General features: G+C 68.9%; 54 protein-coding genes, 1 pseudogene and 1 other annotated feature. Of the genes and pseudogenes, 26 read left to right on the forward strand and 29 right to left on the reverse strand.

Annotated elements, in window-relative coordinates:
- Positions 1-439: IS3 family transposase (locus ABD297_RS20780; protein WP_344257029.1), on the reverse strand; the 439-nt coding region annotated here is incomplete at its 3' end.
- Positions 335-490, reverse strand: a sequence feature (AL1L pseudoknot). (Overlaps the previous gene by 105 nt.)
- The gene (locus tag ABD297_RS20785; RefSeq protein WP_344257030.1) at positions 448-768 is read right to left on the reverse strand and encodes a transposase; all 321 of its coding nucleotides are present in this window, start codon (positions 766-768) and stop codon (positions 448-450) included. It overlaps the preceding feature by 43 nt.
- Before the next feature lie 904 nt (positions 769-1,672).
- On the opposite strand from ABD297_RS20785, the gene ABD297_RS20790 reads away from it, so the two are divergent.
- From ABD297_RS20790 to ABD297_RS20800, 3 genes and pseudogenes are all read left to right on the forward strand, one after another.
- Positions 1,673-1,942 carry a hypothetical protein gene (locus ABD297_RS20790; RefSeq protein WP_344257031.1) on the forward strand — a complete coding sequence of 90 codons (270 nt, stop codon included), beginning with the start codon at positions 1,673-1,675 and terminating at the stop codon, positions 1,940-1,942.
- Between the two features lie 91 nt (positions 1,943-2,033).
- Positions 2,034-2,189, forward strand: a pseudogene (locus ABD297_RS20795) (transposase); the annotation flags it as partial.
- Positions 2,190-2,348: a hypothetical protein gene (locus tag ABD297_RS20800; protein WP_344257085.1), complete on the forward strand. Its 159-nt coding sequence runs from the start codon at positions 2,190-2,192 to the stop codon at positions 2,346-2,348.
- Positions 2,349-2,529: 181 nt separating this feature from the next.
- On the opposite strand, the gene ABD297_RS20805 is transcribed toward ABD297_RS20800, so the two are convergent.
- Positions 2,530-3,123 (reverse strand): TetR/AcrR family transcriptional regulator, encoded by a 594-nt coding sequence (locus ABD297_RS20805; RefSeq protein WP_344257032.1) that lies wholly within the window; start codon positions 3,121-3,123, stop codon positions 2,530-2,532.
- Between the two features lie 61 nt (positions 3,124-3,184).
- Here ABD297_RS20805 and ABD297_RS20810 point away from each other — a divergent pair, with 61 nt between their 5' ends.
- Positions 3,185-3,958, forward strand: a complete 774-nt coding sequence (locus tag ABD297_RS20810; RefSeq protein WP_344257033.1) for a maleylpyruvate isomerase family mycothiol-dependent enzyme — start codon at positions 3,185-3,187, stop codon at positions 3,956-3,958.
- Between the two features lie 430 nt (positions 3,959-4,388).
- Here the strand turns inward: ABD297_RS20810 and ABD297_RS20815 are convergent, their stop codons facing one another.
- From ABD297_RS20815 to ABD297_RS20825, 3 genes are all read right to left on the reverse strand, one after another.
- Positions 4,389-5,507 carry a tyrosine-type recombinase/integrase gene (locus ABD297_RS20815; protein WP_344257034.1) on the reverse strand — a complete coding sequence of 373 codons (1,119 nt, stop codon included), beginning with the start codon at positions 5,505-5,507 and terminating at the stop codon, positions 4,389-4,391.
- 8 nt (positions 5,508-5,515) lie between these two features.
- On the reverse strand, positions 5,516-5,755 hold the full coding sequence (locus tag ABD297_RS20820) for a helix-turn-helix transcriptional regulator (RefSeq protein WP_344257035.1): 240 nt from the start codon (positions 5,753-5,755) through the stop codon (positions 5,516-5,518).
- Between the two features lie 649 nt (positions 5,756-6,404).
- Positions 6,405-6,749 carry a GlcG/HbpS family heme-binding protein gene (locus ABD297_RS20825; protein WP_344257082.1) on the reverse strand — a complete coding sequence of 115 codons (345 nt, stop codon included), beginning with the start codon at positions 6,747-6,749 and terminating at the stop codon, positions 6,405-6,407.
- Between ABD297_RS20825 and ABD297_RS20830 the strand changes: the two genes are divergently transcribed.
- On the forward strand, positions 6,711-6,863 hold the full coding sequence (locus tag ABD297_RS20830; protein ID WP_344257087.1) for a hypothetical protein: 153 nt from the start codon (positions 6,711-6,713) through the stop codon (positions 6,861-6,863). The two genes, ABD297_RS20825 and ABD297_RS20830, sit on opposite strands and share 39 nt — an antisense overlap.
- Here the strand turns inward: ABD297_RS20830 and ABD297_RS20835 are convergent.
- Both ABD297_RS20835 and ABD297_RS20840 read right to left on the reverse strand, forming a co-directional pair.
- The gene (locus ABD297_RS20835) at positions 6,844-8,337 is read right to left on the reverse strand and encodes an APC family permease (protein ID WP_344257036.1); all 1,494 of its coding nucleotides are present in this window, start codon (positions 8,335-8,337) and stop codon (positions 6,844-6,846) included. The two genes, ABD297_RS20830 and ABD297_RS20835, sit on opposite strands and share 20 nt — an antisense overlap.
- A 204-nt stretch (positions 8,338-8,541) precedes the next feature.
- On the reverse strand, positions 8,542-8,967 hold the full coding sequence (locus ABD297_RS20840) for a hypothetical protein (protein WP_344257037.1): 426 nt from the start codon (positions 8,965-8,967) through the stop codon (positions 8,542-8,544).
- Positions 8,968-9,163: 196 nt separating this feature from the next.
- Here ABD297_RS20840 and ABD297_RS20845 point away from each other — a divergent pair, with 196 nt between their 5' ends.
- Positions 9,164-9,721, forward strand: a complete 558-nt coding sequence (locus ABD297_RS20845) for an AAA family ATPase (protein ID WP_344257038.1) — start codon at positions 9,164-9,166, stop codon at positions 9,719-9,721.
- Between the two features lie 373 nt (positions 9,722-10,094).
- A complete protein-coding gene (locus tag ABD297_RS20850; protein WP_344257040.1) occupies positions 10,095-10,487 on the forward strand; it encodes a nuclear transport factor 2 family protein in 393 nt (130 codons plus the stop codon).
- 740 nt (positions 10,488-11,227) lie between these two features.
- Here ABD297_RS20850 and ABD297_RS20855 read toward each other — a convergent pair.
- Both ABD297_RS20855 and ABD297_RS20860 read right to left on the reverse strand, forming a co-directional pair.
- The gene (locus ABD297_RS20855) at positions 11,228-11,857 is read right to left on the reverse strand and encodes a hypothetical protein (protein ID WP_344257041.1); all 630 of its coding nucleotides are present in this window, start codon (positions 11,855-11,857) and stop codon (positions 11,228-11,230) included.
- Between the two features lie 256 nt (positions 11,858-12,113).
- A complete protein-coding gene (locus ABD297_RS20860) occupies positions 12,114-12,449 on the reverse strand; it encodes a DUF4760 domain-containing protein (protein WP_344257042.1) in 336 nt (111 codons plus the stop codon).
- 230 nt (positions 12,450-12,679) lie between these two features.
- Between ABD297_RS20860 and ABD297_RS20865 the strand changes: the two genes are divergently transcribed.
- Positions 12,680-13,636, forward strand: a complete 957-nt coding sequence (locus tag ABD297_RS20865) for a hypothetical protein (protein ID WP_344257043.1) — start codon at positions 12,680-12,682, stop codon at positions 13,634-13,636.
- 229 nt (positions 13,637-13,865) lie between these two features.
- On the opposite strand, the gene ABD297_RS20870 is transcribed toward ABD297_RS20865, so the two are convergent.
- Positions 13,866-14,141 carry a hypothetical protein gene (locus ABD297_RS20870; RefSeq protein ID WP_344257044.1) on the reverse strand — a complete coding sequence of 92 codons (276 nt, stop codon included), beginning with the start codon at positions 14,139-14,141 and terminating at the stop codon, positions 13,866-13,868.
- Between the two features lie 235 nt (positions 14,142-14,376).
- Here ABD297_RS20870 and ABD297_RS20875 point away from each other — a divergent pair, with 235 nt between their 5' ends.
- Both ABD297_RS20875 and ABD297_RS20880 read left to right on the forward strand, forming a co-directional pair.
- On the forward strand, positions 14,377-14,793 hold the full coding sequence (locus ABD297_RS20875) for a DUF4192 family protein (RefSeq protein ID WP_344257045.1): 417 nt from the start codon (positions 14,377-14,379) through the stop codon (positions 14,791-14,793).
- Positions 14,784-15,560 carry a hypothetical protein gene (locus ABD297_RS20880; protein ID WP_344257046.1) on the forward strand — a complete coding sequence of 259 codons (777 nt, stop codon included), beginning with the start codon at positions 14,784-14,786 and terminating at the stop codon, positions 15,558-15,560. Before ABD297_RS20875 ends, ABD297_RS20880 begins: the two co-directional genes overlap by 10 nt.
- A gap of 117 nt (positions 15,561-15,677) precedes the next feature.
- Here ABD297_RS20880 and ABD297_RS20885 read toward each other — a convergent pair whose 3' ends face one another.
- From ABD297_RS20885 to ABD297_RS20900, 4 genes are all read right to left on the reverse strand, one after another.
- Complete coding sequence (locus ABD297_RS20885; protein ID WP_344257047.1) at positions 15,678-16,823, reverse strand: alkaline phosphatase family protein; 1,146 nt, start codon at positions 16,821-16,823, stop codon at positions 15,678-15,680.
- On the reverse strand, positions 16,820-18,091 hold the full coding sequence (locus tag ABD297_RS20890) for an alkaline phosphatase family protein (protein WP_344257048.1): 1,272 nt from the start codon (positions 18,089-18,091) through the stop codon (positions 16,820-16,822). The genes ABD297_RS20885 and ABD297_RS20890 overlap by 4 nt, the downstream gene beginning before the upstream one ends.
- Positions 18,092-18,283: 192 nt before the next feature.
- A complete protein-coding gene (locus tag ABD297_RS20895; protein WP_344257049.1) occupies positions 18,284-19,573 on the reverse strand; it encodes a glycoside hydrolase family 3 N-terminal domain-containing protein in 1,290 nt (429 codons plus the stop codon).
- Positions 19,574-19,926: 353 nt separating this feature from the next.
- A complete protein-coding gene (locus ABD297_RS20900) occupies positions 19,927-21,666 on the reverse strand; it encodes an alkaline phosphatase family protein (RefSeq protein ID WP_344257050.1) in 1,740 nt (579 codons plus the stop codon).
- Positions 21,667-21,989: 323 nt separating this feature from the next.
- On the opposite strand from ABD297_RS20900, the gene ABD297_RS20905 reads away from it, so the two are divergent.
- Positions 21,990-22,316: a hypothetical protein gene (locus ABD297_RS20905; protein WP_344257051.1), complete on the forward strand. Its 327-nt coding sequence runs from the start codon at positions 21,990-21,992 to the stop codon at positions 22,314-22,316.
- Between the two features lie 84 nt (positions 22,317-22,400).
- Here the strand turns inward: ABD297_RS20905 and ABD297_RS20910 are convergent, their stop codons facing one another.
- Positions 22,401-23,813: an FAD-dependent oxidoreductase gene (locus ABD297_RS20910; protein ID WP_344257052.1), complete on the reverse strand. Its 1,413-nt coding sequence runs from the start codon at positions 23,811-23,813 to the stop codon at positions 22,401-22,403.
- Between the two features lie 241 nt (positions 23,814-24,054).
- On the opposite strand from ABD297_RS20910, the gene ABD297_RS20915 reads away from it, so the two are divergent.
- Complete coding sequence (locus tag ABD297_RS20915) at positions 24,055-24,687, forward strand: trimeric intracellular cation channel family protein (RefSeq protein ID WP_344257053.1); 633 nt, start codon at positions 24,055-24,057, stop codon at positions 24,685-24,687.
- Between the two features lie 120 nt (positions 24,688-24,807).
- Here ABD297_RS20915 and ABD297_RS20920 read toward each other — a convergent pair whose 3' ends face one another.
- The 5 genes from ABD297_RS20920 to ABD297_RS20940 all read right to left on the reverse strand — a co-directional run bounded on the left by ABD297_RS20920 (position 24,808) and on the right by ABD297_RS20940 (position 33,575).
- A complete protein-coding gene (locus tag ABD297_RS20920; RefSeq protein WP_344257054.1) occupies positions 24,808-26,064 on the reverse strand; it encodes an amidohydrolase in 1,257 nt (418 codons plus the stop codon).
- A 330-nt stretch (positions 26,065-26,394) separates the two neighbouring features.
- Positions 26,395-28,014, reverse strand: a complete 1,620-nt coding sequence (locus ABD297_RS20925) for a peroxidase family protein (RefSeq protein ID WP_344257055.1) — start codon at positions 28,012-28,014, stop codon at positions 26,395-26,397.
- Positions 28,015-28,069: 55 nt separating this feature from the next.
- A complete protein-coding gene (locus tag ABD297_RS20930) occupies positions 28,070-29,890 on the reverse strand; it encodes a hypothetical protein (RefSeq protein ID WP_344257056.1) in 1,821 nt (606 codons plus the stop codon).
- Positions 29,891-30,274: 384 nt separating this feature from the next.
- Positions 30,275-30,553, reverse strand: coding sequence for a hypothetical protein (locus ABD297_RS20935; RefSeq protein WP_344257057.1), 279 nt, complete (start codon positions 30,551-30,553; stop codon positions 30,275-30,277).
- A gap of 355 nt (positions 30,554-30,908) precedes the next feature.
- Positions 30,909-33,575, reverse strand: coding sequence for a PKD domain-containing protein (locus ABD297_RS20940; RefSeq protein ID WP_344257059.1), 2,667 nt, complete (start codon positions 33,573-33,575; stop codon positions 30,909-30,911).
- Positions 33,576-33,990: 415 nt separating this feature from the next.
- Here ABD297_RS20940 and ABD297_RS20945 point away from each other — a divergent pair, with 415 nt between their 5' ends.
- Positions 33,991-34,491 (forward strand): response regulator, encoded by a 501-nt coding sequence (locus ABD297_RS20945; protein WP_344257083.1) that lies wholly within the window; start codon positions 33,991-33,993, stop codon positions 34,489-34,491.
- A gap of 23 nt (positions 34,492-34,514) precedes the next feature.
- Here the strand turns inward: ABD297_RS20945 and ABD297_RS20950 are convergent, their stop codons facing one another.
- Both ABD297_RS20950 and ABD297_RS20955 read right to left on the reverse strand, forming a co-directional pair.
- Positions 34,515-35,864, reverse strand: coding sequence for a sensor histidine kinase (locus ABD297_RS20950; RefSeq protein WP_344257060.1), 1,350 nt, complete (start codon positions 35,862-35,864; stop codon positions 34,515-34,517).
- The gene (locus tag ABD297_RS20955) at positions 35,857-36,531 is read right to left on the reverse strand and encodes a response regulator (protein WP_344257062.1); all 675 of its coding nucleotides are present in this window, start codon (positions 36,529-36,531) and stop codon (positions 35,857-35,859) included. The genes ABD297_RS20950 and ABD297_RS20955 overlap by 8 nt, the downstream gene beginning before the upstream one ends.
- Positions 36,532-36,812: 281 nt before the next feature.
- Between ABD297_RS20955 and ABD297_RS20960 the strand changes: the two genes are divergently transcribed.
- From ABD297_RS20960 to ABD297_RS20975, 4 genes are all read left to right on the forward strand, one after another.
- Positions 36,813-39,035 (forward strand): multicopper oxidase family protein, encoded by a 2,223-nt coding sequence (locus ABD297_RS20960; protein ID WP_344257064.1) that lies wholly within the window; start codon positions 36,813-36,815, stop codon positions 39,033-39,035.
- 79 nt (positions 39,036-39,114) lie between these two features.
- Complete coding sequence (locus ABD297_RS20965) at positions 39,115-40,305, forward strand: hypothetical protein (RefSeq protein WP_344257065.1); 1,191 nt, start codon at positions 39,115-39,117, stop codon at positions 40,303-40,305.
- 127 nt (positions 40,306-40,432) lie between these two features.
- On the forward strand, positions 40,433-41,506 hold the full coding sequence (locus ABD297_RS20970) for an AfsR/SARP family transcriptional regulator (RefSeq protein WP_344257066.1): 1,074 nt from the start codon (positions 40,433-40,435) through the stop codon (positions 41,504-41,506).
- A 112-nt stretch (positions 41,507-41,618) separates the two neighbouring features.
- Positions 41,619-42,053, forward strand: coding sequence for an SRPBCC family protein (locus tag ABD297_RS20975; protein ID WP_344257067.1), 435 nt, complete (start codon positions 41,619-41,621; stop codon positions 42,051-42,053).
- A gap of 89 nt (positions 42,054-42,142) precedes the next feature.
- Here the strand turns inward: ABD297_RS20975 and ABD297_RS20980 are convergent, their stop codons facing one another.
- Positions 42,143-42,601 carry a hypothetical protein gene (locus tag ABD297_RS20980; protein WP_344257068.1) on the reverse strand — a complete coding sequence of 153 codons (459 nt, stop codon included), beginning with the start codon at positions 42,599-42,601 and terminating at the stop codon, positions 42,143-42,145.
- A gap of 323 nt (positions 42,602-42,924) precedes the next feature.
- Here ABD297_RS20980 and ABD297_RS20985 point away from each other — a divergent pair, with 323 nt between their 5' ends.
- The 6 genes from ABD297_RS20985 (at position 42,925) to ABD297_RS21010 (ending at position 47,149) form a co-directional block, all read left to right on the forward strand.
- Positions 42,925-43,092 (forward strand): hypothetical protein, encoded by a 168-nt coding sequence (locus tag ABD297_RS20985; RefSeq protein ID WP_344257069.1) that lies wholly within the window; start codon positions 42,925-42,927, stop codon positions 43,090-43,092.
- Positions 43,092-43,865: an RNA polymerase sigma factor gene (locus tag ABD297_RS20990; RefSeq protein ID WP_344257071.1), complete on the forward strand. Its 774-nt coding sequence runs from the start codon at positions 43,092-43,094 to the stop codon at positions 43,863-43,865. Before ABD297_RS20985 ends, ABD297_RS20990 begins: the two co-directional genes overlap by 1 nt.
- On the forward strand, positions 43,862-44,101 hold the full coding sequence (locus tag ABD297_RS20995) for a hypothetical protein (RefSeq protein WP_344257072.1): 240 nt from the start codon (positions 43,862-43,864) through the stop codon (positions 44,099-44,101). The genes ABD297_RS20990 and ABD297_RS20995 overlap by 4 nt, the downstream gene beginning before the upstream one ends.
- A gap of 131 nt (positions 44,102-44,232) precedes the next feature.
- Entirely contained in the window at positions 44,233-45,630 is a 1,398-nt protein-coding gene (locus ABD297_RS21000; protein ID WP_344257084.1) for an MFS transporter, read from the forward strand.
- Positions 45,627-46,193, forward strand: a complete 567-nt coding sequence (locus ABD297_RS21005) for a MarR family winged helix-turn-helix transcriptional regulator (RefSeq protein WP_344257073.1) — start codon at positions 45,627-45,629, stop codon at positions 46,191-46,193. Before ABD297_RS21000 ends, ABD297_RS21005 begins: the two co-directional genes overlap by 4 nt.
- A 572-nt stretch (positions 46,194-46,765) precedes the next feature.
- Positions 46,766-47,149, forward strand: coding sequence for a hypothetical protein (locus tag ABD297_RS21010; RefSeq protein WP_344257074.1), 384 nt, complete (start codon positions 46,766-46,768; stop codon positions 47,147-47,149).
- 177 nt (positions 47,150-47,326) lie between these two features.
- Here the strand turns inward: ABD297_RS21010 and ABD297_RS21015 are convergent, their stop codons facing one another.
- Genes ABD297_RS21015 through ABD297_RS21025 form a run of 3 tightly spaced genes read right to left on the reverse strand, consistent with a single transcriptional unit; the run spans position 47,327 to position 48,725 of the window.
- Entirely contained in the window at positions 47,327-47,938 is a 612-nt protein-coding gene (locus ABD297_RS21015; RefSeq protein WP_344257075.1) for a maleylpyruvate isomerase family mycothiol-dependent enzyme, read from the reverse strand.
- Complete coding sequence (locus ABD297_RS21020) at positions 47,935-48,378, reverse strand: SRPBCC family protein (RefSeq protein WP_344257076.1); 444 nt, start codon at positions 48,376-48,378, stop codon at positions 47,935-47,937. The genes ABD297_RS21015 and ABD297_RS21020 overlap by 4 nt, the downstream gene beginning before the upstream one ends.
- Entirely contained in the window at positions 48,375-48,725 is a 351-nt protein-coding gene (locus ABD297_RS21025) for an ArsR/SmtB family transcription factor (protein ID WP_344257077.1), read from the reverse strand. The genes ABD297_RS21020 and ABD297_RS21025 overlap by 4 nt, the downstream gene beginning before the upstream one ends.
- A gap of 405 nt (positions 48,726-49,130) precedes the next feature.
- Between ABD297_RS21025 and ABD297_RS21030 the strand changes: the two genes are divergently transcribed.
- The gene (locus tag ABD297_RS21030; protein ID WP_344257078.1) at positions 49,131-52,232 is read left to right on the forward strand and encodes a family 78 glycoside hydrolase catalytic domain; all 3,102 of its coding nucleotides are present in this window, start codon (positions 49,131-49,133) and stop codon (positions 52,230-52,232) included.
- Between the two features lie 324 nt (positions 52,233-52,556).
- On the opposite strand, the gene ABD297_RS21035 is transcribed toward ABD297_RS21030, so the two are convergent.
- A complete protein-coding gene (locus ABD297_RS21035) occupies positions 52,557-52,736 on the reverse strand; it encodes a hypothetical protein (RefSeq protein ID WP_344257079.1) in 180 nt (59 codons plus the stop codon).
- A gap of 18 nt (positions 52,737-52,754) precedes the next feature.
- Here ABD297_RS21035 and ABD297_RS21040 point away from each other — a divergent pair, with 18 nt between their 5' ends.
- Positions 52,755-52,940: a hypothetical protein gene (locus tag ABD297_RS21040; protein ID WP_344257080.1), complete on the forward strand. Its 186-nt coding sequence runs from the start codon at positions 52,755-52,757 to the stop codon at positions 52,938-52,940.
- Positions 52,937-53,134, forward strand: a complete 198-nt coding sequence (locus ABD297_RS21045) for a hypothetical protein (RefSeq protein ID WP_344257081.1) — start codon at positions 52,937-52,939, stop codon at positions 53,132-53,134. Before ABD297_RS21040 ends, ABD297_RS21045 begins: the two co-directional genes overlap by 4 nt.
- Before the next feature lie 10 nt (positions 53,135-53,144).
- Here ABD297_RS21045 and ABD297_RS21050 read toward each other — a convergent pair.
- Positions 53,145-53,262 (reverse strand): integrase core domain-containing protein (locus ABD297_RS21050; protein ID WP_344254950.1); only part of this gene is annotated, 118 nt, incomplete at its 5' end.

Genomic DNA, 53,262 nt, shown 5'->3' on the forward strand with positions numbered 1-53,262 from the left:
GGCAGTAGGTGATGTCCGCGACCCACAGCTGGTCCGGTGCCGTGGCGGTGAACGCCCGCTGCACCAGGTCCGGGCGGGTGTCCGGGCCGCTGCCGGGGATCGTCGTGCGTGGCCCCTTCGCCCGGCTGACGCCGTGCAGCCCAACGGATTTCATCAACCGGTGCGTGGTGCAGCGAGCCACCAGATGGCCCTGCCGGCGTAGCTCGGCATGAACCTTCCGGATGCCGTACACGCCGTAGTTCTCGGCGTGGATCGTCACGATCCGTGCCAGCGTCGCGACGTCGCTGACCGACCGTGCCGACGGGGCGCGGGTCTTGGCCGCGTAGTACGTGCTCGAGGCGATCTGCATGCCGGCCCCCGACAGGACCGTGCAGATCGGCTCGACCCCGAACCGGTCGCGGTGCTCGTCGATGTACTCCACGAGCACCCGAGTCGGCACTCTGGCGCTTACTTCAGCTTGCGGTCGAGCTCCGCCGCCGCGAAAAACGCGGACGCCGTCCGCAGGATCTCGTTCGCCCGGCGCAGCTCCTTGACCTCCCGCTCGAGCTCAGCGATCCGCTTCGCCTCCGCGCTCGTCACGCCCGGGCGGTGGCCCTCGTCGACCTCGGCCTGCTGAACCCAGTTGCGCAACGTGTCGGGGTTGATCCCGAGCTGGTCGCCGACCCGCTTCACCGCGCCCGCCTTGGTGTCGGGGTCACGCCGCAGATCGACGGCCATCCTGATCGCTCGCTCCCGAAGCTCCTCCGGGTACTTCCTCGGTGCTGCCATGGCTCTCATCCTTCCGTGAAATGAGAGCCTCCATCAGACCCGGAACGGGACACAGGCAGTGCAACCGCTTGTCTTCGCGGAACTCGCCCAGGCGCTTGATGTGCGCAACGGCCAGGAGAGTCATCGCCAGGGCGCCCAGCCACGGACCGGGCCGCGCGGGGTCGGCAATCGCAAAGCAGTGATGCGCGAAGCCGATGGTGACGGCGAGGGCCAACTGGCCTATCGCCCCCGCTACTCGTGCGTCGAGCACTCCACGAATGCGGCTTCAACATGTGCGTCGTGCCCGGACACCTCGTTGCCGGATGGTGCGACGTTGTCCGACGCACGGCTACTCGTTTCATCGACAGCTGGACCGGTGCCTGCGCAGGCTCTGGTTCAGGTGCCCGGGCTCGTCGTTCGCAATCGCGGCTGCCCACGCCTTCGTCGTGTGGTTCTCACAGGGGTTGCGCCGCCTGGGCACCGCCGGGCAGGAGAGGCTCAATAAGGGATTGCTCTGCTCGAAGTAGCGGTGCCCTCCACGCGCAACCAGTAGTCGGTGTCGGGTGAGGGAGGTTGGCATGCAAGAGCAGGTTCCGCGGGTCGTGATCGGCATGGACCCACACAAGCGCAGCGTCACGATTGAGTCGTGACGGCCCGAGACGGTCCTCGATCGTGACCGGTTCGACACGAGCGTCGAGGGCTACCGAGCGATGCTCGAACACGTGGCGGCGTGGCCGGAGCGGGTGTGGGCGATCGAGGGGTGCGAAGGGATCGGGCGGCACATCGCGCACCGGCTGATTGCCGACGGGCAGGTGGTCGTGGACGTGCCGGCGAAGCTGTCAGCGCGGGCCCGGGTGTTGGCGACGGGGCAGGGCCGCAAGACGGCGCGACCGCCGCGCACTCGGTTGCGCTGGTCGGCACGAGGATGGCCGGGCTGCGCCCGGTCGTGACGGATGCGCAGCTCGAGGTGTTGCCGCTGCTCGTCGACCGTCGCCGCTCGATCGGCGATGAGCACACCCGCAAGAGGAGCCAACTGCACCGAATCCTGTTGGAGATGCTGCCTGGTGGCGGGAAGAAGTACCTCTCTGCCGCGCAGGCCAAGGCCCTGCTGGCCAGAGTCCGGACCCGGGATGCGGTCGGCAAGACCCGAAAGCGGGTCGCCGCGGAGCTCGTGGCTGACCTGGAGCGGATCTAGGTCCGGAAGAAGACCGCCGGCAAGGAACTGAAGGAGCTTGTCGCGGCCACAGGAACCTCGCTGCTCGGGTTGCACGGTGTCGGCCCGTCGGGTGCGGCGCGGCTGCTCGTCGAGGTCGGGGACCTGTCCCGGTTCCGCGACCCGCAACCACTTCGCCTCCTGGACCGGGACCGCCCCGATCGACGCATCGTCTGGCGACCACGTCCGGCACCGGCTCTCTCGTGGCGGGAACTGCCAGATCAACCGGGTGCTGCACATCATGGCCACCGTCCAGCTACGCGCCCCGACCGAAAGCCGGGCCTACTTCGACCGGGAGCAGGGCAGCGTTAAGAGCTCGATGGAAGCGATTCGCTGCCTCAAACGGCGACTGTCCGACCTCGTCTTCCGCACCATGCTCGGCGGATGAGTCGCCGGAAGAGTGACGGGCCCTGGAGGGCACCGGACAACGACTCTGACTCCGGCGCGACCGACTCACAACCCCAGGCCGGCTCTTCGGACAAGCCACTTCCGGAACTCGTCACCACCCGGCGTAGAACGTCCTTGCCGACTGCATCTTGACACAGAAGAGAGCCATGTGGGTGTGTCTCCTATCCCTGCTGGCCAGGTGCGAGTCCCGCCAGCAGAATGTCGACGGTCCGGTCGAGGGCCTCTCCCCAGCGGCTGCCTCCGGGGTCGTTGCTGACCTGTTGCGTCGCCAGGCCCGTGAGCATCGCTGTCCAGATGTCGACGGCCGTCGGGTCGACGATCCCGACGGCGCGCAGCGCCTTTGACAGTTCCGCGAGCACCTCACTGGCCAGTGCGTAGGACGGGGCCGAGGGGACGAACGCCGGAATCACCCGCAGGAACAGCAACTGCAACCGTGCGGAGTCGGCAACGGCGAACTCGAAGAATATGCGCGCCCCGGCGCGCACCCGGTCCTCCTCGGGCAGTTCTGCCGTCAGCAGGGACTGGTACGCCGCACGCAGCTCACGGTAGCCCTGGGCGTACATCTCGTCGTAGAGCGCGCTCTTGCTCGCGAAGTACACGTACAGCGACGGCGCCCGCATCCCCACCTGCGCCCCCAGGTCGCGCAGCCCCCAGCCGGTGAGGCCGCGCTCGCGCGACAGCTGCCAGGCCGCGTCGACGATGACTCGCCGGGTTCGCTCGCGCCGCTGGTCACGCGTGAGAGTGGGGGGCTGCACCCTTGACACCGTACCGGTGCAGCGCCATCGTTGCCTAACAGCGTTAGGTTTAGGAGTGGGGATGACCACAAACACCAGTGGAGTCGCTCAGATCACGCCGATCGCCAAGAGCACCGACGCGGCTGAGGTCGCATTGGCTACCTACGACCAGCTACTCGTCCTGCTCCACTCACTGGACGACAAGGCGTGGCGGGCAGCCACGGAGTGCCCGGGCTGGTCGGTCGCCGACATGGTGGGGCATCTAATCGGCGCCGCCGAAGCAAACGCCTCCCTGCGACAGAACATGCGGCAGCAAGCTTGGGGCGCACGTCACCGCAGAGATCATTGCGGGAACCCGCTTGATGCGGTCAACGCACTCCAGGTCAGCGAGCACCGCTCCCTGGCCCCTGCCGAGAGAGTAAGCATGCTGTCTTCACTGGCACCGCGGGCGGTCGCCGGCCGGATGCGGCTCCCGCGGCTACTGCGTCGGGTCAGCGTCCCCATCGCTCAGTCGGGCTCGTCTGCCGGGATGCCACCCCGGCTTCGGCTTGGGCATCTCGTGGACGTCATCTACACCCGCGACGTGTGGATGCACACCCTCGACATCGCGCGCGCCACGGGCGGCGAGGTCGACCTCTCCGCACCAGTGAACGCCCGGATCGTCGCCGACGTTGTCCGGGAGTGGGCACTGCTGCATGGGCAGCCGGTAGACCTCACTCTGACCGGTCCATGCGGCGGCCGTTTCGTCAGCGGCGCCGGGGCACAGCGACTCGAGCTCGACGCCGCCCAGTTCTGCCGTGCCCTCTCCGGGCGCGCGCCCGGCCAAGGCTTACTGCGTCAACTCGTCATCTTCTAGGTGTGTTGACCTGTCGTTGAGCGGGTGGTGGACAGGGCTCGAGCCTGCCGCCGGAGGTCTCTGCTTTTACGTCCGCTATCCGGCATGTGGGTGAAAGTTCGTACGCCCGAAGGAGGCTCAGAGGCGCGGGGGATTTGAGTCGATCGCCACGGTCGCTGTTGATCATCCCCTCGCGGGTGGCTCCTCGAGGTGCGGCCGGACAGGGGACCGGAGGGTCAACTGGCGGTGGCACGAGCAGCTCTTTAGGGCGCACGTGGTACGCAAGAACCTCCGCAAAAAGTCCGCAAAAAGTCCGAGAACCGTCGCGCGCAGTCACGGTGCTCAACATCGCCAACGTGCGTTTTGGCTGGTCAGAGGCCTGGGGCACCAACGACAGCACGAACTGATCAGCCGGTGGCAATCCCCGGCGTATCGGCCGACTCATCCACTTTCAGACCTCTGAACTGCGGTTTTGTGTTTCGGCACCGCTGTTAGTCCGCAAATAGTCCGCAAAATTTCGGAGGACTCCATCGACGGCGGCCCTCGTGCGCTCGTCGTTGTCGGGCCAGAGGTGGCTGTAGGTGTCGAGGGTCTCGCTCGCGCGGGCGTGGCCCAGGCGGGCTTGGACGGTTTTGACGGACTCGCCGTGGCGAATCAGTAGCGAGGCGTAGTAGTGGCGCAGCTCGTGGAAGCGGATGGCCGGCACGCCGGCCTGCTTGAGCGCGCGGTTCCACTCCGTCCAAAAGGCTGATCGGCGCAGTGGGGCACCGACGTTGTTCGTGAAGACGAGCGCGGGGGAGGGGTAGGTACGCAAGTGCTCTCGGAGGGCGTCGACGACCACCTCGGGTAGGGAAACGACGCGCACGCTTGCTTGGGACTTCGGGGGCCCGAAGAACGGCTCGCGGCCGTTTAAGTTGATGAGCTGACGGTTGACGAGGACGGTGCGGCGCTCGAGGTCGAGGCGGTCGACGGTGAGGCCGACGATCTCGCCTTGCCGCAAGCCGGTACCGGCGGCGAGGATGACGAGCGCTTGATGGCGCCGGGGCATGTGCCCGACGATGGCAGCGAGCTGGTCCTCGGAGATGGGCTGGACCTTCGGTTTGGTGACCTTGGGCAGCTTCGTGCCTGTGCACGGGTTGGACACGATGCGGTGGTCGGCGACTGCCGACTTGAGGATGCCCGACAGGATGCGGTGGGCGACACCGACCGTGGACGGGGCCAGGGTAAGGCTGAGCTGCTTGACCCACCTCTGGACATCGGAGGGCTGAATCGCTGCCAGGCGCATGGCGCCCAGGTGGGGGTCGACGTAGCGACGGACAACGCCCTCCATCTGGTCGGCGGTCGTCGGTCGATGGACCTGCCTGCTGAGCCACTTCTGTGCGTAGTCGCTCAAACTGAATCGGCCCGCCTGAGGATCGACGTAGCGACCCTCCCGTTGGGACTGTGTGGTCTCGGCGAGCCAGCGCTGGGCGTCGACCTTGCGCGCGAACTGCTTGGTGCGTTCGCGGCCGGACGCGTCGCGGTAGCGCGCTCGCCACTTGCCGTCCGGCCGCCTCGCGACGTTGCCCACGAAGCGAGCTAGCGCCGGTCGGCGTACTGCGCGGTCACCCAGGCGTCGACGTCATCAGCTCGATAGAGCACGCGGCGGGGGCCCATCTTGAAGCTGCGCGGTCCGATGCCGATGTGTCGCCAGTAGCGAAGCGTCGCCTCAGGAACCCTGATCATCTCGGTGACCTCGGCGGAGTTCAGGAGCCGGCCCACCTCGCTGGCCAGCGTTGTTGAAGTGCCGGGCCAACGGGCGCTGTCCAAGGCTGTCATCAGATCTCCCTCCTGTTCATCGCTGCTACAAGGATCACGCGGTGACCGCACCTGCATCCAGCAGACACAGGCCACCGGTGTCGTCGTACACCAACGCTATGGACTCAACTGGCAGCAGCCACTGTCGGTGCTCGCTGGGACGCTTGAGGCATGCAGGTTGAGCGACTTCGGTGCCCTATCTGTCGTGCACCGATGACGGACGATGATGGCGCCAGGACGAAGAAGGGCGACCCGGTTCACGCGTTCTGCCTCGAGCGGGCACGCGCAGCTGGCGCCGGCACACCGACCCACACGGAGAGCCGATCGGGGACACAGTCGTTGCGCGCTGGTCTCACTGCGAGTCGGGCCGGGCGCTGTCCAATCTGCGACCTCCTCTTCGGTGTCGGCACGCCCATCTGTCCGTGTCTCGACGGGCAGTGGGGTCACGCCTCGTGTGCCGGCGCCCAGCAGGCGGCTGCCCGGAACAAGGCGGAGATCCTCGCCGGCGAGACGTATCGGTCGCGTCAGAAGAGCACGTGGCGTCGGGGCTCGTCGCCGGGAAGTTCGCGTAGGAAGGCCTGACGGGAACGCGCCTATAGCGCCTCCGGGGCCTCCCGCGCGGGACTGGAGTGCCTAGATCGCTCCGGGCGAGTGGCCGTCGACTCCGTGGTCAGCGAGGCGATGGCCACAGCGTGGCTGCGGCTGCTGCGCAGGCCAGGTCTTGGGGCGCGCTTGCGCCGCTGACCCCGATGCCGGCGACCACACGACCATCGGGGGCCCAGAGGGGGAGGCCTCCTGCGAAGACGACGTAGCGTCCGCCACCGCTGGAGGCGAGCCCGGCAAGTGAGGCCCCCGGCGCGGATTCGGCGGCGAGATCTCCGCTCGGACAGCGATGTGCGACAGCGGTGGCGGCCTTGGCGACCGCGAGGTGCGGGCCGGCGATCTCGGCCTTGTCCATGCGGGCGAAGCTGACGAGATGACCGCCCGCGTCGACCACTGCGACCGAGACCGCGATCCCAAGGTCCGCGGCATGTCCGACCGCAGCAGCGCACATCCGTTGGGCCAGGGCCAGGCTCGGTCCGGTGACGCCGTGAAGCAGACCTACCTCCTCAGGCACGGTGGCCTCTGACCGGCTGCTCCTCGAGGTCGTCGTCCACCTCGCCGGCGGCGAGTACCGCGCCTACCCGCGACAACCGCTCTGGCTGGCGCTTGCCGATGACCCAGGCAATGACTGCGCTGACGATGATGGCGACGACCACCATGTACGGGAAGAGGTTGTACGGGGCGGCGGGAACGGGCCAGATGAGCCCGTAGATGGGGATCAGCATCACGAGCATGCCCAAGACGGGCAGCACGACGTGCTTGAGCATGTTGCGCCGGTCGCGGGCGACGGTGGCAAAGAACCGGATGCAGGCCAGGTTCGTGAGGATGTAGACCGGAATGATGGCCAGCGTGAGCAGGCTGCCCAGGTAGGCGTAGGCGTTGAAGGCGCCGACCCAGGTTCCGACCCCCAGCGTCACGACCACGGCGAAGACCGTGTTGGCGATGATGGCCGCACTCGGGGTGGCGTGACGGGGGTGCACCTTGGCCAGCACCCGCGGGAGCATGTGCTCGCGGCCCATGGCGAACAGGATGCGGGCGATCCCGTTGTGGCTGTTCATCGTGACGGCGAAGATGCTGGAGACACCAGCGAGACCGACGAGCAGCTTGAGCCAGGGCGCGTAGTTCGCGGCGAGCGTGGTGAACGGCGCGGTGTCTTTGACCAGCGCGTCGACGGCGCTGGTGCCGAACCCGACCATCTCGGCGTACGTGGTGAACAAGTAGATGACCCCGACGAGCAGGACAGCCCCGAAGATGCCGCGCGGGATGTGGCGTCGCGGGTCACGGACCTCTTCGCCGAGGGTGGCTGCAGACTCGAAGCCCACGAAGGAGAGCACGCCGAAGACCATGCCCAGAGCGATACCCGAGAGACCGCTCGGGGACGAGGAGGGCAGCAGCGGGGTGGCCGTCAGTCCGTGAGCGCCGCCCTTGACCAGGATGACGACGGAGAGCAGCAAGATCACGCCGACCTCGATACTGAACAGGGTCAGGGCCGTCTTGAGCGACCCGGAGATGCCCTGCCAGGACAGTGCCAGCATGATCGCGGCGAACACCAAGGAGATGATCGGCCACGGCACCCCAACGCCGTAGTCGTTGAGGATGTCGTGACTGTAGATCCCGATCAGCGCCAGCTCGGCCGGCACCAGCAGGGCGTAGGCCAAGAACATCAGGATGCCAGTGACGAACCCAGAACGTGGCCCGATCCCGCGGGCGACATAGGTGTAGAAGGCCCCGGCGCTGGGCAGCTCTCGGGCCATCTCAGCGACACCGTTGGCGACGATGAGGGACGCGACCAGAGATACGAGCATCACCAGGGGCATCGCGGCGCCAGCGAAGCCGGCCACGAGCTGCGGGTTGAAGTAGACAGACACCGCCGGGCCCATAAGCGCGGCGGACATGATGACCGCACCGCCCAATCCGACGCTCCCACGGCGGAGTTGGTGCTCACCTTCCGTACCGCGCGGTGAACTAACGCCTGCAGCGTCCAGCGTTTCCTTGGACATGTGCGCTCCCGATCCGAACTCGTCGCCGGCAGAGATCCCTCCGTGGCGGAGGCGGCTGGACGCGACAGTACTGTCACGGCAAGTAGCCACACAATGAGGGCAATGCACTGTCACAATCGGGCCCGACCCATCCTTCGGGTGGTGTTCGTCAACCGCCCGCGGCGCCGTCGCCCAGTGCAACCCGGGACAGACAACGTGCAGGCTCTACACCCCTAGAAACTCGCGGTCCTCGGCCGACAGGACCACCATGCGCGGCGTCCAGCTCGCTGGCCGCATCCCCCTGTCGTCCAAACCGAGCAGCCGGCACCGGGCCATGATCACCGCACGGACTTCCCGAGCCGCTTCTACGTCTCCGTCCATCGCCTTGTCCCAGAGCGCGACTTGGAGGGCATCCAGCCGGGCCAGTTCCCACTGCAGGTGGTCCTCGACCGCCTCCTTGCGGTCCCGGGCCAGCGCTTGGTGCACGATGTGGTGCACCGTGCCCCGGTTCGCGTAGCCGAGCTCGTCGGCGATCTCCTGGTAGGTGCGCCCCTCGGTCGCCATCTGAACGGCGCGGGCGTGCCGGGCCGTGGCGAGGGCTCGGTTGCGGTGCCGGCCGGTGACGAGGGGGAGGGCTGCGGGGACGCTCATGGGAACCATCCTCCGCGGTTCGAGCTACGTGGCAGCGGAGCCGCTCCGCAGAAGTCGCATCCCGGGGCCGACCAGCGCACGGGTTCGCCGTGTCGGGTGCCTTTGGAGCCGCTAGGTTTCGGTGTACCACGGCGATCCGAGCAAGGGTGCATCCGATGTCGAGCAACTTCGTGCCGTCCGCGCAGGACGATGCCGAGTGAAGAGGACAGCCGGCGAAGCGTTCGTGGTAGTGGGACCGCCCGCGGTCGGCAAGAGCACCACCGCGCGGCTGCTCGCCTCGACCGCGGCGACCGGAGTGCACGTGCCTGTCGACGCCCTGCGGGATTTTGTCGTGTCCGGGCTGGTGCTGCCCGGTGCCGACTACTCGGAGGCGCTGGACGAACAGGTGCGTGCCGCCCGACAGGTAGCCCTCGCCGCGCTGACGACCTATACCGAGCTGGGGTTCACCGTCGTCCTTGACGACTTCCTCGACCCGACCGGTCTGCTCGAGTACCACGAGGTGGTCCGATCCCGCAGGGCGACCGGGGTCGTGCTCCGACCGGACCGGGAGGTCGCGATCGCCCGTGCACGGCAGCGGGAGGCCACGCCCGAGGGAGCGGCGTACATCTGCATGGGCATCGAGGTGGTCTTCTCCTGCCTGGACGAGGTGCTGCCACGGCTGACCGGCCTGGGTTGGCAGGTGCTCGACAACACGAATCTGGATCCTTCGGAAACCGTCGCTGCGATCCTCGATCTGGGCCGCGGCCGCGACTGACGCGAAGCGGTTCGAGGACCGGGTCTACTCCGGGTCCTGCACGAGGGGTCAACGCCGAATCTCGTGCTGGGATCGGCTGCCGCGCGTGCCGTAGCGATGGACCGTGCCACCTCCGCCAAGGACCCGAAGGACCGAGTCGGATCGCCTCATGAAGCCGGGAAGAGTGCCTCCGAAGGGCGTGCAGGCGCACTCTGATCACCTGACGAGCTCCCCTCGGGCGTTGTCCAGTCGGTCCTTCGATTCCTTGCCACTCGGCCGCACGTCGACCAGTGTGTAGACGACCCGCGCTTTCCGGGACACAGCCTGTACGCCGGGGCTAGCGTGGTGTGGTTCACACGACCGTAGGCGCTTTCGTTAGGGAAGGGGATCGGACATGGGCGCAACAGAGGATGCAGAGGTCGTCCGCCGCGGGTACGCGGCCTTCAGTGCCGGTGACATGGCCACGCTCACCGAGCTCTTCGCTGACGACGCGGTCTGGCACTCGCCCGGCAGCGGGTCGCTCTCGGGGACGAAGCAGGGCCGCGATGCGATCCTGTCGTTCTTCGGCGAGCTGATGACGCGCTCGGAGGGCAGTCTGGTGGTCACCCTCGACGATGTCGTCGGCGGGGACAACCACTCGGTGGGGTTGAACAGGGTCCACGCCACCCGGGGGACGAACACCTTGGATCAGCATGGCGTCATCGTCTTCACGGTGCGCGACGGGCGCGTCACCGAGGCACGCGAGTTCTTCGAGGACACGACCCGTAACGACGAGTTCTGGGGCTAGGAGCGCTCGCTCCAGCAACACGTCCGGGCAACGCATGTCTGTAGCACCGGCCGGTCCGTTACTTGCTGCACGTGTCGTACGGCACAGCACGTCAGCTCCGAGAGGACGCCAGCGGATCCGTCGCACCGGTGAACCGCACGAGTGGTGAGCTCCGGTGACAGGTCGGACTCCGGCTCCGAACGGAGGGAGTGCGTGATCGCCGGATCCTCCTCCGGCACTTTCGCGTCTCCGGCCGGTTGACATGCGGCCGGCCACAGATGACCTCCCGAACACCTGGCTTCGCGAGTGCGCCGCGAGGGCACTTGGGGTCCTTTACTCGTTACCTGATGCGGGTGAGCAGCTCCGCCGACAGCCACTGCTGCACCAAGACGCGGTCAGCCTCGATGAGGTAGGCGACAAGGGCACCGCCACTCGACCACGATGCCTGGGTGGGGGCCAGGGGCGTCGGGCCCACCGCGGACCCAGACGGGCTCCGCACGGGGTCCTGTCCGGTTCCATTGGTTCGATCCCCCCACCGATCCGGCAGGTGGCGCTGCCGACGTACCCCCCGAGCGTCGGCAGCGCCCTCCCCGGTCGGGCGTGGGTAAGCACGGGCGAGCGCGGGCAGGATCGGTGCCTCTAAACCTCCGGCCCGGGCGTCCGGGTTCATCGGACCCTTGAAGCCGGACGCGCGAGCCAAGGGCGTGGGCCCGTCGGTCCACTGGTGCGGCGACTGGTCTCTGCCCCCGGGACGGTTCAGATCAGCAGGTGACCTTGTTGAAGGACAGGTGTGGAGCATCCACGAAGGGGATCTGCCCCGGGGTCCAGCTGGCGTGGGTGGTGTAGTGGACGGACAACTGCGTCCCGTCGGTGAGGGTCCCGGTGACGTTGACCGTGCCGTGGATGACGGCGGAGGACTGGTTCGCTGAGACCCCGAACCAGTCGGTGATGTGCCCGGTGAGGATCGTGTCGGCCGGGCCGGTGATGGTGGCGCTGACGATGTTGCCCTGGGAGTCGAACACGAGGTTGACGCTGGATGGCGGGTAGAGGGTCAGGGTGCCGGTGCCGGTGAAGGTGTTGGTCGCCCAGAAGTCCTGGGCCTTGTTGGCGTTGACGTGCTCGACGCCGTTGCCGGTCATGTCGAGGAACGGCAGGTCGTTGACCAGCCAGTCGGGGCAGGTCGATGCGTTGGTGGGGGTGCCAAGCGGTGTCTCGAAACCCTGTTGGTTGGTGAAGTGTGCCGTCTGCGCGCACGGGCCAGGCATCGCGGGCGTCCCGCACGCCAGCGGCGGCGGGTTGTCGGCGGATGCGGGGCTGCCGGCGAGCAGGACGATGACGCTGGCGCAGCCAAGGACGGCGATGGCGCGTAGGTGTCGGAGCTGACGAGCCATGAGCTTCTCACTCTCTGCTGACGGCTCCCCCGAGGGGCCCACTCCACGAGCAGGTCAGCCGAGTGGTTGTCCCGTCGAACATCGGGGACGACAAAACTCTAGAACCGGCACCCGAGCGTCCGAGTCCTTTTGCGTCAGTTCGCCGACTCCCGCAGGCACATCGACGCCAACTATGGGTCCGTCGTGACACCGCGACGCCGAGAGGGTCTTCCGGCTGCCTGGGCCGCCGTCTTCAGCGGGGCGTCACGGGGACCAATCAGCCCTGCCTGGTGGCCAGCGCCTCGAAGTTCTCGTAGAGCTCAGGCACGCCCTGCTTCTCCCGGAGCTTCACAGCGGCGGGACCGACACGCGACCACAAGCCGGAGACCCACAGCCAGTCGAGCACGAGGTCGGTGTCAAGAAGTCCGTTCTTGGTGAGCGTCCCGACGGTCTCGCCCCAGTTGAGGACCCGGGAGACCAAGACGTCATCGGTGGATGCCGTGTCGGGGTCGAAACTCTCGGCCCAGATGGCCTTCTGGGCTTCCTCGATACCCATCGCGGAGCCCCACTGAGCCAGCTGTACCAGTAGTGCCCCGTCTTCCCGATCAGCCATGTCACCCTCCCTGACTCGACAACTTTGGTATCCGGCAACGCTACTCGCGGCGCCTACGCCTGACAGGGCTTCGGCGAACACGGGCTCGACCGGGCTGAAGGCGCCATCCTCAGAGTCACGTTCTTACAGAAGAGGTACCCATAGCGCTCGGCCTCATTTCGCGTCGCGCCTCTGGCAGCCGTGGGAGGTTCCGGTATCCGACATCGCCTCGAGCGCAGGAGGGAGACCCAATGTCCCGCGTGCGGCGCCATGCGGTCCTCCTGGGACTGATGCCAGCGGTTCTGTTGGTGATGCTGTTCTGGCGCCAGCCCCGCCCCCCAACGGTCTCGGCGATCGACACCCTGGAGGATGTCGTCCTAGCGGCGCTGGGCATCGTGATCATCATCGGGATTGCCGGCTCGCTTCATGTGAAGACCCTGACGACCACGTCACGGTACGTGAGGCTCGTTGGTGCTTTCGCCGCGGTGTTGCTCAGCGGCATGGTGTTGTTGGCCGGAATTGCTGCTGCTCCTGCGCGGTTCTGGGTGATGCTGCTGGCCGCCGCTGGGGTAGCCGGGGGCGCGTGGGTGGCCTGGCGCACCTGGCGGTCCCTTCCTCGCAACGTTCTTGCCGGACGCAGGGAGAAACTCGCACTTGCTGCGCTGGCCCTGGCGCTACCGGGTATACAAGCTTGGCACGCGATCGCCTTCATCCAGGCGACGCAGAACGTCTCCGTCTCAGTGAGTCCCGCTCTGGAGACGCAAGGCACGGTTGAGGCGACAGGAGAGAAGAAGGTCCGGCTGTCGCTGACCGTCGCGAACAAGGGGCAGGCACGTGCCCTCGTGCTCATCTCCTTGGCCACCTACTGCTGGGTTCCGGATACGGACCAGGGAATGGACAAACCGCTAGCCAAGGCCGTCGCTGCCGAGGACCTCGCCGCCATGCGCAACCTGCCGGGTTGTGGCTCGACCCGGCCCGTCCGTCAAACGTCTTGGATCGACCCTGGCACGGAACTGTCTGTTTCTCGCGCGCTCGTCGCCCCACTCGACAAGTCCCGGCTCCTTGTTGGCGTGCGCGTCGCCTACGCCCGGGGAGACCGGCTGCAGACGGCACCCACCACCGACGGGCCGCTACCGATCGAGAACAATGGACCGTGCGTGCGTGGGTCGTACTTGCCAGTCCTGGCTGAGTCCCGGGTCAAGTCCTAGCCATGGCCAGACCTACCTGATGTACGCCGACAGAAACGGCGACGGCGGAGTCAACTACTGGATCGCCACCGACACGACATGTCGACCAGACGGCGAGACACCTGGCCGTGAGGACTACATCAGTCACTACGCCATCACGCAAACCACGGGATGGTTCGAGACCTGGGTGCAACCGACACCGATACCTGCGCCAGCCAAGTAGGCGCAGCCCGCGAAGTGGTAGCCGCAGTCACGACGAGGGGCGGTGTTCCGTCGCGGGCGGCGCAGACTGCACGCTGAGTTCGATTCCTCGGGCAAGGCCTTCTAGGCGGTTCGCGCCCGCCTCGCAGCTCGCCCGAGCGCGTTCGACGTCCGCCTCGATCTGCGCGATCTGGGCCATCAACTTGTCGGTGTGCGCTCGAATTTCATCCACGTTGCCAGACCCCCAGCGTTGACGAACGTCGTCGAAGGCGCAGGCCCGGAACCGCCGCCACGAACTCCTACGGGAAGGCGAGATGGTCGTCATGCTCCAAGACTACGAGGGCAAGGCGGTTGGCCCGCTGGCCGCGCCGCAGGGAACGAAACCTTCTCTCGTGCAATGAAATTGGGTGGTACAATGTGTACCACGAGGCATAGGGACAACCACGTCCGAGACTGGACTGGAGAAACCCCCTCGCAAGAGTTCACGAAGGGCCCGTCACATTCGGTGGCGGGCCCTTTGGCATGCCCGGACCCCCCCGGGCCTCATCGGAAGGAAGAGCATGACCACACCACCTGTCACCCTGCGTAGCCCGGCAGACCTGCTCGCCGTCGTCCCTCACCTACTGGGCTTCGAGCCGCGGCAGTCCATCATCGTCGTGGCCATCCGCGTCAACAAGATCGGCCTGAGCCAGCGCATCGACCTGCCCGAACACGAACGCGTCGAGGAGGTCTCCCACGCCATCCTCAGGCACGTCATCAGAGATGCAGCCAAGGCTGCCCTGCTCGTCGGCTACGAAGAGTTCGCGGGCGAGAGCCTGCCCCTCATCGAGGCCATCACCGCACGGTTGAAACAGCGCGACGTGGCGGTCCGGGACCGGATCGTCGTCCACGAAGGCCGGTGGCGCTCTCTCGACTGCGTCGAAGCATTCTGCTGTCCGCCCGGCGGCAGCCCCCTCCCGAGCTGTCAGTGGCCCTGAGCGACACCCCGGACCCGGTGGTTGCCGGCACGCCGCTCACCTGCACGGCGACGGTGTCCAACGGCGGACCGTCCACCGCACACGGCGTGGCGCTGCTCGAGACGCTCGACCCGAACGTGGCCTTCACGTCGGCCTCGATCTCGAACACCAGCGCGGGGACCTGCGCCCAGGTGGTCGGCAACCCGCACCAGGTGCAGTGCCAGCTCAATGACCTGGCACCCACCGGCTCGTTGACCGTCTACGTCCAGGTCCTGGTGCTCTCCGCGGCTCCCATCGGCAGCGGCACGCTGTCGACGTCCGCCGCTGTCAGCGCGACGAGCACCGACCCGGCCTCGGGTAACAACAATTCGACCGCCACGACGTCGGTCACTCGGTCTGCCGATCTGGCGACGACGATCACGGCGCCGTCACACAAGTACACCCCGTCGACGACCGTGACGTTCACCGCTGCCGCGACGAATAACCGCCGCTCGGACGACGCGAACGTCATCCTGACGATCACGCTGCCCGGCACCAAGGTCGGCCACTACGTGTCCGACACCGGAGGCGCGGCCTGCTCGACGACGGCGACGGCCACCGCCACCACGACGACGTGTGCCTACCCGGCAGTCGCGTCGGGAGTGACGAAGTCGCTGAACGTCTTCTACTTCATCCAGGGCAACCAGAAGGTCCAGACCGGATCGACCAAGGAGGGCCCGACCACGTCGGCGACCACCGACCCGGTTCAGGCGAACAACACCGCGAGCTGGGCCGTCGGTCCCAAGTGATCTCGGGCTGACGGTGCAGGAGTCGGGGTGTCCGCTCGCCCGCCGGGGCGAGCGGACACCTTGACGACGAGGCCCTCGGCCCGGGCATGACCACCACTGTCGATCGAGGAGCGTTGCTCAGGGCTTGTTCCATCCGCTGTTGTAGACGTCGAGCCCGAAGCGGTTCAGGCCGGTGGTCTGGGCGTAGCCGAGGTAGGGGAGGCGGAAGATGTCCTCGATGGAGGCGAGCAGGGAGTAGTGGTTGTAGCTGGTCGTGCTCCACGTGTTGGGCTTGACGTAGCGCGAGAGGACGAGCGCGCCGATGCGGCCGCCGCCGGGGCCGGTGATGCCGGGGAGGGCGGCGTTGGGTCCGGGGCCTTCGCCGCAGCAGGCGGTCGCGTCGGTCTGAGGCCCGTCCGACTCGTCGGCGGTGATGACGAGCATCCCGTCGTTCTGGTAGGCGGGGGAGTTGACGATCTTCGGCACCCAGATCTTGAGCCAGGCATCGACGCTGGTCAGCCCGCCGGGCTGGCCGTCGACACACGGCGAGTCGTGGCCGTCATGGCACAGGTTCGGGGTGATGTAGCTCAGGTTCGGAGTCGTGCCGGCCGAGGCAAGGTCGCTGCTGAGCGCGTCGAGGTTGACGACGTGCTGTCCGCAGGTGGGTGAGCCGGTGATGGAGGCGAAGTACATGAAGGGGTTGTGGCGAACGGCGTACTGGTTGCCGACGGTGGCCTTCTGGGTGGGGTCCGGAGAGTTCAGGGCCGGGTGAAGGCAGGGGGTGGCCATGTCCTCCATGTAGCTCTTCCAGGTCAGCTTCTGCGCACTCAGCTGGTCGGTGAGGTTGGGGACCGAGGTGGGGAAGACGCAGCCGCTGCCGATGGCCTGACCCGGGGCAGCGGTGCCGGTGCCGGTGAACTGTGAGTAGACCTGGCAGTCGGACTGCATCTGGTCGTTCGGGCCCTGCCCGGAGATCTGGGCGATGTAGTTGGGCTGCGAGTTGTGCGCGGTGCCGTAGTAGGTGTTGAGCAGCACGCCCTGGGAGCGGAGGGTCTGGGAGAGGTAGGGCGCAGCGGAGCCGGCTCCCCAGGTCTTGTCGTAGCCCTTGTTCTCGATGTTGATGACGAAGACGTGCTTGATCGGTGGCACGTATGCCGTCGTGCTCGAGGCCGCGTCGCTCGCCCCGGGCGTGGTGAGGCTCAACCCGAGCAGGGCGAGCGCTGCGACGGCCGTTCCCAGCAAGAGCAGACGGTGCTTCCGCGACGAGTGGTCGATGAGGGTCATGGGAGGCTCCATCCGTCGGCGAGGGCTTTCTTCTTCAGGTCCGGCCACTCGGACTGCTCCGGGCCGGTCACGGCCGCGGGGGTGCAGGCGGTGGCGGTGAACGGGGGCACGGTGAAGCTCGGGGCGGTGAGGTTCGGTGCGGATGAGAAGTCGAGGACCTCGGCGATGTTGCGCGCGTTGGAGTCGCGGGGCGTGAGCGGTGCCAGGCCCCAGCGCCACTCGATCATCTTGAGGATCGAGGTGTGGTCGTAGGTGTTGTGGGCGACGAAGCCGCGTCGGGCCCGCGGGGAGACGATCAGGGCCGGGACCCGGAAGCCGCGCAGCGCCGTGCTGCCGCCGGTGTCGGGGGCCGTGGTCGGGGCGACGTGGTCGAAGAACCCGCCCCACTCGTCGAAGTTGACCACGAGCAGCGTCCGCTCCCAGTTGGGGCTGGAGGTGACCGCTTGGTAGACCTCGTTGAGGAACTGCTCCCCGGCCCGGATGTCGGCGTGGGGGTGGTCGTCGCTCGAGGAGCCCGAGCTCTCGTCCATGAACCTCGGGTCGATGAAGGACACGTCGGGAAGCGTCCCGGCCGCAGCATCTGTCAGGAACGTCGCGAACGGCTTGGCGATGGGGACGTACTTCGTGCCCCAGAGAGCCACGAAAGGGATGTCCGAGAAGTAGTACCGGCCGGTGCGGCCCGCGGCCGCAAGACGGTCCCAGATCGTCGGCAGGGTCGAGGTCGCCGTCGAGTTGTGGATTCGATCGGTGGCCGCCGCGTGCATGTAGAACCTGTTCGGGTAGGTCTCGGCCATGACGGCGGAGTAGTAGCCGTCGCACATCGTCCATGCCGGCGCCGCTTGCCCGAGGAAGGCGAGGTCGGACTGCTGGTAGTAGCCGATGGGCAGCAGGTCGTCCTCGCCGGCGCGGAGCCAGCCGTCGGCCTTGCCGCCGTTGAGCTGGATCAGTCCACCCTCCTGGGAGTGGTCCGGGTCGTTGTGTCCGCAGCTGGCGTACTGGGCCAAGTGGTAGGTCGAGCGGGTGACCCCGTAGCGGTCGACGTAGCTCAGTCCGGCCTGCTTGCCGTTCGCCCCGGGGAGCCAGCCCATGAAGTGGTCGAAGGAGCGGTTCTCCATCATCACGACCACGATGTGGTCGATCCCTGAGCTGCCTGGGGACGGCAAGGGGGTGGCCGCAATCGCTTGCTCGGGGGCTGCCAGGGAGGCGCCTCCGGCAAGAGCCAGCGCACCTCCTGCTGCTGCGCCGCCGAGGATCTGTCGCCGGGTCATTTTCACCCGATCGAAGGTAGCGACCTCATATGGGAATCCCTAGGCGAGAGCGGCCAGTTCGTCGTGCGTTCACCGAGAGTTCTCGCAGCGACTGCCATGAAGTGATTCACGACACGTCGATCAACATCCTGAAGAGACAGCGCTTTTCGCCGTGGTCCGGGGCTGTGATCGAACCCGGACGAGGGCCGGGGCTCACATCTGGGTGACGAGGTAGCGCTGCAGTCCGGCGACGGTGCGCGAGTTCCAGGTGGGCGCGCCGTCGAGGTACAGCCCGAGGTAGGTCTGCAGGGCCGCCGTCGACCGCGGGCCCCAGACGCCGGCGACGGGGGCGCCGATCCGCGCCTGCAGGGCGCGGATCGTCCCGGTGTCGAAGACGCCGGTCTGGGTGATGCCGAGCCAGCGCTGCAGTGTCGAGATGGTCCGCGTCCCGAGCTGGCCCGTGACGGCGAGGCGCGGCGCGAGCAAGCCGTACTGGGCCTTGACGGTGAGGAGTCTCAGGACGGAGGCCCGCACGCGGCTTCGGAAGGTGCTGTCGGTCGCGGCTCGGGCGGTCACCGCCCGGACCATCGCAGGAATCACGGTCGGGTTGACGGTGAGGACGAGGTCTCCGCCGGCGTCGAGGAAGTCGACGGCGCGGGCGCCGGGCGACCACGCGGCCACCTGTTTGGCGTTGCCGATGTCGTCGCTGACGATCACCCCGGTGAAGCCGAGGTCCCCGCGGATCATGCCGCGGATCACGGTGGGGGAGAACACCGCCGGGTGGGAGGCGTCGATGCGGGAGTAGTAGGCCGAAGAGACCATCAGTATGTGCGCGCCGGCGGCCACGGCCGCACGGAAGGGTCCGATGTCGGCGGAGGTCCGCGTCGTGACCCTGTCGGTCACTCCCGCGGTGGTGTCCGTGTTGCCGGTCACCCGTCCCAGCCCGGGGAAGTGCTTGGCCGTCATGGCGAGTCCGGAGGCCTGCATGCCCCGAAGGAACGTCGTGCCCTTGTCGGCCACGACCGCGGGCGTGTAGCCGTACTCGCGCTGGAAGTAGCCGATCGGCTGGTTCAGGGCGGCGAAGCTCTTCGCGACGGTGTCCATGACCGGGGCCAGGTCGACGTCGACGCCCGCGCGCATCACCTGGGTGCCCCACCCCCTGGCGTATGCCGTCAGGGTCGTGTCGCTCCACTCTCCCTGGGTCAGGGCGGTGGGCATCCGAGAGAAGCCGGGGCCCTGGAGGACCTGGACGTAGCCGCCCTCCTGGTCGGAGGAGATGAGAAGGGGCACCGCGGCCGTGGCGGCCGTCGTGGCGAGGGTGTCGGCGCGGCCGGTCAGGTATCGCACGGGGGGCGCGCCCGCGGTCGTGCGCCCGGTGAGGATGAGGTTCCCGACGTGGTAGCTGCTGATGGCACTGGTGGTGGCGGAGCCCAAGCCGGTCACGCTGCCGCCGACCATGAAGAGCTGCCCGATTCGTTGCGCCGTCGTCATGCTGTCGTACACGGCCAGGGCTTGGCTGGCGGGGCTCAACGTCGACGACGTCGGCGCTGCGTTCAAGGCGCTGAAGGTTGCCACGTCGCTGCTGCCGACGGCGCCTCCGGCGCCCGGGAGCACAGCGAGTGCGCTGACACCGACTGCTCCGGCGAGAGCCGCAGCAGTCACTGATGACCATCGACAAGGCATGCCCGACCACCTGTCTGTTCAGAGGAGCTCGGCGCGACGTAGCTCAAGCCTAGGACCGCGACCCGGTTGTTGGGTGGAGACGCGCGATCCCGGTTGCGGAGCAGACGGATCAACTCAAGGTCTCCATGCCGGACGGGCCCGGCCGTGTGGCCGGACCCGTCCGGTCGGGAGGGTCAGTGGGGGTAGTGCAGCCCGGGCAGGCTCGGGGTGCCCTCGGCCCGAACCCCTTGCAGGGCAGAGGGGTCCAGCCCGAGCAGCTTGAGGATGGTCGGGGCGATCTCGGCGGTGGCGGTCGGGGTGCCGATCGCGCCCCGCCCGGCACCGGCCCCGGAGACGACGAGCGGGACGTGCCGGTCAGCGGGTGCGTCGCCCCCGTGTTCGGCGATCTTGCCGACGCCGCCGGTGTAGACGACGCCGTGCTGGGCGATCCCGACGACGTCGGGAGCGTGGGGGTCACCAAGAGGTGCGCCGAACAGCTGGTCCGCGGCGCCACCCGTGCGCACGTCGGTCAGGCCGGAGGCTTCGACTGTCGTGGAGTAGGTGCCCTTGGGGTCGGTGGCGGTGTTCGCGGGTGCGGGGTGGCTGAGCAGGTAGCCCTTGACGAAGGTTTCGGCCGCTTCGGACCGGTCGGAGAGCCACAGGAGCATGCCGTCGTCGTCGACGGAGAAGACGATGAGGGGACCGGCGGCAGGGTGCCCGGCCGTCCACGCGCGGTTGATCGCGTCGATGATCCGGCCGTCGTCGACGCGCCGCAGGGTGGACAGGTCGATCGGTGACTGGCCGTGCTTGGCCGAGAGGATGACGGTGGTCCGCGCGCCGATCCCGTTGCGTCGCAGGGCGTTCTCCATCGAGCCGACCTCTCGGTCGACGAAGGCCAGGCTGCTCTGCAGGACGGGGCCCGGGGTGCCACCGGGGCTGTAGCCTCCGGCCTGTCCGCCGGACGTGGGCAGCTTCTGCGCGGTCGAGACGCTCTGGAAGTTCATGCCGAAGATCGCCGGGGTGCCGACCTGGGTGGTGCCGGAGTGGTCGAGTCCCTTGATCTCGTTGAGGACGGCGGCGACCTTGGTGGCGTCGTACTCCTGGGTCAGCGCGTTGTTCTTCGTCCAGTCGTCCCCGGCGGCGTCCGCGACGGAGTTGATCTCGGGCGTGAACAGGTCCTGGACGCCGTGACCCGAGGGGCCGTTGAGGATCTCGTATGCCGCGTGCTTGTCTGACCACGCCGTGCGCAGCCCCGCGGCGCGGGCGACCTCGAACACGGTGTTCACGCGGAGGTAGCTGTGGGGGTAGAGCGGTCGGCACGTTGCCGGGTCGACGGGCAGCAGCGCCGGGTCGAGCAGCCGTGCCGCATCGGGGGTGAGCTTGAGGATCGCGGAGGTGATGGCCGAGGCGGAGGCCAGGGTCTGGGGGAGGGTGTTGGCCGGCAGGTGCGTCAGCGCGGGATCGGTCAGGCCCTGGCCGGCGTCCAGCGTGATCGGGTTCTGCGACCGGTCGGCGCCCTCGGTCCAGGCGACCTCGGTGCCGGGAGTGGCCTTCGAGCAGTCGGTCGTGCCGGGAGCGAGCAGCGTCCGGTTGAAGGTGTCGTCGTAGTAGACGCCGGTCGTCCCCGGTCCCGCCCCCGTCAGCTGGGCGACCATGCCGGGGAAGGAGTCTGAGGGGAAGGTCGTCTGCGCCCGCGAGTAGCTCGTCCCGTCCTTGACCAGTGACGCCAGTGCGGAGTGCGGGTGGGCGTTGACGTACCAGTCGAGGTCGCTCTGGTGCAGACCGTCGACGGACAGCAGCAGGACGTGTCGCTGGACGTGTCGCGAGGTGGGGTGGGTCGAAGGGCGGGCGGTGGCTGCACCGGCGACCACGGGGACGAGCGCGGCGCCGGCCAGGAGGGCGACGGCTGCACGGCTTCGGCGGGAACTTCGCATGAGGTCCACTCTCTGAAGGGGGTCAGGACGACGAGCCCGTGGCGATCGCACGGCTCGAAGGTCTGGTCTATGGACCGCTGCTGCGAAGGTGTTGGGAGGTGCCCCACGTGGCGACGAACAGGGGGAGAACTGTTGTCGACCGGTGACTGACCACACGGCCCCGGACCTGACCGTCGGTGTGGTTCTCGCGCTGGCGGGCTGGGCCTTCACGGCCGCTCGTGCCAATAGGAAAGGCCCCGGGCCGCACATCGAGTGAACTCTCAGCATCCGTCCCTATTCTCTGCTCGCTGCAGACGCGCAGCCTTGCGACAAGGAGGTGTTCGGTGACGGTCATCAAGTCTCTCTGGGCCAGTGTCCAGGGGGACCCGGTTTTCATGCGCCGGGTCAACGGCTGGTTAACGATCTTCTGGCTGGTGATGATCCCGGTCTCCCTGGTGACTCACTGGGTCAACTCGGTGGTGTACGTCTCGGCCCTGTCTCTGTGGGCGCTGGTCTCGGGTCACTGGTCGGCCTGGCAGGCTGCACGCGTCGAGGTCAAACAGCACGAGGAGGCCCAGGCCGCCAAGAAGGAGAACCTGGCCGAGGACGTGGTGGAGCAGCTCGTCGAAAAGACGAACCTGCAGCCTCAGGCCCCCACGGAGACGGCCTAGGACAAGGCTCCAAGCCGGACCCGTGAGCCCCGGGAGCGCGGCGGCCCGGCGCGGCTGCTGCTGTGTCGGGTGCCGTCGTTCGGGTCAGGCGCCTGGCGCCAGGGGGCGCAGTGAGGCGAGCACCTCGTTCAGGGCCTCCGTCGTCGACGGGTGTGTCCAGATGCCGTCCCGGAGCCTGCTGGCGGTCGTGCCGGTCCTCATGGCCAGGGCGATCAGGTTGACCACCTCCTGGGCGTCGATGCAGAAGAGCGTGGCGCCGAGGATGAGGTCGGTCTCGGCATCGACGATGACCTTGATGAGTCCGTGCGTCTCGCCGACGATCTTCGGACGGGGCATGGCGGCGATGCCTGCGACGTCCTTCACGGCGACGAGGACGTCGATCTCGAGCTCTCGCGCCTCGGTCTCGCTGATGCCGACCCTGGCCAGGGGCGGAGACAGGAACGTCGTGGTCGGGACGGCGACCCGGTCCTTCGTCGTGCGACCGCCGGACCCCACCAGCTGGTCGAGCACGATTCGGTGGTCGTCCAGTGAGACGTACGTGAACTGGGGTCCGCCGTTGACGTCGCCCACCGCGAACACCGTCGGTGTCGCGGTGCGCAGGTGTTCGTCGACCTCGATGAAGCCGCGGGCGTCGGTCGTGACACCGGCCCGGGCCAGGTCGAGGTCGGGCGTGGCGGGGACGCGGCCGGTCGCGACGAGGACCGCGTCGGCCCGCAAGGTGCGGGTGCCGAGGTCAGGGCTGCCGCTGATCGTCACCACCGTGCCGGGTCCCTGCTCGGCGCCGTCGTGGTCCAGGACGGACTGAACCGTCTGGCCGAGATGGAACTCGACGCCTTGCTCCTCCAGAAGTCGCCTGACCGCCTCGGCGACGTCGCGGTCCTCACGCGGCAGGAGTGACTCGTTGTGGTCGACGACGTGGACCGACGAGCCGAAGTGGGCGAACATGCTGGCGAACTCCAGCCCCACGTATCCGGCACCGACGACGACGAGGCGGCGAGGAAGGGGTTCGACGTGCTGGAGCGTGGTGGAGTCGTACACCCGCGTGCTGTCGGCTGCGCCCTCGAACTGCGGTGGTGCTGGCACTGTTCCGGTGTTGACGACGACCGTGTCCGCTCTAACGAGCAGGCGGTCGGCGCCGGCGGACACCTCCACCTGGTCGGGCGCCACGAAGCGGGCCTGCCCGTCGATGAGGGTCACGGTATCGACCTCGGCGAGCATGGCGTGGTTGCGAGCGTTGAGCTGGGCGATGAGGGTGTCTCTGGCGACGACGGACGTCGCGAAGTAGTCAGCGGGATCGTCCGTCCCACGACGCTCCTCGGCGCGATGGATCAACGCCTTGGTGGGCACGCAGGCGACGTTGATGCAGGTGCCGCCATACATCTGCGGTGACCGTTCGACGAGGGCGACGTGCTGTCCTTGCCGGCCGAGGGCGCCCGCCAGCGTCTTGCCGGCCTTGCCCCACCCGAGGACCAGGACGTCCACGCTGATGCTTTCCATGTTTCCTCCTCGGGATGACGCGAGCGGCCACCCGGTCCGGCGCACGCCTGGTCTGTCGCAGCCAACCACGGAACCGCCGCGGGCGTACACGCCCGTTCCGGCCACCGCAGGGCAGGAGTGGCACCCGTCCGGGGCACTGAGGCGACGGGGACTCCCGGCATAGTCCCGGCATACGTCGTGCTGCGTGAGGTGCGGCGTACTCTCGCTCCATGGCGAGTGCTGGACGTCCGGCGGTGCTGCCGTGAAGGCCGCCGACGTGCTCCTGCTGGTCCTCGACCTCGCTGGGACACTCGTCTTCGCCCTCAACGGAGCGCTCACGGCCATCAGGTCGGTGCGAGTGGACATCGTCGGGGTCATCACCCTGGGCATGATCACCGCCCTGGGCGGCGGCATCGTCCGTGACGTCATCATCGACAGGTTGCCCCCGGCCACCTTCAGCGACTGGCGCTACCTCGCCGTTGCAGGTGTCGGGGCCCTTGTCGCGTTCGCGCTCGGGAGGCGACTGGACCGAATCGCCTTGTCCATCAACGTCTTCGACGCCATGGGGCTCAGTCTCTTCGCCGTCACGGGCGCCACGAAGGCGCTGCAGACCGGTCTGGGCCCCGTGCAGGCAGTGATCCTGGGCGCGATCACGGCCGTCGGGGGCGGCACGCTGCGCGACGTCCTCATCGGCCAGGTTCCCTCGGTCCTGCGCAGTGGGCTGTATGCCATTCCCGCCCTGGTGGGAGCGGGCATCACCGTCGTCGCCGTGCGTCTGGGAGTCGACGGGCTGGCGGCAGCATTGGTGGCGGCCCTGGCCTGCTTCACGATCCGCATGGTCGGTCTGCGCTACGGCATAGATGCCCCGACGCCTCGGGACGCCCCGCCCTCGTGACGCGTCGGGCACGCGGAGCCCGCGTCCAACGCGGCTGGACGTCAAGACCTGGGGCCAGCCACGGTTGCCGGCCGTTCCGCGGCCGAGAGGGCAGCCGCGGAGTGACCACGACAGGTTGTTCTAGGAGTTCGCGAGGTAGCTCATGAGGGCCACGGTCATCGCGGAGGCGCCGGTTCGGAAGGTGGGCTCCATGACAGGAGCGAAGGTGCTCGCATGGTTCCCGGGAATCGTCGTGGACAGCGTGCCCGCAGCCTCCGCCCGACGGTAGTGGTCGGGATCGAAGCCGCCCCAGATCCAGTAGAGGTAGGGGACGTCGAGCCCGTTCGGGATGTCGCTGAAGTCCTCGCTGCCGGTCGACGGCTCCATCAGGACGGCCTTGTCACCGAAGTGCTCGGTGAACGCGGCCGAGACCCGGTCGTAGACGCGTGGGCTGTTGTCGGTGACCGGGAAGGGGTCGGTGTAGTCGAACTCCGGGGGAGCCGGCGATCCGGACGCCTCGCACTCCGCCTTGACGATCCGCTCGATCGCCTCGCGCAGCTGTGCCCGGGTGCGGTCGTCGTAGGCGCGCAGGTTGAGCAGAAGCGTCGCACTCTCCGGGATGACGTTGCTCTTGCTCCCGGACTGGAAGGCGCCGACGGTGACGACGCCGAAATGGCCAGGGGCGAGCTCGCGGGAGATGATCGCGTTCAGGCGCATCACCACTGCACTGCCGAGCAGGATCGGGTCGATCCCGAAGTGCGGCATCGACCCGTGGGTGCCGCGGCCGTGGAGGGTGACCCTGATGCTGTCGGCGGCCGAGAGGGCGGCGCCCGGGCGTGAGGCGACGGTGTCGTAGGGCAACCCCATGACGTGCTGGCCCACGGCGACATCCGGCTTGGGAATCCGGTCGGCCAAGCCGTCCTGGATCATCGCGGCGGCCCCGGTTCCGAGCTCCTCTGCCGGCTGGAAGAGGGCGACGACGGTGCCCGACCACGCGTCGCGGTGCTCGGCGAGCAGCTGGGCAGCGGCGAGCAGGCAGGTGACGTGCATGTCGTGCCCACAGGCATGCATCACCGGCGTCTCCTGTCCGGATGCGTCGACCGCGGTGGCGGTGGAGGCATACGGCAGTCCGGTCGCCTCCTTGACGGGGAGTGCATCCATGTCGGCTCTCGCCAGCACGACCGGCCCGGCGCCGTTGCGCAGGACCCCTACCAGACCGGTGCCGCCGATACCCGCGTGCACCTCGTACCCGAGGTCGGTGAGCCGGTCGTCGACCAGTCCGGCCGTCCGGTGCTCCTGGAAGCTCAGCTCGGGGTGGCGGTGGAGGTCCTGGTAGAAGTCGAGGTGCCAGGGTTCGATGGTGTCGAGGTGTCCGAGCAGCTCGTCCGCAGCAGTCATCAGTCCTTCGTACACGCGCCCCGAGACCAGGACAAGACCCCAGCCGCTCCCCGGCTCTGCGGCGAGCCGCAGCCGGCTGCCACGAGAACGGTCGTCGCGACGTGCTGCACCAAGGAAGGTGCTGCGGCGGAGGGATCGGCGCGCTTGTGAATCCTCGTGATCGATCCGCGCGTCTGCAGCGACGAGAATGGAAGGAGTTGCTGACGGGGCGGCCACTCGCCGCGGCCGGTCTTCGTCAGAGGCTGACGTCGCTCCGCCCACCCCCGAACGGGACAACTTGTCACGAGCGATTGCGGCCGTGGCCTCTCCGAGCGACGGGCCGAAACAGGGCTAGACGGCGCCAGCCAGGACGAGTAGGTCTCCCATGGAGAAGGGTGTTGACGCCGGATTCCACGGCCGCTCCGCGTTGAAGTAGGAAGTGCCGTCCCGCGCGAGCAGGCCGAGGATCACCTCCGCCACGATTCGTCCTCCCACCGGTCCCAGTTGGCAGCCCCCGCCGAGCTCGGCCTCCTTGAGCACGTAGAACCACAGTGGCGCCCGGCCGCCCCAACGCGGGTCGATGAGGCCGAGGCGCTGGTTGGGAATAGGCGGGATCCCCATCGCCCTGGCCACGTCTTGGCCGGCCGGGAGACCGAGCCGTTTGCCCCGGAGGAGGTTGCGCTCTGCCAGCGAGAGAATCGCCCCGTCGATGTGGGCGACGACTGTAGGCGGCAGGTTGCTGAGGGGCAGTGAGAGCTGTGTGTCGATCGTTCGCGTCATGTTTCGGTCGTCCGGCGCCTCGACATCGGGAATCTCGTAGAAGTAGTTCCAGTCCGCCCAGGCGTTGCCCGGTAGCGGCCTCGAGCCACGAAGGTCACCGCCTGCGGGGCCGAACACGGGCAGCGTCGTGCTCTCGTGCATCTCGTACTCCGCGCGAATCATGCTGTGCCCGAAGCGGTATGCGGCGACGGAGTACTCGATGGGCATCATCGGGCGCTGGCTGTTGTTGGGGTGGTAGAAGCGGTTGTCGACGGCGATGGTTCCGTGCGGACCGCTGCGGAGCATCTGCTCGACGACACCAGAGCCGAGGATGTGAGGCAGGAAGTCGTGGACGATGACCCATTGGTAGTGCCATCGGGTCTGGCGCTGTGCCTCGGTGAAGCTGTTACCGGCAGCGACGAACTGGTTGTGCAGCCGGATGAAGGCGATCTGCAGTTGCGCGATGATGAGGTTCTCGTCGTTGCGCGGGTCGCCGATGTATGCCGTGCCGTCCGCCGCGCGGGGGAGGTCGAACGGGCCGCCCTGGCTTCGTCCGAGCCGGAGCATCCCCGGGTAGTCGGGGTCGTAGAGCTGGGGGTCCGACGTGGGCCCGCGTCCGTAGACGGAGCCCAAGTCGAAGAATGGGGTGTCGAAGTTGAGTAGAGCGTGCGGGTCCACCTGCTGCTGAGGTAGCGGCGTGGGATCCCGGGTCATGTCGTGGTCGATGAACTGTCCGAGGTAGGTGTAGCCCGCGGGGATGTACGGGTTGTCGAAGCCGTCGTTGCTCATGGAGACGTCATCGAGCGGTGGACGCGGGTCGATCATCTGGCGGGTCAGGGCGACGAGCAGGTCGTCGTCGGGGGCGAACGGCTCGAGCTCGGGGAACATGAGCCCGAACCGCCCCTGGGTGCTCCGCTTCGTCGTCACGGCAATGTCCGAGCCACGGGGGTCGCCGACGCCGTGACCGCGGCCGCCGGCGAGCGTGAGCGGTTTGGGGGTCGGGGTCGGCGTGCTCGTGGCCAACGCATTCCCGCCGGGGGAGGGCGCCGACGCAGTCCCCTCCGCCAGCATCGGCACCACCGCGAGCCCCGCCGAGTTGACGAGCAGGCTGCGGCGGGTCAGCCGTCCGGGTTCTTGCGGCGCAGCAGGGCCTGCTCCGATGAGCTGCCCGTTCGTCGCGCCCCATGACACGTGGCGCCGTCTCAGTCTCATCCCGTTCCTCCATCTCCGAATCGGACGCGATGCCGAGCTGCTGTCGTGCGGACTGTCACCACGGCGGCGGGTAGAGCGGTCCTTGGCCGTGCGGGCCGCCTTCCCCGTTGCTGAGGAACCCGAGCGCCCACAGGTCGTTGGGCACCACGGTGTCCCCGACCTGGACGTTCTCGGGGAAGATGAAGTCGAAGTTCGGTGCCTCGTACCGGCCCGAGGCGAGCCCGTTCGCCACGACCTGGCCCGTCAGACAGTCCGGCGACGTCGCGATGTTGTGGTAGGTCGAGTTGGCCGACACGGAGGACGGGGTACCGGTCGTGTCCGGGTTGCAGAGCAGCCGACTGACCACGAGGACGTCACGGGTGGGCGACGTGAGCAGCCCCGGCGGAGCCTTCCGGGCCCGCAGCCGGACCCGTTGCGACTGGGGACCGGTGAACTGGGTGGTGATGCCGCCGCCGATGGGCGCGCCCGGACCGTCCGGGGTGATCTCGGGGTTCGACTCACCGGACATCTCGAACGGCGTGATCCACCGGTACGACACAGCGCCCGTGCTGGGATCGATGTCGGGGAAGTAGATGTCGACAGGCGTCGTCACATCGGTCGTCTCCGCCGTGAGGAACATCCGGTCGACGGTCTCCTGAGCCGCGCCGTTCACCGAGACGGTTGAAGGGTCGGCGGAGCCCACCCCGAACTGGCCGATCGCGAGGTAGCTCGGAAGCGTCCCGTGGCTCGTGAAGATGCCGACCGAGGCCTCGACCGTGTGCGCCGAGACAAGGCTCGGTGACGTGCCCGCCGGGCGCAGGAGCGTCCCGGCGAAGGTGATGTAGTCGCCGACCTCGAACGGAGCCTGTTGGCGCGGGTCAGGGTCGGGCGGCATACCCGAGCCGGAGGTATCCGACACCGGGGGCATGACGAAGTGTCCGCAGAAGGCCGGGTTGCCGCTCGGCGGCACGAGGTTGAGGCCCTTGGGCAGACTGAACCCGAGACCGTCGTCGATGAAGTCCCGGCAGTGGTGTGCGACAGGGGTGGGGCGGTTGGCCTGAGGGCACAGCGGGTCGTTGTCGGTGACCAACGCGTTCGTCACTGCGTCACGCACCGGCGCTTGGCGAGGTATGCACATGGGGTAGCCGGTGGCGGCGTGGATCGTAGGGTTCTGGTCGTCCACTCGGAATCGCGCGTCGACGCTGTGCTTGATGCCGAACCGGCCCTCTGGGTCGTTGATCTCGACGATCGCCTGGTCCGGGGCACCCACCCCCGCACCGACGTGAAGCTGGCCGGTCGCATAGTCGATGCTGGTGATGACGCCCTGTCCCTGGTTGAGGGACTGCTGCGAGACCGTGACGAGCCCGGCGACGTAGCGGCCTGCGACAGTGTTGCCCACGACGTGGATCTCGAACGAGGGGAAGGTTCCCGGACTCGATCCCAGCTGCTTGAGGGAGATCGGCAAGGACGGCTGGTCAGCAGGCGGGTCCACGAACCCGCGCCACGTGCTCGAACTTGCCGGCATCTGGATCACCGAGTTGCACGGCACGACCACGGTCAGCCCGTTCACGAGGAGGTTCCCTCCGTCGTGGAGCGCGTCCACGCCAGCCGGACAGTTGTCGGTGACGGTCGCATCCTGGATGAAACCGGTCACGTCGAACTGGTGCAGGGCGCTGTGCGACGGGTCGCCCGTGAAGACAGGCGGAACGAGAGCGGGAAAGGACCGCGTGACCCCTGCGGCCCCCGGCGCAGGACGGACCGGTGGGGGCTTTGCCGTGCCGCCCCCGCCCAGACCTCCGCCACCCTTGGCGAGCGCCGCCAGACCGTCCATGCTCACGAGTAGGGCCAGCATGCTGAGCACGCCCAGGAGCACGTAGACCAACCGCCGAACGAGCATGGATCCCCCTCCCGCGGTCGCGCACCGCCACCCTCCACGAGCGCTCGACGTCGTGCCGCGACCTTTGACACGATGGTGGCGCACCGGGCTCGGGCAAACCTCGGGGCGTTAGGTGTCGCCCCTATTGCGACACCGTCATGTTCGAGGACCGCACCGAAACGGCTGCCCTATGGGGAACATCGGCGAGTCGACCGCGTCGCCGGGGCCGAGTAACAGCACCAGCGCGCGGCCTTCGCCGTCGCACGGGTGGTGGATCTTCGTGCTCAACACGCCAAGCGGACGGACGACCGCGTGGTCAGTGGACGAGGGCAGCCCCTTCTTGTCACTCGACCGAGTCCCATGCGCCCGTCGCGGGGCGCGTCGGGTTCGTGCTGTCTCGACACGTCAGTTCTCGGGACGGAACGGCGTCGTCGGGATGGTGATGCTTCCGCCCGAGCTGCTCCTGATCGTCACCCGTACCGGGTCGCGGGGCTCATAGGCGAAGACGGTGCCGCCGTACCGCTGGCCACCTCCGTTGTGCACCTCGCCGATGAGGGTCCCGTCCGCGCGGTAGGCCTGCAGTCGTGCACCGGGGTCGGAGCTGCTCGCGCTGACCAGCAGCTGCCCACCCCTGGTGGCGGTGGCGTTCGTCCAGCACTTGTCGACCTCTAGGCGGTCTGCCACTCGACCTGGTCCGGTGGACGGCTCGGTGGACGGGCTGATGGACGGCACGGTCGTCGGTAGGGACGCCGGGACCGGCGCCCGTGGGCCGGCAGCCGTCGAGACGGCGGCCACGGGCGACGGTGCCACCACCGCGACGCCACAGCCGGACGTGAGCGCGCACAGCATCCCGGACGCCATTCCGGCAACCAGAGCCGTCACCGGGCGGATCCGCGTCCGACGACTCATCCCAGCCTCCACGTGTGGCGCGAGCCCCCGTGCACGACCGTTGCTGCCGGGGCCTGGAGGGCCCTGGCAGCAACGGCGTGGGAGCTGTCGGGGTCGGGGGGTGGCAACCCCGACAGCTGCCGTTCCGCGACTACTGCCTGATCTTGTCCAGCCGCGAGGGTGGGCTCGTGCCGATCACCGTGCCCGCGGCATTGAGGGACTTGACCGTCAGCGGTGTCTGCGCGCACGGTGTGGCATAGGTGCCGCCGAGGTTGCAGGCCGGTGGCGGAGCACCGACAGCCGTCACGGTGAACGAGCCCGGCGCGACGAGCGAGACCGTGAGGTTCGCTGCGCCCAACGTGGCCGGGTCGAACATCGTGCCCGTCTCCGTCAGGTACGGCAGAAGCCGCATGGAGCTCACGGTGGTGTCGGTCGAGGTCGCGGTGATGACGAGCCGCTGCTTCGACGTGCGGTACTCGACGGGCGTCAGGGTGACGTTGGTCGGCACCGCAGCCGTGACGGTGACCGTCACCGTCGTGTCAGGCGAGGAGCCGTTGGCGTTCGTCGCCTTGACCGTAAAGCTGTAGGTTCCCGCAACGGTGGGCGTGAACTTCAGCTGTGAGGTCCCTGCGGCGGTCGCGGCGGCCGGCGTCTGCGTGAGCGCAGGGTTGTCCGGACCGGCCGTCTGGCTCCAGGCCCACGTCGGCGCGGGCAGCGAGCTGCTGGACGCTGTGAGCGTCACCAGGTTGCCGGCCGTCACCGTCTGGTTCTGGATGGGGGCGATGGTCGGCGGGGGCGCCGCCTGCACCGTGATGGTGGTCGCCGTGGACGCGACGCCACACGGGTTCGAGACCGTGAACGTCAGGTTGTAGGTGCCCGCCGCGAGGCCCGTCGCCTTGAACGTCGGGGTGGTCGTCGTGGCGCCGGTGAGAGCGCCGTTGAGGTCCGTGCCTCCCGGTGTCGTCCCGGCGGTCCACTGGAGGGTGACCGGGCTCGATGCACCACTCGTGACGCTGCCCGACAGCGGGATGCTGGCGCCGCTCGCGACCGAGTACGGAGCCCCGTTGATCGTCGGCGTGGCACAGACGACCGCAGGAGCGGGGACGTTGCTCGGCCACGGTGACAGGACGCCGGCCTTGACGCCGGTGAGCGAGCTGTAGCCGCCGTAGGCGAGGAAGGGGATCGAGTTGAAGTTGTTCTCGGGGACAGGGGTGCCGGGCACGTTCTCCGGGAAGATGTACTCGCCGATCGGGGCGTGGTACTGCCCGTAGTAGATGCCGTTGGCTGCGGTCTTCGCGCCGGGCGTGCCAGGGACCTGGCTCGCCGGGTTGGCGTTGATCGTGCCCGGGAGGAACTCCGAGAGACCGTCGACCACGGCACGCACCTCACGGGTCGGTGGGATGAACTGGCCGGCAGGGGGAGGCGTGCAGGCCTTCTGCGTGGCCACCGTCGCCGTGCACGGCGGCCGGAACCGCCAGCGTCCTCGCACCGCGCCGCCGGGAGGACCGGGGTCGGGCATGATGGTGCCCCACTCGCGGTCGCTCGTCGCACCGGTGACCGGGTTGATGTCGACGCCGTAGAGGCGGATCATCCGCGACTCGTCGGTGGTCATGCCCTCGAACCTGGTGCGCACGGCTGCCTCGCCGGCGCCGAAGACGGTGAGGCCGCCGGTGCCGATCAGCGAGACGTCGACCGACACGTAGGCAGGGTCGATGCCCGGCTGGGTGTAGATGCCGAGGCTGGCGACGATCGTGTGGGCAGAGATGTACTGCCCGCCGTTCGCGCCGCCGTCCTGGATGAGGTTGCCGGCGAAGGTGATGTAGTCACCGATCTCGAAGGGGGCCTGCTTGCGCGGGTCGGCGCAGGTGCCGCGAGCGCAGGTGTTGGCGTCGACGTCGGCCGGTGAGTCCATCCGGAACAACGTGTAGGCCGCGCCCTGCGCGGGGAGGGCTGGCTGCGGGGTGATCCCCGAGGTGTCGGTCCCCGTGTAGACGGGCCGGTTGGCCTGCGGGCACAGAGCGTCGTCGTTCGTCGTCGTCGGTGCGCTGCGCGGGATGCACATCGGGAACCCGGTCTCGGCCAGGATCGTGGGGTTGTCCTGGTCGACCTGGAAGCGGTCGTCGGGGGACATCGCCCGGCCGTAGCGGCCGGACGTCGTGGACGGGGCCACGGCGGGGTCGTTGATGCGGACCCGCGTGCCGGTGCCGGCGATGCCGGGCGTCCCGCCGACCTCCATCTCGCCGGTGCCGTAGTCGATGAAGTTGACGTAGCCGGCGCCCGAGTTGAGGTCCTGCTGGGCCACGTGGACCAACCCGGCGATGTAGCGGTCGCCGCTGTTGTCGATGACGCGGTTGCCGACGACGTGCACCTCGTAGGTGGTCAGGGGCTTCGGGGAGTCGCCGAGCGCCAGCCCGGTCTGGCTCGGACCGTAGGGTGCGGGCGCGTGGGTGAAGAGCTCCTGCCAGGTGAGGGCGCTCGCCGGAAGGATGACGATGGTCTCCTTCGGGACGACGACCGAGTGGCCGTTGACCGTGAGCGTTCCTCCCGAGTGGGGGTCGGAGGGAGTGTCGAGCGTGGCCGACTGCAGGAAGCCCGTGATGTCGAACTGCGTGCTCGAGGCTACGACGGGGTTGACCGCGGGGGCGACCAGCGGGGCGACCGCCCCTGTGGCGGCAAGGCTCGCCACCGGCGCGAGGCCGGCAGCGAGTCCGATCGCGGCCACGGCGGAGAAGAGGCGGCGACGTCGAGTCCAGCCACCCTTCGCCCCGGGTCTGCTGGTGAAGCGCGTGGTGAGCGCACCTCCGGGTTGATCAAACATTGCCGTCCTCCGTCCGTTCTGCTGAGCTGACACGCATTGGCGTGGAATGGACCCCGTTTGCCTGAGCAGCGGGGGCAGGCGGGAAGAGGCTCGGCTGTACGGCGATTCGGTGTAAGTGCTGAATGACTTCTCCGAGCGTCACGAGGATCCCCCCTCCGGGATGTGACTCCATGGTGGGTTCGACGAGACGGGGCGACATGTGCCACCGAGGGGGGAGGCGCTCCCCGAGAATTGGGGGGTACCGCTTTCCTCGTCTTCCTCCGAGATGCCTGTCGACGTGCTATAGCGTCGCGCCTCTGCCCGGGTGACGACGCGGAAGGTGCGTTCACACTGTGGCATTGCGGTCAAACCCCCAGTTTTGGGGGTACAGCACCCCTCCTGTGGGTCGTCGCGGCCGCGGGGAACTGCTGCGAGAATGGGTAGAGCTCAGGGCCAGCGTCATCGAGCGCGTCTCGGAGGCGCGACCCCGTCACCTGTCGCTTCGCGTGGGCGGCGCCACGAACCGAACAGCCGCGAAGGTGGTGAGGACTTGGTCCGGATACTCATCGTCGACGACGTGCAGATCATGCGCATCGGCCTCGCTTCGCTGTTCAGCCTCGAACCGGATCTCGACGTCTGTGGCGCGGCTGCGAGCGGCGAACAGGGAGTGAAGGTGGCGCGGCAGACGCGGCCCGACGTCGTCCTCATGGACATCCGGATGCCGGGTCTCGACGGGGTCGAGGCCACGCGCCGGATCGTGCGCGAGCTGCCGCGGACCCAGGTCGTCGTGCTGACGGGAGAGCCGTCGCAGGCGAGCCGGCAGGCTGCCCTCGAAGCGGGCGCGGCGGCCTACGTCGTCAAGGATGCCGTCCCGGCGACGGTTCTCGAAGCGGTTCGGCGCGCCTGGGACGACCGTTCGCCGGAAGGCGGGGGCTGAGCACGCGACTGCCGGACGCCGGGTCAGGCTGGGAACACGCTCTGGAAGTTCTGGGGGAAACGCGCGACGAGCTCGGTTCCCCCGTCCGGGAGCCGGACGAGAGTGAGCGACCCGCCGACGTCCTTCAGGGTGTCCTCCAGCAGCCGCAGGCCGAAATGGCCCGCTGCTGCAGGGCTCGCCGGTGGGCCGACGCCGTCGTCCCGGACCGAGACGACGACATCCCGACCGTCGACGCGGGCGGTCAGGCGCGCGGTTGACGCGGCAGCGTGCTTGACGACGTTGCGCAGGCCTTCTCTGAGAACTCGATACGTCAGCTGGATGGCCTCCTTTGACACGGACGCGTAGCGCTCTGAGACGTCGACATCGACGGTGACGCCCGATTCGCCGGCACGGGTGGCGAGGATGTCCAGCGCGGAGAGAAGTCCGCCGCGCGAGGGGTCGGCGGGGTACAGGTCGGTGACGAGACCTCGGAGTGCGGCAATCTCCCCCTGCAGATTCGGAGTGGTCGAGTCGAGCATCTCGCGAGCCCCGTGCGAGTCCTCAGGCAGCTCACGGGCGATGAGCGGCAGGGCATAACCTAGGGCGGCGAGATTCTGGATGAGGCCGTCGTGCAGCTCCTCGGCGATCCGGCGCCGCTCCAGGTCCGAGGCCGCGAGGGCGTGCCGGAGCATCTCGTTGCGCTCGGCCTGGGCGTGGTCCACGCCACGGGCGAGAGACAGGGCCAGCGGGAGCAGGAAGAGCGTGAGGACCAGCATCGAGCCGATGGCGAGCGCCGTGAGGCGCAGCAGCACCAGCTTCGTGTCGCTCTCCAGCCTGGCCGTGGACCAGTACGACTCGATGACGATGGGGCGGTGATCGGCGTCGAACGCTCCGACATACACCTCGAGCAGCTGTCCTGAGGCTCGTTCGGCGGCGTTCTCGACCTTCGTCAGGTCCGAGAGGTCGGCGAACACCTGCTGGGTGCCGAAGAGAGCCTTGACCTCCTCGTCCATCGCGTAGGTGCGGCCGATGAGTGCCTCCTCGTCCGACCAGATGACCTGGCCGTCGGCGGACCAGAGCTTCACGTGCACGAGCGAGCCGTCGCGCCGCCGTGACTGGACCACGGTGACCAGGCTGGCGGTCGATCCACGATCCCCCGCGCGCACCGCCCTGTCGACGAAGGGCGCGGCGACGTTGAGGGCGAACGTCCTCCCTCGCAGGCTCGCCTCGCGCAGCGCCAGGTCGGCAGCGAGGGTACGAGCCACGAGGACTGCGCACACCGTGACGATGAGGAACGCGGCTAGGGTCCACAGAGCGAACCTCGAGATCGCCTCGCGCACGATCGGCCGGGAGCCGGTGCGCAGCTCTCCGCCCCGCCGCCGAGCTCTAGCCATGCTTGGTCGGGGAGATGAGTCCGAGCCGGTTGGCGGTGACGACGGCCTCGAGCTGGGAGTGCGCGTGAAGCTTCCGGAGCAGGGTCTTGACATAGCCGCGGCACGTCAGCACCGAGATGCCGAGCTCCTTGGCGATCATCACTGCGTCCGCACCGTCCGACAGGCTGCGTAGCACATCAGCCTCACGCGGCGTGAGTCTCGGGACCGGATCCCCGTGGCGGTCGCCGCGTGACCGTGCGAGGGTCCGCAACACGGTCGGGTCGATGTCGAACCCCCCGCGGGTGGAGGACCGGAGGGCGCCGAGGATCTGTTCCAGGGAGCCGTCCTTCGGCAACAGTGCACAGGCGCCGGCATTGAGGGCCCGGTTGAGCAGCGCCTGGTCGATGAAGGCGGTGAGCACGATGACGCGCACATTCGGAGCGCCGCGGATGAGCTCGGCGGCGAGCTCGACCCCATCGTCATGTCCGAGCCGGACGTCCATCATGATGACCTCGGGCCTCCAGTACGCGGCCAGGGCCCTGGCCTGCGCCGCATTGTGGGCAGTCCCCACGCAGTGCATGTCCGGTTGACCGTTGATGGCCATCCCGATGGCGTCAGCGAGAACCCGGTGGTCGTCCACGACGAGCACGGATGTCTGAGCGCTGTCGATGCATGGTGAAGTCTTCATGAGCGCCTCCCCCCAGGAGCTTGCCTCTCGGTCAGTATCGGGCACGATGTCGGCGCTGTCTCACGAATACGCGCCACCCGGCCGCGCCTGCCTGGACGGCCGCCCGCGAGTGCGCGCGGTCGTCAGGACCCCGAGGTTTGCCCGAGCCCCGCTGCGCACCATGGTGGAAGAGGCCGTGACCCGCGTCGTGTGGGCCCTTGAGCCCCATTCGTTTTCGAGCAGACGTCGAGTGGCAGCCTCCCAAACCGGCGGCTTCGACGTCCGTGACCTGAGGAGCTGGCATGAACGCATTCACGCCTTCAGCAGAGGAAGACCCACGAGGATCCGACGCCGGGGGAGTCGGCCGACGCGCCGTCCTGCGGCTCGGGGCAGCAGGTGGCCTCGGCGCAGCACTGCTCGCGGCGCGCGGGTTCGGGGGGCCCGTCCTGGCCGAGAAGGGGTTGCTCTCGCCCGACGGGGCCTTCGCAGACTCGTCTACGGAGCTGGGCGATCTGCTCTTCTACATCGAGGCCTTCCCGACGAGCCCGCTGATCCTCTCGCCGTTCAGGGACGTGCTTCCCATTCCCAAGGCGCTCGCCCCGATCCCTGCCTCGACGTTCAGCACGTGGGCGAAGCCGCCCGGTCCCGGTGTGGGACAACAGAACTCGTTCGGGAGCGAGCAGCACCAGATCTGGCCGAGCAAGATCGGCTACCCCGATCCCATCGTCTACAAGATCGACCTCCTGCTCCGGACGCACTCGTTCACGACCTCGCAGGTGCTGCCCATCGACGCCGACGGCAAGCCGGCGGTCTCCTTCGACGCGTTCGGAGCGACCTACGCGGCCGGCACCAAGCGCTGGTTGCCGATGAGCACCATCTACGGGTTCAACGGCACCTTCCCCGGTCCGCGCATCAACGCGGAGTACGGCAAGCCGTGCCTCGTCCGTTTCGAGAACCACCTCGACGAGAACCCGCTCGGGCTCGACCGCCAGGACTTCGGGTCGCCCGACTGGTCGTTCCTCACCCACCTGCACAACGGGCACACCGCGCCGGAGAGCGACGGCAACCCGCACTACTGCATGACCTACGGTCCCAAGTCGACCGGCTACGGGCCCAAGACGTTCTGCGACAACCTCTACCTCAACTGGCCGGCCGGCGGCGACGACCGGGAGAAGCAGAGCTTCTTCTGGTTCCACGACCACCGCATGGACCACACCGGGTCCAACGTCTACAAGGGCATGGTCGGCCTCTACCCGATCTACGACCCCAAGAACGGCACGGACATGGGCGACGAGACTCGGGGTCTCAGGCTGCCCGGCGTGCGTCACGACAACCCCGACGGGTCCTTCGACGTCGACTACGACGTGCCGCTCGCGTTCTACGACTGCCGCCTCGACGACGGGGTCACCACACACAAGGACGTCCACGACGGGATGGGGGAGTTCCCTGCCGCCAAGAACCCGGCCACCCACCCCGAGTGGTGGGGCAAGACGTTCTACAAGCACTTCCCCAACCACGGCTTCGTCGGCGACATCTTCACCGTCAACGGCACGGCATACCCCGTCATGGAGGTGAAGCGGCGCAAGTACCGCTTCCGGTTCCTCGACGCGTCGATCGCCCGCATCTACGAGTTCAAGCTGATGGCCTCGACGCAGGGTCCCAAGTCCTCGGCATCACTGGGCTACGGCGGCGACGAGCTCGAGGGTCAGTACCGCATTCCCGACGGCCAGCAGTGCATGCAGTTCACCCAGATCGCGTCGGACGGCGGCCTGCTGCCCTTTGCCCTGAGACGGGACTCGTTCGAGCTGTGGCCGGCCAAGCGGCGCGAGGTCATCGTCGACTTCACGCGCTACCAGGACGGAACGCCGACGACCAAGGGTGACGTCATCTACCTCACCAACGTCATGAAGATGCCGAACGGGCGCATGTGGGCGAGCTCGTCGCGCTTCTCCCCGGATCCGAACTACAAGGTGCCGGTGCTGAAGTTCGTCATCGGCGACGACGTCCCCGACAACAGCCTCGTGCCCCAGCCCGGTCAGCTGCTGCGTCAGCTCCCACCGCTGCCGAGCAACTGGCAGAGCATGCTCGACAACCGGCTCATCTTCGAGGTCGAGCGAGGCAGCTCGTCGGCCGACGTGGAGTGGCTCATCAACGGCACACCCTTCGATCCGTCGCACGACGGAGTGAGCCTGAAGAACCCCGCCGGCAAGACGCCGCTCGCCCAGCAGAAGGTCGGCAGCTTCAACCTCTGGGAGATCCGCAACGGCGGCGGTGGCTGGGTGCATCCGTTCCACCTGCACATGGAGGAGCACCGGGTCGTCATGCGCAACGGCCAGGACGCGACCAAGGGCTCTCCGGGCCACCCCGACGACGTCTCCAGGGAGGACCTGACGGCGCTCGATCCTGGGGAGTCCGTCATCGTCTACCGCGGCTTCCGCGACTTCGTCGGGCCGTACGTCGCCCACTGCCACAACCTGGCCCACGAGGACCACGCCATGATGTTCGGCTGGGAGATCACGCCGTAGGAGCCCGGATCTCGTGTCGTGCCCACCCGCCGGTGGGCACGACACGCTCCGGTTCGGTCGAGGAAGAAGAGGTGCCCTCATGACGACATCCACACGTCCAGTCGCGGTCCCCGACACGAGGACCGCCCACCGTCCTGCCGTGCCGTGGCTGACGGTGGTTCCGCTCGCGGCGGTGCTTGCCTTCGCCGACGGTTTCTGGGTCACCTCGATGCGTGGTGCGGTCGGCGCCGTCGGTCGCGGTCAAGGTCCCTTCACGACGTGGTGGCACCAGTCGACCGTCCTCGTCCCCCTCTACGTGTGTGGGGTGATCGGCGCCCTCGCACTCGCGTTGCGCTGGTCACGACGAGGCCGCCAGCGCCGGTTGGGGCTCCTCGCGACAAGCCTGCTCGTCGTCCTTGCAGCCACACTGGTGGCGGTCGCGCAGATGGCGGCCGGGGCGGCCTACGACTACCACGTGCAGTCGGATGAGCTGCAGATGATGTCGATGCTGCGTGGTGACTGTCGGGCTGACTGCCTCGAGCGTCTGCGGCAGGACACGATGTGGCTGCAGGTGCGGGCGACCGGACTCGGTGCAGGCCTGCTCCTGGTCACCAACCTAGGCGTCGTGGCCTGGTTCGTCATGATTTTCGGGGGACGCCTCGACGCTGTCCGTCGAGGGCGCCGCACGGCGCGTGGCCTCCGTACTTCGAAGCCGCCCGTGCCGTATGCCGTGGGCGCCCTCCGTCGTCTGCGCACCAGTCCCGCTGGGGCCGCCGCCGAACTCCGGGGCCTCCTCGCCGCAACACTCGTCGGCGGCGCCGCCATCCACGTCGCAGTCGCCCCCGAGCACCTCGAGGAGTGGCCGGCAGCAGGAGTCTTCTTCATCGTCCTGACCGTGCTGCAGGCGGGGGCCGCGGCCGCCCTGTGGCGGCGTCCCGGTCGCGACGTCCTGTTCCTCGTGGCGGCCATCTCAGCGGGGCCGGTCGTGGTGTGGGCGTGGTCGAGGGCGTGGGGGCTGCCCCTTGGCCCCGATCCGTTCGTGCCCGAACCGGTGGGGCTCCCGGACTGCGCGGCGGGGGCGCTGGAGCTGTCGGCGGTGGTCCTCGCGGTCGTGCTCCTGCGGCGAGGCACGGCGCTCGCAGGCCGCCCCGAGATGCCGGACCATGTGAGTCGCCTCGCCGTCACGGCGGTGTTGGCCGTGACCGTCATCGGGATCGCCGCGACCCAGGAGGGATGGTTCGACGTGGTCCAGTCGCCGAGCTCCGCAGGGTCGACGATGACTACCAGATGAACGGGGCCCGCGTCCACGAAGTGAGGTGACTGCTCACCCCCAATCTTCGGGTCCGCTGCACCCCACACGTGGAGGTCGAACCCTGCGCCCCCCGCACCCACCATGGGAGGGTCAAGGGAGGGTTGACATGGGAATCTCTATTGGTGAGGGACGGGCAGGGGCGCCCGTCCAGGATGCTGGAACGTCTCGCTCAGAGGCGCTGGCGGGAAGGCCTGCAGCGCAAGGGGTTCGGGCGCAGGACGTTCGTGCGCAGGTGCAACTCTGCGGGGGGCTGCGCGTCACGGCCGACGGGTGTTGCGTCGGACCGAGGCAGCTGGGCGGGGCCAAGCCCCGACAGATCCTCGTCGCGCTCTTGCTCCGTCGCGGGCAGGCAGTGTGCAAGGCGAGCCTCGTCGGCCAGCTCTGGGGCGACACGCCACCGGCCGGTGCCACGAGCACGCTCGAGGGATACGTGAGCCTGCTGCGGAAGCGCCTGGATGCGGTCGCACTCGGGTTGGGCAGCGCGGTGCGCACGGTGCCCGGTGGCTACCTTCTGGACCAGACATGCATCGAGGTCGACGTACATCGCTTCCGGGACCTCAGCGCCCAGGCGCGCCGCCGAGACGGCGCCGAAGCGGTGCACCTCTATGCGGAGGCTCTGAACGTCGTGAGCGGTGTCCTGCTTCCCGACGAGCACCTCGACTGGGTCGATGAGGCGCGCGCCGGTCTCGGCACCGAGCTGCTGCACGTTCTCGACGAGGCCGCCGAGGCCGCTCTGACCGCAGGGGACCTCGATGGCGCGCACCGGTGGGCGCGGCGCGCCATCAGACGTGATCCCTTCGACGAGAAGGCGTGGCGCGTCGTCCTGGAGTGTTGCGGACGTCGCGGCCTCCACGCGGAGGGGCTTCGCGCCTACGACGAATGCCGGAGGTTGTTCGCCGACGAGCTGGGCTGCACCCCGGGTCCCGGAGTCCGCGAGGTCTTCGAACGACTGCTCGAGAGCGTCAGACGGGTCGACGACGACCCCCTGGCGGCGCTCATGGACGCTGTCGTCCGCCTGCACCTCGTCGTCTCCTCTCCCGACGAGGCCGCCCTTGTCCCGTCGGGCCGCGGGTCAGGGAGGGCAGGTGACCTCGACGACGAGGACGACTGGCGACTTCTCGAGCGCTTCCTCTCGATGGCCCGACGGCGCCTCGTGGGGCGCTCACCGCTGTCGGCGTGAGTGGGACGGCACGGGTTCGGTGTCGGCACGCGAAGCGGTGCCCCGGGCGCCTTGTGGATGACCTCGCAGCAGCGGGACAATCACGCCAGGAATCAGCCTGTGAAGGAGTGCCATGCCAGCGGCCCAGCGAACCATCGTCATCGACCGGCCGGTGGAGGCTGTCTTCTCCTTCTTCTCCGACCCGTCCAACGACCCGCGATGGCGCACCCACGTCAAGGAGATCCAGGCGCCGCCTGCGATGCGCGAGGGCGCACGGATCCGCCAGGTCGTCGCGGGGCCGGGCGGTCGCGGCATCGATGCCGACATCGAGGTGACCGACTACACGCCGTCGTCGCACTACGCCTTCACCGTGGTTGCCGGACCTGCCCGCCCCCGGGGCGACTTCTCGTTCACGAGCGCCGGTCCGGCCTCCACGTCGGTCACGTTCTCGCTCTCGACCGATCTCTCCGGGTTCAAGAAGCTGCTCATGTCGGGAGCGGTGCAGAAGTCCATGGACGGCGAGATGGCGGCGCTCGACACGGCGAAACGGCTGCTCGAGTCCGAGTAGGTCGCGCCGGGTCCCTCGACGGCCCCTCGCCGCCGCAGACCATCGCAGCGGGTCGTCCCCGCCCGTCAGCACGAAGGCTGTCGTCACGGTCAGCTCCGGCGCAGCGGCCAGAGTGTCGGGCGGGGGTCGTAGTGCGTGGCCAGCCGCTGCAGCGCCACTGCAGCCAGGAGCAGACCGAAGTCGCGCAGTGCCACGTCGTAGAAACCGGGGACGAGTAGCAGGTTGACGATGATGCCGCCGAGCCAGGCGGCCACGACCAGCGCGCCGAGGCGCGGGTGGAAGGCCACGACGAGGCCCGCGACGACCTCGACGACGCCCACGGCATACATCGCCTGGTGCGGGGTGACGGGCAGGGGGCGTGAGAGCACCGGGGCGAGGTAGGTGTCCCACTGCACGAGGACGTTGGTGAACTTGTCGAGGCCGAAGACGATCGGGGCGACGACGAAGGCGGTGCGCAGCACGGCATACGCCTGGTATGCCGTGTCGCCCCTTCCGGCGCGCGCGTGCTGGGCGGTGCTGACGACCGAGCGGTGACCGATGGTGACCATGGGTGCTCCTGGGAACGACGTGGGTGTCCGGCTCGCGGCCTGCAGACATCGGGGCCGCGGCGTGGGACGCTGACGAGGTGTTAGCGCGACGGTCGGGCGTGCGTCTTACCGAAAACCTCTGCGCCACAGCGAAAAGGGCCGAGGTCGGTAAGACCTCGACTGCCCCGGACGGCTAACACGTCATGATCACGCGCCAGTCCCGAACCACGTCCCGACCTGCTCCGTGCCGATCGACCGGACCACCTCTCGACGTCCTGGAGTGGCGGCTGTGCAGGCTGCGCGAAGCCGGCTTCGGTCCCGCGCTGGCCGCCTCGCTCGCTCGCATGCGGGTCGACCTGCACGCCCTCCTGGAGCTCGTGGACGCCGGGTGCCCGCCCGAGCTCGCGGCACGCATCCTGTCCCCGCTCGACGAGACGACCCCCGCGGAGGGCTGGGAGCCCGGTGGCGCCACCGAGAGGGCGACCGGGGCGACCGGCGCGGGGGCACCCTGATGACCTCGATGGGCCGCGGCGACGCCGGGGCCGGCATGCGCGCAGGTGCGCGGGCCGGCACGGCGACCTCGGCCGCCGGTGTCCGCGTCGACGGTCCGACCTCGGAGGGTCGCGAGACCGACTGGGTGGCGGCCCTGTCGGGCTCAGGCTCCGAGCAGGCAACGGCCCTGCGGGAGCTGCACGGGCTCATGGTCCGCGCCGCCGCTCACCAGGTGTGGCGGATGCGCGCAGCCCTGCCGGACGCCTCGCCCGGAGCGGTCGACGTCATCGTGAACCAGGCCGCCGACGAGGCCGTCACCGCGATCCTCGCCAAGCTGCACACCTTCCAGGGCCGGAGCCGCTTCACGACGTGGGCCTTCAAGTTCGCGATCCTGCAGGCGGCCACGGAGGTGCGGCGTGTGCAGTGGCAGCACCGGGAGGTCGAGCTGCGGGACCTCGAGGTCCGGCCTGCTCCCGGGCACGACAGCCCGGAGCTGTGCGCGGAGGGGTCCGACCTCGCGACTGCCCTGGCGGCCGCGATGCGCCGGGTGCTGACCCCCTACCAACGACGCATCGCGGTCGCCCTCCTCGTGGACGCCGTGCCCATCGACGTGCTGGCCGAGCGTCTGGGGACTACTCGCGGCGCCCTCTACAAGACCCTGCACGACGTCCGGGTGCGCCTCCGCCGCGAGCTCGTCTCCCGGGGCTATCTGCCTGTCCCACATGGCGATCCGCCGCAGACGTCGACCAGCACCCTCGACCGACTCCCCACTCGCAGGGCAGGTACCCCATGAACCAGACACCCCAACGACCGCCGGAGGTGTTGAGCGACGCGTCCGTGGACGAGCTCCTCCGGGACACCACACCATGGCTCTCGTGCGAGGAGTGCTTCGAGCGGATGGATGCCTATGCCGAGGCCGTGGCGCGGGGGTTGTCCGCCCACGACCAGGCCATGGACCGACACCTGGGCGCCTGCCCCGCATGCGACGAGGAGGCCCGATCGCTCATCGAGCTGCTGCAGGCCGACTGACCGCCGACACCCGTCGCGGCTCGGGTCGAGTCCGCTGCCGGACGCCAGGAGCGGTGCCGTGGGCGTGCCTTCGTGTCCTCTAGGATGTTCTGTCAGAGAACTACTTTGCGAGGCGCCGGGAGTGCGTGAGGATGATCTTGGTCGAGTCGGCTCGTCCGAAGGCCGTGCGGGACCACCCGTGGGCCGGGTGGCTGGCCGTGGGCACCGTGTGCTTCGGGGCCTTCATGGGTCAGCTCGACGCCAGCATCGTCACGCTGACGTTCCCGGCCCTCCAGCGCGAGTTCGAGGCGCCGCTGGCCGCGGTCCAGTGGGTGTCCCTGGCCTACCTGCTCGCGCTCGTCGGCCTGGTGGCCGCTGCCGGTCGGGTCGCTGATGCCGCCGGCCGCAAGCTCGTCTACCTCTGGGGCTTCGCCGTCTTCACCGCGGCATCCGCGGCGTGCGCCCTGGCGCCGAGCCTGGGCTGGCTCGTGACCTTCCGCCTCGTGCAGGCCGTCGGGGCGGCCATGCTGCAGGCCAACAGCGTCGCCCTCGTCGTCACGAGCGTGCCACGGCACACGGTGCGGGCCGCGCTCGGTGTCCAGGCTGCGGCCCAGGCGCTCGGCCTGGCGCTGGGCCCCGTCCTCGGCGGTCTGCTGGTGGGGTCCGTGGGCTGGGAGTGGGTGTTCTGGGTCAACGTCCCCGTCGGCGTCATCGCCCTCGTCGCCGGTCGGTTCCTCCTGCCCCGCACCCGGCAGCGGACGCCGCTCGGCCGGTTCGACTGGTCCGGTCTCGTGCTCCTGGCCGGGGCGACCACCTTGCTCATGCTGGGGATCTCCGGGTTCTCCGGACTGGCCGTTCCCCCGGTCGTCGCCCTGGGGCTGCTCGTGCTGTCGGCGGCAAGCTTCGTGGTGTTCGCCCTGCGCGAGCGACGCGCAGCGAACCCGCTCATCGACCTGTCGCTGCTGGGCCCCAGACCCGTCTCCGTCGGGCTGCTCGGGGCGATGTTCGCCTACCTCGTGCTCTTCGGGCCGCTGGCTCTCTTCCCCCAGGTGCTCGGAGTCGAAGGTCTGGGAGGTCTGGTGCTCACGGCGCTCCCGGCAGGCTTCGCGCTGAGCGCTGTGATCGCCGAGCGCGTGCTGCCGCGCGGCTGGTCCCCCCGCACCCGCGGTCTGGGCGGGGCGGCGCTGTGCGTCGCGGCCCTGGGGGCGCTGAGCTTCGCGCCGGCCACGAGCGTGTGGGTGGCCGTCTGGCTGCTGGTCCTCGGTGTGGGGCTCGGCGTCTACATCCCGGCGAACAACGGGACGGTCATGGCAGCCTTCCCCGCCCGCGCGGCAGCCACTGGTGGCGGGCTGGTCAACATGGCCCGTGGCCTGGGCACGGCTCTGGGCGTCGCCGTCGTCACCCTGTCCCTGCATGTCGGCGGCCTGTCCGGGCCCGGCGCGGTCGGTCCACGTCTGGCCCTGGCGATCCTGCTGGTGGTCGGACTCGCCATCGCGGCAAGCGTCGCGCTCAGCACGGTCCGGGTCGAGGGTGCGGAGCGGACGCGGTGAACGACGTCGACGCCACGAAGTCAGCCGCGGTGGACGCGGACCCGGACGACACCGCCCTGGCCGACGTCATCGCCCAGCTGCGGCGCGCGATGAGGCGATCCGCCCGCGTGAACGACCCCGCCAACACGCTGTCCGTGGCCCAGCTCGAGCTGCTGTCCTGCCTGGGGGAGAACCCCGACTCGCGTCCGAGCCAGCTGGCACGCCTGCTCCGTCTCGCGCCGAACTCGGTCACCACCCTCGTCAACAGCCTGCACGCCCGACGGCTGGTCGCTCGGACTCCCAGCAGCACCGACGGGCGCGCGGTCTCGCTCGCACTCACCGACGCAGGCGAGCATGCGGTGCGGCAGTGGCAGTCCACCAACTCCGCCATCCTCGGTCGAGCACTGCGCGACCTGGAGCCCGCGACCCGCACGCAGGTGACCTCGGCCCTCCCCGGCCTGCGGGAGCTGGTCCACGCCATCGACGCCGTCGTCCTCCCCGGACTCCTGCCGGGGGAGGAGGGCGGGGGAGACCCTGAGCGAGAAACGCGACCCTCCCGACCGTCCAGACCGTCGGGAGCCTGACGTTCAGCCACGGGTCACCTCGTTCGGCGAACGGAAGCGCTCCTCCTCACATGGCCGACGTGCGCGCTCGTCACGTCTCGGCACATCGCGGCGCTCCACGTCGGGTGCGACAAGCAGTCGTCATGTCACGATTCCGCACGCTGTCGCCTGATCGGCAGACCCGTTCCCCTGCCTCTTCTAGCGTGACGGGCAAAGACAGGGGACGTGATGGACAGGACTCAGTCCTTCGCAGGCAAGGCGCTACGGGTCGCCCTCATCGTCCTCGGTGCGGGCGTCGTCGGGTATGTCGCGCTGATGGTCCTGCTCTTCTACGGGTTGCGGGAGCCATATCCGTACCTGCATGTCACCAACGAGACCGGTCGCCCGCTGCTCATCGAGCGCGCGGACACACCGAGCTCTCCCGGCGAGGCGGGCTGGAGCTCGCTCGTGTGGGGCACGAAGGGGTACTGGCAGGCGTCCAGCAGCGACCAGTGTGACCGCGACCAGCTGGTGGCTCGCGACCTGTTGGGCACCGTGGTCGCCCGGCGCGAGGGCGCCTGTAGCTCGGAACCTGGACCATCACCGCAGACGGATTGCCCCCAGCGCCCCGATACCAGCGCGAGGCTGTTCCGCCCGACCAGGTCGAGGTCCGCCTCGTCCTCTACCCCTACGGGAAGGAGGAGCCCGCGGTCAGGTGGTGGCGGGAGCTGCCTCAGAACCTCTCCCGGGCCGCGGCCGTGGGTCCGCAGGCGGGAGTGACGGTGCAGGGCCCGTTCGTCGAGAGCGAGCAGCTGACGTTGTACGTCCGGGGGCCGTCTGATGCCACCGTCTTGGAGTTCGCCCGCTCCCAGGTGCTGCGCCCCTCGCCCGGCAGGGTCTACGCCTTCGTGAGCGCCCCGGGCCAGCTTGCTCCGCAGACCGGGCGCGCAGTGCTTCTGGACGCCACGACCCGGCCTACGCCGGCCCGTACTCGCTGAGGACAGCCGAGAGCAAGGGGGTGTGCAACGCTGAACGGAACTGTCCAGCGCGCTGCGCGGCACCGGTGCCGGGCCAGTCGCGATCGCAAGGGCAGCTCGGAGCCGCCCTGCTCCCTTCCAGCGCGCGCACGGATCAAGGGCCCGCTGGGCAGGAGACCAGCGAGCACGCATTTCGGGTCACACCGCTTTGGAAGCCTCAGGGTCGGCGAGACGCCGCCCGGAGAGGATCAGTGCCAGCTCGGCAGCCGGAGCCCTGACGACGCGCCCACTCCCGTAGGACCAGTCGAGGTCCTCGGCCTGCAACTGCATCCCTTGGAGGGCAACCCCGAAGTGAGTCAGGCTCCGCGGCACGGTGAGCCCGTCGAGGACGATGCGAGTGCGTGCCGCAGGCGGGCGCCGGCCGACCGCCAGGGCCTCGGTGATGTCGAGTCCGTGGACGACCGCGTGGACAAGGGCGCCGGTGGCACCCCCGCCGGGTGGGGTCCAGGCCAGCATGCGCGGGGCGCGCAGCGCGGCGAGGAGCTGCTCCGGGGTCCGCCGGGCATCGAGCCGGGCGCGTCGGTCTGCCAGCACGTCCCACCGCATACGGGCCCGAAGCAGTCCGAGGAGGACCACGGGCGGTGAGGCGTGCATCGGCAGGGTCATGTGGGCCACGACCTCTCGCACGCGCCACCCGGGGCAGAGCGAGGGTGCGTCCCACGCGGCGGCTGGGAGTCCCGCGAGCAGGTCCGCCAGCTCGGACAGCTCTCCGGCGACCTGGTCGGCGACCTCGGCCGTGACGGCACTCATGCCGAAGCCGCGGACATGGTCCGAAGGTAGGACTCCAGCTTGTCGAGCGACGTGCGGAAGCCCGCCTGCGCCTCGGGGGTGAGGAAGGCCGCCGGCATGTTGCTCTGCTCGATGGTGACTTCTGTGCGGCCGTCGCCGAGGTCGGTGAAGGTCGAGACGGAACGAAGCCCGCTCTCGACCTCGGTCCAGCCGATCAGCTCCGGCTCTCGGATCTCGTCGAAGACGGCCCGCATCGTGTAGCGGCTGCTGCCGTCGTCGGCGACCATGACCGTCTCGAAGACGCCACCCGGTCGAGCGTCGACGGTGATGCCGCCGAGCGGCGCGCTCATCCCGGCCGGCCCCCAGAACTGCGCGAGGTGTTCGGGCGTGAGCATGCACCGGAACACCAGCTCACGCGGTGCGGAGAAGATGCGGGTGTGGCTGACGGTTCCGTCGTTCATCGGGAGGTTCCCTTCTCGGGTGGGGTGGACTGAACGGCGCGAAGGTGCGCCTCGAGCTTGTCGAAGCGTGCGTTCCAGAGCTGGCGTGACGCCTCGATCCAGTCGATGGCGGCGTCGAGGGGCTCGCGCTCGAGGTGGCACGGCCGGGTCTGGGCCTGCCGAGACCGGGTGATCAGGCCGCTGCGCTCCAGGACCTTCAGGTGTTTCGAGATCGCCGGCATCGAGACCGAGAAGGGCTCGGCCAGCTCGGTGACCGTTGCGTCGCCCTGCGCCAGACGCGCCACGATCGCCCTCCTCGTCGGGTCGGCCAGCGCCATGAACGCTGCATCCAGTCGATCGTCGGTCATCGTCGTCATGATCTAACTTAACCATCGAGTTATATAACCGTCAAGGCAAGTATGCGGCCCTCTCGCGCGTACGGGACTCGTTCGCGCATCCGTTCCGCGCGCCCGTTCGCAGGCGGGCGAGTGCAGGAATCTGCTGCCGTCTGCCAACTGCAGCGGGCGCCACCTCCTGGCATGGACAGCAACAGCCGCAGCGTCGCACGAGCAGGGCCGACGCCGTCACGGCAGGCCTGGTCATGCAGCGCTGAGCGCTGATGGGGGAGGGATGGAGACCTCCAGGTAACGGTGAAAAGCGGGCTTGGCCGCCCGGCCGTGATGGGGCTTTCGAGCAGGTATGCTCCACGCTGGGGTGTCATCCCCACAGGGAAGCGGCTGCCGGGGGGCGGCCGAAGGGGAAGGTCATCCAGCATGCGTACGCTTCGCGCCGGTCTCGGCGCTCTCACCGTCCTGCTCGCGGGCGGTCTCGTCCTGACGGGGGGAGTGCAGCCGGACGGGGCCTCGGCCCAGGCTGTTGCCGCATCACGCTCGACGACGACCCAGCCGGACCCGGGTACGAGCGGGGACCCCGGCCCGGCCGACGGTGCGCCGAGCATCGCCACGGCCCCTCAGGTCTCGGGTTCGGGGCGGCCCCTGACCATGTCGTCGACGAAGAGCCTGCGCGCGACGGCGGCGCCGGCGCCGACCAGCGGGCTCGCCCGTGCGGGTTCGCTCGCCGCCCCGGCCGCGGCTCCGTCGGCCACCGGGTGGATCACGAGCCAGGCGTGGAACATCGTGCCCGCGCAGGGCGCCGCGACGCCGCCCATGCCGGTCTTCGCCCGCGACGTCGTGCTCGGCGAGGCGCCGCAGCAGGCCACCCTCACGATCGCCGGTGTCGGACTCTACGCGCCGACGGTCAACGGACGCCCCGCCTCCTCCGCCGTCCTGCAGCCGGGGACATCGGACTTCACGCAGAGCATCGAGTACCGCAGCTACGACGTCACCGCGCTGCTGGCGGCGGGGCGCAACCGCCTCGGCGTCGAGCTCGGCACAGGCGTCTACGACGAGGTGAACCTGCCCGACCGCTACTCCAAGCTGACCCACATCGGCGGGCCCCTCGGTTTCACCGCGCGCCTGGACGTCACGGAGTCCACCGGCACGACGTCGTTCGACACGTCGAGGGACTGGTGGGCCAAGGCCGGCGGCACCCAGGTCAGCGACTGGTACGGCGGGGAGAGCTACGACGCCTCGAAGCGCCCCGACGCGCTGGCCGATGCCTCGCTCCCCATCGACGCGGCGTCCGGTTGGGCGCCGGCCGTCGTCGCCAACATCTCCTCGTCGGTCGCGCTCTACGGCCAGAACGCCCCCGCGGTGACCGCGGGTACGCCTGTCCCGGCAGCGTCCGCGACACGGCTCGCCTCGGGTGACTGGCTCGTCGACTTCGGCGCCTACGTCACCGGTCAGCCGCAGCTCCAGCTCGCGGCGCCCGCGGGCCGCGTTCTACGCATGTACCCCGCCGAGAGGCTCGCCGGCGGCGTGCCCGACCAGTCGACGTCGACGGGCAACGCCGCGCTGCCCATCTTCGACCAGTACACCTTCGCCGGGAGCGGCATCGAGACCTGGCACCCACAGTTCGTTTACCACGGCTTCCGCTACCTCCGGGTGACCGGAGCCGGCGGCCTCAGCCTCACGCCCGCCATGTTCTCGGCCGTGCCCGTGAAGGCAGACCTCCCGGGCGCGGGGTCGTTCACGTCCTCCAGCGCCCAGCTGAACTCCATCGTGTCGATGACGAAGACCTCGGTCGACGCGAACCTCCAGTCGATCCTCACCGACTGCTCCAACCGCGAGAAGCTCGGCTGGCTCGAACAGGACTATCTCCTCTTCGGCCTGCTGTCCGGGCGCTACGACATGTCGGTGTACGGCCCGAACATGGTGCGCCTCATGCGCGAGGCCCAGCGGTCGGACGGCTCCATGCCCGAGATCGTCCCCGAGGTCGTGCGGTTCCCGGCGCCCTTCGACAACGACGTCAACTGGGGCGCGGCCCTCGTCATGGTGCCGTGGAACCTCTACCGCACCTACGGCGACACCGACACCCTCGCGCAGACCTACCCCGCCATGCAGCGCTACGTAGCCTCCCTGCAGGGCAAGGCATCGGGGAACCTTCTCAAGGTCGGCCTCGGTGACTGGGCCTCCCTCGCCGCGGGCCACCAGCGCGACGTGACGACGTCGATGGGCTACTACGGCGTCGTGAGCACCATGGCCCGAACAGCAACTGCGCTCGGGCGCACCGACGACGCGACGGCATACGCGACCCTCGCAGGCCAGATCAGGACGGCGATCAACGCCGCCTACTACCGCGACAAGATGTACGGCTCGGAGCAGGCGACCAACGCGATGGCGCTGGTGCTCGGGATCACGCCCGACGTCCAGGCCAGCCGCGGAGTGCTCGTCTCCCTCATGGGCACGTGGAGCAACCAGTTCAGGGTCGGAGAGGTCGGCCTCGCGTACGTCTTCACCGCCCTGCACGACATGGGCCGCGACGACCTCCTCTGGAGGGCGATCACCTCACCGACCTCGCCGAGCTTTGCCTCGTTCGTCACGTCGGGGGCGCCCGCGCTCCCGGAGTACTGGAGCGGCATGAGCGGCACCGGCTCACTGGCCCACTTCATGCTCGGCCGCCCCGCACAGTGGGCCCAGGACGGCCTCGCCGGCATCGACCAGACCGACGACTCGGTCGGCTACCGGCACCTGCTCATCCGCCCCGCCGTGTTCACGGGACCTGACTCCGTCACCGCCACCCGCAACACCCCGGCCGGGTGGGTGAAGGTCGCCTGGACCCGCTCCAACGGCAGCGCCCACGTCGACGTCACGGTGCCGTCGGGCTCCACCGCGAGGGTGGTGCTGCCGAACGGCACGACTGAGGTAGCCGCTGGGACGTCGTCCTTCGACACCCCGCTGGGCACCCGTGCGTCCTACGGCGCCACCGGCTTCGTCGTGCCGGTCGCCCCGATCTCGAGGCTGCCCTGGACCTCGGTGCTCTATGCCTCGGTCTCCGGCGTCCAGACCCGCATCACCTACGCCCAGTGGCAGGCCACCGGCTTCCGGGCACCAGTCACACGACTGCCTGCCGGCTCGGTCGTCGCCTACGCTCCCTCAGGCTCCACGCTGTTCGCCTGGACGCCCGACAAGCAGATCCACCAGCTCACGTACTCGGAATGGCGCCAGCTGGGCTCCCCGGCCCCCGTGCGACTGCCTCGACCGGTCACGAAGTACCAGTGGTCGAAGAACGTGTGGATGACGACGAAGTGGAAGTCCGACCCCGCCACCTGGGTCGTCAAGCAGCTCACCGGCAGCGAGTGGGTCGCCATGGGCTCGCCTCGCCCCGCCGACAACGTCGTCACTCCCCAGTCGAAGGTCTTCCGTCGTTCCGGCCAGTCGACCATCTACCTGACCGACCCCAGCGGGTTCACCCACGCCCTCACCTACGCCGAGTGGGGCCACCTGGGCTACCCCAAACCGACGACCATCGCCTAGACGGGGAGAGTCCAAGAGCTCCCGACGTCCGCCCCTGCCGCAAGGCGCGCATCACTCGGTGCTCGGGACCGTGGGACGATATGGGCGTGAATGGCGGCGAGCCGATCGACGAGGAGTCGCCAGCCGCGCTTCGAACATGGGACTCGACCATCGGCCCCGACGGAATCGGTTACCTCATCGAGGCTGCGCCTTCTGGGGTCGTTGGCTGGCACTGCGACCAGGCACTCAACTTCGACTACGGCTTTAGGACTGGTTTCAGCACACGCTGCAACGTGCGCCAATGCCGCCGAGGGGGCGATCGATCCTGTCGATGAGCTCGCCTCGTCACCATGCGGTGTCGCCGCCATGCATGGCGCTCTCCGACCGCTGTTCGGTCCTATGTTTCAGGCATGGCAGCGTCTCGTAGGGCACGTCGCCGGCGTCGTCGTGGGACTCGTCGTCGTTCTGCTTTGCGCTTGCACGCCACGCCCGCCGGGCTTGGTTGCCGTTGGCCGTGACCATCACGGCACGACGGTGGGGGCGATGGTCGTCTGCAGCGACCCGCCCGACCGCGCCGCACTTGTCCCCACGGCGCACCTCGAGGAGAGCGCGCCGGCCCGGCGAGAGTCGGCGAGCTGGCAGTTCAGGCGCGAAGCGCTCCGTCGAGGGTCCCTCATGACGTGGCCCCTGTTCGGCAGCACCGACCGCGACAGCATCCGCTCCCTGTGACGACGGCTGAGTTCGCCCCGGAGGACGCCATGTCGCTCTACGTGCAAAGGGACCCCCAGGACGGCGCCTCCCGCATCGACTTCACCTTGGCTGAGGTCGACGAGCTCGCGCTCTCGGAGTTTCTCTACGCAGACTCCAGCGGCAGGCTTCGCCGCGGTGACGAAGCCGACGTGCTGAGCACGGCCCACTTCTAGATGTACTCGGTCATGACGTTGGTGACAGGCGGCTGATCGGCGGCAGGCCGTTGAGCGCGGTGTGGCGTCGTCGAGTGTTGTACTCCTTCAGCCAAGGAGCAAGGGCTGCAGCTCGATCGGCATTGCTG

The sequence above is a fragment of the Terrabacter carboxydivorans genome, from assembly GCF_039532035.1.
In the GTDB taxonomy this organism is placed as follows: domain Bacteria; phylum Actinomycetota; class Actinomycetes; order Actinomycetales; family Dermatophilaceae; genus Terrabacter; species Terrabacter carboxydivorans.

What these genes read in the sequence shown, in the direction of transcription:
- ABD297_RS20875 (WP_344257045.1), top strand. Translation starts at nt 14,377, where the DNA reads ATGACCACACCACCTGTCACCCTGCGTAGCCCGGCAGACCTGCTCGCC.
- ABD297_RS20985 (WP_344257069.1), top strand. Translation starts at nt 42,925, where the DNA reads ATGCGGGTCGACCTGCACGCCCTCCTGGAGCTCGTGGACGCCGGGTGC.
- ABD297_RS20995 (WP_344257072.1), top strand. Translation starts at nt 43,862, where the DNA reads ATGAACCAGACACCCCAACGACCGCCGGAGGTGTTGAGCGACGCGTCC.
- ABD297_RS20970 (WP_344257066.1), top strand. Translation starts at nt 40,433, where the DNA reads ATGGGAATCTCTATTGGTGAGGGACGGGCAGGGGCGCCCGTCCAGGAT.
- ABD297_RS21000 (WP_344257084.1), top strand. Translation starts at nt 44,233, where the DNA reads ATGATCTTGGTCGAGTCGGCTCGTCCGAAGGCCGTGCGGGACCACCCG.
- ABD297_RS20980 (WP_344257068.1), bottom strand. Translation starts at nt 42,601, where the DNA reads ATGGTCACCATCGGTCACCGCTCGGTCGTCAGCACCGCCCAGCACGCG.
- ABD297_RS20940 (WP_344257059.1), bottom strand. Translation starts at nt 33,575, where the DNA reads ATGTTTGATCAACCCGGAGGTGCGCTCACCACGCGCTTCACCAGCAGA.
- ABD297_RS20920 (WP_344257054.1), bottom strand. Translation starts at nt 26,064, where the DNA reads ATGACTGCTGCGGACGAGCTGCTCGGACACCTCGACACCATCGAACCC.
- ABD297_RS20865 (WP_344257043.1), top strand. Translation starts at nt 12,680, where the DNA reads ATGTCCCGCGTGCGGCGCCATGCGGTCCTCCTGGGACTGATGCCAGCG.
- ABD297_RS21020 (WP_344257076.1), bottom strand. Translation starts at nt 48,378, where the DNA reads ATGAACGACGGAACCGTCAGCCACACCCGCATCTTCTCCGCACCGCGT.
- ABD297_RS20785 (WP_344257030.1), bottom strand. Translation starts at nt 768, where the DNA reads ATGGCAGCACCGAGGAAGTACCCGGAGGAGCTTCGGGAGCGAGCGATC.
- ABD297_RS20965 (WP_344257065.1), top strand. Translation starts at nt 39,115, where the DNA reads ATGACGACATCCACACGTCCAGTCGCGGTCCCCGACACGAGGACCGCC.
- ABD297_RS20810 (WP_344257033.1), top strand. Translation starts at nt 3,185, where the DNA reads ATGACCACAAACACCAGTGGAGTCGCTCAGATCACGCCGATCGCCAAG.
- ABD297_RS20960 (WP_344257064.1), top strand. Translation starts at nt 36,813, where the DNA reads ATGAACGCATTCACGCCTTCAGCAGAGGAAGACCCACGAGGATCCGAC.
- ABD297_RS21015 (WP_344257075.1), bottom strand. Translation starts at nt 47,938, where the DNA reads ATGAGTGCCGTCACGGCCGAGGTCGCCGACCAGGTCGCCGGAGAGCTG.
- ABD297_RS20835 (WP_344257036.1), bottom strand. Translation starts at nt 8,337, where the DNA reads ATGTCCAAGGAAACGCTGGACGCTGCAGGCGTTAGTTCACCGCGCGGT.
- ABD297_RS20910 (WP_344257052.1), bottom strand. Translation starts at nt 23,813, where the DNA reads ATGGAAAGCATCAGCGTGGACGTCCTGGTCCTCGGGTGGGGCAAGGCC.
- ABD297_RS20870 (WP_344257044.1), bottom strand. Translation starts at nt 14,141, where the DNA reads ATGACGACCATCTCGCCTTCCCGTAGGAGTTCGTGGCGGCGGTTCCGG.
- ABD297_RS21030 (WP_344257078.1), top strand. Translation starts at nt 49,131, where the DNA reads ATGCGTACGCTTCGCGCCGGTCTCGGCGCTCTCACCGTCCTGCTCGCG.
- ABD297_RS20890 (WP_344257048.1), bottom strand. Translation starts at nt 18,091, where the DNA reads ATGACCCGGCGACAGATCCTCGGCGGCGCAGCAGCAGGAGGTGCGCTG.
- ABD297_RS20855 (WP_344257041.1), bottom strand. Translation starts at nt 11,857, where the DNA reads ATGGCTCGTCAGCTCCGACACCTACGCGCCATCGCCGTCCTTGGCTGC.
- ABD297_RS20885 (WP_344257047.1), bottom strand. Translation starts at nt 16,823, where the DNA reads ATGACCCTCATCGACCACTCGTCGCGGAAGCACCGTCTGCTCTTGCTG.
- ABD297_RS20945 (WP_344257083.1), top strand. Translation starts at nt 33,991, where the DNA reads ATGGGTAGAGCTCAGGGCCAGCGTCATCGAGCGCGTCTCGGAGGCGCG.
- ABD297_RS20925 (WP_344257055.1), bottom strand. Translation starts at nt 28,014, where the DNA reads ATGAGACTGAGACGGCGCCACGTGTCATGGGGCGCGACGAACGGGCAG.
- ABD297_RS20790 (WP_344257031.1), top strand. Translation starts at nt 1,673, where the DNA reads ATGGCCGGGCTGCGCCCGGTCGTGACGGATGCGCAGCTCGAGGTGTTG.
- ABD297_RS20950 (WP_344257060.1), bottom strand. Translation starts at nt 35,864, where the DNA reads ATGGCTAGAGCTCGGCGGCGGGGCGGAGAGCTGCGCACCGGCTCCCGG.
- ABD297_RS20900 (WP_344257050.1), bottom strand. Translation starts at nt 21,666, where the DNA reads ATGCGAAGTTCCCGCCGAAGCCGTGCAGCCGTCGCCCTCCTGGCCGGC.
- ABD297_RS21025 (WP_344257077.1), bottom strand. Translation starts at nt 48,725, where the DNA reads ATGACCGACGATCGACTGGATGCAGCGTTCATGGCGCTGGCCGACCCG.
- ABD297_RS20930 (WP_344257056.1), bottom strand. Translation starts at nt 29,890, where the DNA reads ATGCTCGTTCGGCGGTTGGTCTACGTGCTCCTGGGCGTGCTCAGCATG.
- ABD297_RS20830 (WP_344257087.1), top strand. Translation starts at nt 6,711, where the DNA reads ATGACCGCCCGCGTCGACCACTGCGACCGAGACCGCGATCCCAAGGTC.
- ABD297_RS20975 (WP_344257067.1), top strand. Translation starts at nt 41,619, where the DNA reads ATGCCAGCGGCCCAGCGAACCATCGTCATCGACCGGCCGGTGGAGGCT.
- ABD297_RS20955 (WP_344257062.1), bottom strand. Translation starts at nt 36,531, where the DNA reads ATGAAGACTTCACCATGCATCGACAGCGCTCAGACATCCGTGCTCGTC.
- ABD297_RS20860 (WP_344257042.1), bottom strand. Translation starts at nt 12,449, where the DNA reads ATGGCTGATCGGGAAGACGGGGCACTACTGGTACAGCTGGCTCAGTGG.
- ABD297_RS20990 (WP_344257071.1), top strand. Translation starts at nt 43,092, where the DNA reads ATGACCTCGATGGGCCGCGGCGACGCCGGGGCCGGCATGCGCGCAGGT.
- ABD297_RS21040 (WP_344257080.1), top strand. Translation starts at nt 52,755, where the DNA reads ATGGTCGTCTGCAGCGACCCGCCCGACCGCGCCGCACTTGTCCCCACG.
- ABD297_RS20840 (WP_344257037.1), bottom strand. Translation starts at nt 8,967, where the DNA reads ATGAGCGTCCCCGCAGCCCTCCCCCTCGTCACCGGCCGGCACCGCAAC.
- ABD297_RS20820 (WP_344257035.1), bottom strand. Translation starts at nt 5,755, where the DNA reads ATGACAGCCTTGGACAGCGCCCGTTGGCCCGGCACTTCAACAACGCTG.
- ABD297_RS20850 (WP_344257040.1), top strand. Translation starts at nt 10,095, where the DNA reads ATGGGCGCAACAGAGGATGCAGAGGTCGTCCGCCGCGGGTACGCGGCC.